40 protein-coding genes and 2 pseudogenes (2 of these 42 cut by a window edge) are annotated in these 57671 nt (G+C 41.1%); 30 read left to right on the forward strand and 12 right to left on the reverse strand.

Annotated elements, in window-relative coordinates:
• Window positions 1–869: the 3' portion of an NCS2 family permease gene (locus J8M01_RS10195; RefSeq protein WP_211057895.1), read on the forward strand. 421 nt of this gene lie to the left of the window's left edge; the window shows 869 of its 1290 coding nt (coding positions 422–1290); its start codon lies beyond the left edge, outside the window; the stop codon is at window positions 867–869.
• Window positions 870–894: 25 nt separating this feature from the next.
• Here the strand turns inward: J8M01_RS10195 and J8M01_RS10200 are convergent, their stop codons facing one another.
• A complete protein-coding gene (locus J8M01_RS10200; protein ID WP_211057896.1) occupies window positions 895–1656 on the reverse strand; it encodes a hypothetical protein in 762 nt (253 codons plus the stop codon).
• Between the two features lie 281 nt (window positions 1657–1937).
• On the opposite strand from J8M01_RS10200, the gene cysB reads away from it, so the two are divergent.
• The 6 genes from cysB (at window position 1938) to J8M01_RS10230 (ending at window position 10011) form a co-directional block, all read left to right on the forward strand.
• Window positions 1938–2915, forward strand: a complete 978-nt coding sequence (cysB, locus tag J8M01_RS10205; protein WP_192506938.1) for an HTH-type transcriptional regulator CysB — start codon at window positions 1938–1940, stop codon at window positions 2913–2915.
• Between the two features lie 207 nt (window positions 2916–3122).
• Window positions 3123–4616, forward strand: a complete 1494-nt coding sequence (locus tag J8M01_RS10210) for an amidohydrolase family protein (RefSeq protein WP_211057897.1) — start codon at window positions 3123–3125, stop codon at window positions 4614–4616.
• Between the two features lie 315 nt (window positions 4617–4931).
• A complete protein-coding gene (locus J8M01_RS10215; RefSeq protein ID WP_211057898.1) occupies window positions 4932–7706 on the forward strand; it encodes a collagenase in 2775 nt (924 codons plus the stop codon).
• 156 nt (window positions 7707–7862) lie between these two features.
• Window positions 7863–8333, forward strand: a complete 471-nt coding sequence (locus J8M01_RS10220) for a hypothetical protein (protein ID WP_192506941.1) — start codon at window positions 7863–7865, stop codon at window positions 8331–8333.
• A 54-nt stretch (window positions 8334–8387) separates the two neighbouring features.
• Complete coding sequence (locus J8M01_RS10225) at window positions 8388–9209, forward strand: DUF692 domain-containing protein (protein WP_211057899.1); 822 nt, start codon at window positions 8388–8390, stop codon at window positions 9207–9209.
• 1 nt (window position 9210) lies between these two features.
• Window positions 9211–10011 carry a DNA-binding domain-containing protein gene (locus J8M01_RS10230; RefSeq protein ID WP_211057900.1) on the forward strand — a complete coding sequence of 267 codons (801 nt, stop codon included), beginning with the start codon at window positions 9211–9213 and terminating at the stop codon, window positions 10009–10011.
• A gap of 240 nt (window positions 10012–10251) precedes the next feature.
• Here J8M01_RS10230 and J8M01_RS10235 read toward each other — a convergent pair whose 3' ends face one another.
• The 4 genes from J8M01_RS10235 to J8M01_RS10250 all read right to left on the reverse strand — a co-directional run bounded on the left by J8M01_RS10235 (window position 10252) and on the right by J8M01_RS10250 (window position 14808).
• A complete protein-coding gene (locus tag J8M01_RS10235) occupies window positions 10252–10692 on the reverse strand; it encodes a VOC family protein (RefSeq protein ID WP_211057901.1) in 441 nt (146 codons plus the stop codon).
• A gap of 74 nt (window positions 10693–10766) precedes the next feature.
• Window positions 10767–12740, reverse strand: a complete 1974-nt coding sequence (locus tag J8M01_RS10240) for a pre-peptidase C-terminal domain-containing protein (RefSeq protein WP_211057902.1) — start codon at window positions 12738–12740, stop codon at window positions 10767–10769.
• Entirely contained in the window at window positions 12737–13420 is a 684-nt protein-coding gene (locus J8M01_RS10245; RefSeq protein ID WP_211057903.1) for a DUF1566 domain-containing protein, read from the reverse strand. Before J8M01_RS10245 ends, J8M01_RS10240 begins: the two co-directional genes overlap by 4 nt.
• Window positions 13417–14808, reverse strand: coding sequence for an ethylbenzene dehydrogenase-related protein (locus J8M01_RS10250; protein WP_348772740.1), 1392 nt, complete (start codon window positions 14806–14808; stop codon window positions 13417–13419). Before J8M01_RS10250 ends, J8M01_RS10245 begins: the two co-directional genes overlap by 4 nt.
• Before the next feature lie 291 nt (window positions 14809–15099).
• Between J8M01_RS10250 and J8M01_RS10255 the strand changes: the two genes are divergently transcribed.
• The 6 genes from J8M01_RS10255 (at window position 15100) to ihfA (ending at window position 22002) form a co-directional block, all read left to right on the forward strand.
• Window positions 15100–16284, forward strand: a complete 1185-nt coding sequence (locus J8M01_RS10255) for a GGDEF domain-containing protein (protein ID WP_192508515.1) — start codon at window positions 15100–15102, stop codon at window positions 16282–16284.
• Window positions 16285–16349: 65 nt separating this feature from the next.
• Window positions 16350–17411 carry a DUF2066 domain-containing protein gene (locus J8M01_RS10260; protein WP_211057904.1) on the forward strand — a complete coding sequence of 354 codons (1062 nt, stop codon included), beginning with the start codon at window positions 16350–16352 and terminating at the stop codon, window positions 17409–17411.
• Window positions 17408–18118, forward strand: coding sequence for a DnaA regulatory inactivator Hda (gene hda / locus J8M01_RS10265; protein ID WP_211057949.1), 711 nt, complete (start codon window positions 17408–17410; stop codon window positions 18116–18118). Before J8M01_RS10260 ends, hda begins: the two co-directional genes overlap by 4 nt.
• A gap of 200 nt (window positions 18119–18318) precedes the next feature.
• Complete coding sequence (gene pheS / locus J8M01_RS10270) at window positions 18319–19299, forward strand: phenylalanine--tRNA ligase subunit alpha (RefSeq protein ID WP_210996167.1); 981 nt, start codon at window positions 18319–18321, stop codon at window positions 19297–19299.
• Window positions 19300–19312: 13 nt separating this feature from the next.
• Complete coding sequence (pheT, locus tag J8M01_RS10275; protein WP_211057905.1) at window positions 19313–21700, forward strand: phenylalanine--tRNA ligase subunit beta; 2388 nt, start codon at window positions 19313–19315, stop codon at window positions 21698–21700.
• 2 nt (window positions 21701–21702) lie between these two features.
• Window positions 21703–22002 carry an integration host factor subunit alpha gene (gene ihfA / locus J8M01_RS10280; RefSeq protein WP_010362644.1) on the forward strand — a complete coding sequence of 100 codons (300 nt, stop codon included), beginning with the start codon at window positions 21703–21705 and terminating at the stop codon, window positions 22000–22002.
• 900 nt (window positions 22003–22902) lie between these two features.
• Here the strand turns inward: ihfA and J8M01_RS10285 are convergent.
• Window positions 22903–24339, reverse strand: a complete 1437-nt coding sequence (locus tag J8M01_RS10285; RefSeq protein ID WP_211057906.1) for a serine hydrolase domain-containing protein — start codon at window positions 24337–24339, stop codon at window positions 22903–22905.
• Between the two features lie 160 nt (window positions 24340–24499).
• On the opposite strand from J8M01_RS10285, the gene J8M01_RS10290 reads away from it, so the two are divergent.
• Entirely contained in the window at window positions 24500–26551 is a 2052-nt protein-coding gene (locus tag J8M01_RS10290) for a winged helix-turn-helix domain-containing protein (RefSeq protein WP_211057907.1), read from the forward strand.
• A gap of 131 nt (window positions 26552–26682) precedes the next feature.
• On the opposite strand, the gene ftnA is transcribed toward J8M01_RS10290, so the two are convergent.
• Window positions 26683–27210: a non-heme ferritin gene (gene ftnA / locus J8M01_RS10295; RefSeq protein WP_192506953.1), complete on the reverse strand. Its 528-nt coding sequence runs from the start codon at window positions 27208–27210 to the stop codon at window positions 26683–26685.
• A 697-nt stretch (window positions 27211–27907) separates the two neighbouring features.
• Between ftnA and J8M01_RS10300 the strand changes: the two genes are divergently transcribed.
• Both J8M01_RS10300 and J8M01_RS10305 read left to right on the forward strand, forming a co-directional pair.
• Window positions 27908–29566 (forward strand): EAL domain-containing protein, encoded by a 1659-nt coding sequence (locus J8M01_RS10300; RefSeq protein WP_247671087.1) that lies wholly within the window; start codon window positions 27908–27910, stop codon window positions 29564–29566.
• Between the two features lie 175 nt (window positions 29567–29741).
• A complete protein-coding gene (locus J8M01_RS10305; RefSeq protein ID WP_210996162.1) occupies window positions 29742–30164 on the forward strand; it encodes a GNAT family N-acetyltransferase in 423 nt (140 codons plus the stop codon).
• Window positions 30165–30240: 76 nt separating this feature from the next.
• Here the strand turns inward: J8M01_RS10305 and J8M01_RS10310 are convergent, their stop codons facing one another.
• Window positions 30241–31860: an alpha-glucosidase gene (locus J8M01_RS10310; protein ID WP_211057908.1), complete on the reverse strand. Its 1620-nt coding sequence runs from the start codon at window positions 31858–31860 to the stop codon at window positions 30241–30243.
• Between the two features lie 658 nt (window positions 31861–32518).
• On the opposite strand from J8M01_RS10310, the gene J8M01_RS10315 reads away from it, so the two are divergent.
• The 6 genes from J8M01_RS10315 (at window position 32519) to J8M01_RS10340 (ending at window position 44745) form a co-directional block, all read left to right on the forward strand.
• Window positions 32519–35311 carry a TonB-dependent receptor gene (locus tag J8M01_RS10315; RefSeq protein ID WP_211057909.1) on the forward strand — a complete coding sequence of 931 codons (2793 nt, stop codon included), beginning with the start codon at window positions 32519–32521 and terminating at the stop codon, window positions 35309–35311.
• Window positions 35312–35434: 123 nt separating this feature from the next.
• Window positions 35435–36937, forward strand: a complete 1503-nt coding sequence (locus tag J8M01_RS10320) for a tryptophan halogenase family protein (protein WP_211057910.1) — start codon at window positions 35435–35437, stop codon at window positions 36935–36937.
• Window positions 36938–36949: 12 nt separating this feature from the next.
• Window positions 36950–38809: a glycoside hydrolase family 13 protein gene (locus J8M01_RS10325; protein WP_211057911.1), complete on the forward strand. Its 1860-nt coding sequence runs from the start codon at window positions 36950–36952 to the stop codon at window positions 38807–38809.
• 243 nt (window positions 38810–39052) lie between these two features.
• Window positions 39053–40798: an alpha-amylase family glycosyl hydrolase gene (locus tag J8M01_RS10330; RefSeq protein ID WP_247671096.1), complete on the forward strand. Its 1746-nt coding sequence runs from the start codon at window positions 39053–39055 to the stop codon at window positions 40796–40798.
• A 2-nt stretch (window positions 40799–40800) separates the two neighbouring features.
• The gene (locus J8M01_RS10335; protein WP_211057913.1) at window positions 40801–42294 is read left to right on the forward strand and encodes an MFS transporter; all 1494 of its coding nucleotides are present in this window, start codon (window positions 40801–40803) and stop codon (window positions 42292–42294) included.
• Window positions 42295–42303: 9 nt separating this feature from the next.
• A complete protein-coding gene (locus J8M01_RS10340) occupies window positions 42304–44745 on the forward strand; it encodes a glycoside hydrolase family 15 protein (RefSeq protein WP_211057914.1) in 2442 nt (813 codons plus the stop codon).
• 51 nt (window positions 44746–44796) lie between these two features.
• Here J8M01_RS10340 and J8M01_RS10345 read toward each other — a convergent pair whose 3' ends face one another.
• Complete coding sequence (locus J8M01_RS10345; RefSeq protein WP_211057915.1) at window positions 44797–47232, reverse strand: hypothetical protein; 2436 nt, start codon at window positions 47230–47232, stop codon at window positions 44797–44799.
• A 269-nt stretch (window positions 47233–47501) separates the two neighbouring features.
• Here J8M01_RS10345 and J8M01_RS23950 point away from each other — a divergent pair.
• Window positions 47502–47753: pseudogene (locus J8M01_RS23950) on the forward strand (IS3 family transposase); the annotation flags it as partial.
• Window positions 47754–47819: 66 nt separating this feature from the next.
• On the opposite strand, the pseudogene J8M01_RS10355 reads toward J8M01_RS23950, so the two are convergent.
• Window positions 47820–48041 (reverse strand): annotated as a pseudogene (locus J8M01_RS10355) (transposase); the annotation flags it as partial.
• 341 nt (window positions 48042–48382) lie between these two features.
• Here J8M01_RS10355 and J8M01_RS10360 point away from each other — a divergent pair.
• Window positions 48383–50032, forward strand: coding sequence for a tannase/feruloyl esterase family alpha/beta hydrolase (locus J8M01_RS10360; protein WP_247671088.1), 1650 nt, complete (start codon window positions 48383–48385; stop codon window positions 50030–50032).
• 65 nt (window positions 50033–50097) lie between these two features.
• On the opposite strand, the gene J8M01_RS10365 is transcribed toward J8M01_RS10360, so the two are convergent.
• Window positions 50098–51132, reverse strand: a complete 1035-nt coding sequence (locus J8M01_RS10365) for a LacI family DNA-binding transcriptional regulator (RefSeq protein ID WP_211057917.1) — start codon at window positions 51130–51132, stop codon at window positions 50098–50100.
• Window positions 51133–51427: 295 nt separating this feature from the next.
• Between J8M01_RS10365 and glk the strand changes: the two genes are divergently transcribed.
• From glk to J8M01_RS10390, 5 genes are all read left to right on the forward strand, one after another.
• The gene (glk, locus tag J8M01_RS10370) at window positions 51428–52429 is read left to right on the forward strand and encodes a glucokinase (protein WP_210997050.1); all 1002 of its coding nucleotides are present in this window, start codon (window positions 51428–51430) and stop codon (window positions 52427–52429) included.
• Window positions 52430–52441: 12 nt separating this feature from the next.
• Entirely contained in the window at window positions 52442–53452 is a 1011-nt protein-coding gene (locus J8M01_RS10375; RefSeq protein ID WP_211057918.1) for a LacI family DNA-binding transcriptional regulator, read from the forward strand.
• Between the two features lie 155 nt (window positions 53453–53607).
• Window positions 53608–53847 carry a YdcH family protein gene (locus J8M01_RS10380; RefSeq protein WP_192506967.1) on the forward strand — a complete coding sequence of 80 codons (240 nt, stop codon included), beginning with the start codon at window positions 53608–53610 and terminating at the stop codon, window positions 53845–53847.
• Window positions 53848–53965: 118 nt separating this feature from the next.
• Entirely contained in the window at window positions 53966–55570 is a 1605-nt protein-coding gene (locus tag J8M01_RS10385) for a bifunctional diguanylate cyclase/phosphodiesterase (protein WP_211057919.1), read from the forward strand.
• A gap of 319 nt (window positions 55571–55889) precedes the next feature.
• Window positions 55890–56099 (forward strand): hypothetical protein, encoded by a 210-nt coding sequence (locus tag J8M01_RS10390; RefSeq protein ID WP_211057920.1) that lies wholly within the window; start codon window positions 55890–55892, stop codon window positions 56097–56099.
• Here J8M01_RS10390 and J8M01_RS10395 read toward each other — a convergent pair.
• Entirely contained in the window at window positions 56091–57062 is a 972-nt protein-coding gene (locus J8M01_RS10395) for a LysR family transcriptional regulator (protein WP_192506970.1), read from the reverse strand. The two genes, J8M01_RS10390 and J8M01_RS10395, sit on opposite strands and share 9 nt — an antisense overlap.
• Before the next feature lie 120 nt (window positions 57063–57182).
• Here J8M01_RS10395 and J8M01_RS10400 point away from each other — a divergent pair, with 120 nt between their 5' ends.
• Window positions 57183–57671: the beginning of an efflux RND transporter periplasmic adaptor subunit gene (locus J8M01_RS10400; protein ID WP_192506971.1), read on the forward strand. The gene runs 699 nt beyond the window's last position; only the first 489 of its 1188 coding nucleotides appear in the window; it begins with the start codon at window positions 57183–57185; its stop codon lies off the right edge, out of view.

Below are 57671 nucleotides of genomic sequence, written 5' to 3' on the forward strand. Positions count from 1 at the left end.
CATTTTTGGCACTTATTGCATTAAAAAATGCCGGTATTATTGTGGCAAGCCCTGCAACCCTAGTACAACTTGGTGATATTACGTCGGCTGGACCTTTATTGGCAATTTTAAGTTTCTTTATTATTGCAGCATTAATGTTTCGAGACATTAAAAGTGGTGTGTTATTAAGTATCTTTCTCGTAACCGCCTGTGCGTGGGGACTTGGTTTAGTTGAATATCACGGTATTGTGTCTGCGCCTCCGAGTGTAATGCCCACAATGCTGCAATTAGATATTACGTCAGCATTAGAATTGTCGATGTTGAGTGTTGTATTTGCATTTTTGTTCGTCGATTTGTTTGATACTTCAGGTACTTTAGTCGCAGTCACACAGAAAGCAGGATTGGCCGATGAGCATGGTAAGATGCCTCGTTTAGGTCGTGCTTTGTCAGCAGATAGTACGGCAACCATCGCGGGGTCGATGTTAGGCACTTCAACAACGACATCATATATAGAATCCGTATCAGGAGTTTCTGTGGGTGGAAAAACAGGCCTGACTGCGGTGGTAGTTGGGGTATGTTTTTTGTTGATGATATTTTTTGCGCCCTTGGCGCAAATGGTGCCTGCATATGCGACAGCTGGGGCTATTTTATATGTTGCGGTATTAATGTTACAAAATTTAAAGTTTGTGAATTGGGATGACATGAGTGACGCGATCCCTGTCAGTGTGGTGTTATTAATGACACCACTTACTTTTTCTATTGCCCATGGCATTGCACTTGGCTTTATTGCTTATACAGTGGTTAAAGTGTTGTGCAAAAAAAGCCATGAAGTGTCGGTAAGTGTATGGATACTCAGTGCATTATTTGTAATGAAATTTGCATTTAGTTAGAAAGTACAAGCCAAGAAAAAGTGGCTTACCACTTTTTCTTGGGCGCGAACAAAATATCTAAATCATCTTGCTCTTGCTCATTCTTTTTCTTAACTGCAGAGGCATTTGAAGCTTTTAACTCAGTACTTATTTCATTTAAGTACGATTCAAGTAAATTTTTCTTTTCTGTTACATAGTCATCGCTGTATGTTACCGCACAGATAGTCGCATAGGCTTTTTCAAAATATTGCCTCGCGGACCCGACCATATTTGCGGTACGCGCTGAAACACCACGCTTTATTTGGCTCTCAACGTTTATTTTTAATTGCAGTTTTTCAAGACGGCGATCTTCTGCAACAAATTGTTGCGTATCAACTTTGCCCTTAGAGTGTTCAGAACGAAGCACGTTTCTGAGTTTTTTAATGCCTTGAACTAAAGCGATAAGCTGCTTGTCATTATCAGGTAAAGATAAAGCATCACTCTTGCCTTCAGACTCAACAGGCGTATTGACTCGCTCTTTGGCTTCGTGCAAACGGTTTTTTAATTCTCTGGAGGTAGGTGAAAGCTCTACCATGGTTGCTAATGCATCATGAATTCTGCGTTGCAAAACTCGCGTTAGCATTTCAGACATAGGGATATTGGAGCTGTTCACTAAAACGTCTTCTGATTCTTCAATAACTTTTTTTTGCTTAGTTAATTCTTTACGACGTTCAGCTTCTTGTTTCTCCTTGTGCTGTTGAATCGCACTCACCCACACGGCAATGACTATCAGTGCAACAATCAACATAATAATTATAGAAACAAACATAACGAATTCTCTTTGACCACGACTCAAGAAGATGATTTTTTATATTACATCAATTAATTGCATTCTGAACAGTATTACATTCATAAGTGTGAAAAAACTTTTCTAATTCATTATTTTTCATTATAGACCATGATTCAGTTTTGGCTGATAAACAAACAAAATGGGCAATTGCTATCTCGTTCAACTTAAATATGCTAGCCTAAACGATACTGATGATATTACTCTGATCAATGTCACGGAATGTCAGTGCCGATTTATAATTAATAAGAACAAATCAAGCTATGAAATTACAACAACTTAAATACATTGTAGAAGTGCTAAATCACAATTTAAATGTCTCTGCAACAGCCGAGAGCCTTTATACATCTCAACCGGGTATTTCTAAGCAGGTAAGAATGCTAGAAGATGAACTTGGCGTGCAGATTTTTGGCCGTAGTGGTAAACATTTGACGCACGTAACCAGTGCTGGTACTGAGGTCATAAATATTGCACGTGAGATTTTATCAAAAGTAGAAGGGATAAAAGCGGTAGCAAATGAACACACTTTGCCTGATCAAGGTAAACTTAATATTGCAACAACACACACCCAAGCCAGGTATGCATTACCCAATGTGATTCAAGGGTTTATGAAAAAGTATCCGGCAGTTTCGTTACATATGCACCAAGGCACGCCCCAGCAAATATCAGATGCTGCAGCGCGAGGAGATGCTGATTTTGCAATTGCAACAGAGGCGCTACACTTATACTCAGATTTGGTTATGCTTCCATGCTATCACTGGAATCGCAGTATTGTTGTTGCGAAAGACCATCCGTTGGCGCAAAAAGCGACTAATTTAACGGTACAGGATGTTGCACAATATCCTTTAATTACCTACGTATTTGGTTTTACTGGCCGTTCTGAGTTAGATAAGGCGTTTAATGCGCATGGTTTAGAACCACATATTGTATTTACCGCGACAGATGCTGATGTAATAAAAACCTATGTTCGTTTAGGGCTGGGCGTTGGGGTTGTTGCATCGATGGCGATTGATGTGGAAGCCGATCAAGATTTAGTCTGTATTGATGCAAGTCATTTATTTGAAGCGAGCACTACAAAAATAGGCTTTAGGAAAGGCAGTTTTCTGCGTGGTTATATGTATGATTTTATAGAGCGTTTTGCACCACATTTGACAAAAGATGTTGTTGAAAGAGCCAGTTTATTACGCAATCAAGATGATGTTGATGCATTGTTTGCAGATGTAAAATTACCAATTAAATAGTTGCTTTACTAATACAAGTGTGGGTATTGAGTCAATTATTGTAACAACTCAATATCCATTATAATTACTTCATGAAAGCCCAACGAAATGGAACCAGCTTACCTCACCTGCCCACCTACTTATTTGTTTCACTGTGCTGTAATACTGTGTAATAGCTTTGCTCCATGGCTTAACTAAACTGAGTATAGTTAGGTTGGAGACCATGCTATGAATGATATAAATTTTAAGCAGCAGACCTTTTCATTAGACCATGTATTCTTTGATGGGTTATTAGATAAACTCGCTGAATATGCACAACAAATACGTCAATTAGTGGGTAATCAAAGGGTAATTGAAGATGATAAGTCATGTGATAGCAGCGCGTGCGTTCATATTATTCATAGTGGCAGAATCTATAGCAGCTTTGATAACCAAGCACATTTTTATGAAGCTATGGCGATTTATAATGGAAAAATATGGGCACTAGGCTCACTGGAAGAAGTGAAGCATAGGGTATATCAATCGGGATTTATTGCGACTTTTTATTGCTTACGCGAAGAAGAAGTTGTGATGCCCGGGTTTATAGAGCCACATTGTCATTTAATTACGTCATCAATTTTACAGCAATGGTTCCACTTTGGACCATTTGGCTTCGGCTGCCAAAAATCACAGTTTATGTCACAGTACGACCTGTCATATATCGTGCGGTCAGTTATGTATTTGGAAAAAGGTATCCCAAAGGATGACTGGTTATTGGGGTATGGGCTTTATAGTCAATTATTACTTAACAACGAAGTAAAAACCTATCGAGATATTTTTAGAATGCTAACAAAAGTGAACACTCATAAGCCGCTCGTCATTTTTGACGCGGCTAAGCCGTTTGCTTTTGTTAATTACGCCGTGTTAGAAAAGGTACACAAGTACCTAGTGCGCCAACACTATACAATAACGAAACTAGATTTCTATCGTATGGTTGAAGGGCAGGGGGGGCTGGTAGATGAACAGCTTTTATGGCTGTTGGAGGTTCTTCCAGAACATCAGTTAAAACAATACTGTACACATTTGTTTAATTTTACAGATCAATTGCTTAGTCATGCTAAAGGCCAAGGTGTTACACATTTAGGTGTAGTAGATAGTCATCCTGTGGCATTAGATTTACTGGATACTTATTTACAAAAACAGACCGAAATTCATGTGGTCAATGCAACATCTAAATGGATGAATGAGCAATCGAATACTTGTTCGGATTTACCAGATATTGATAGTTATAAGGCCGTTATAGGGAACTCAATTGCGTTGAATATAGGCGAAGTGGGTTATTTAGGTTTTGAGTGGGTACAGAGCTATCACGGACAAAGTACTTTACAGCCTTGTCAGACTTTAATTAAGCAAGGGATGAATGTTTGCTTACAATCAGGATTCCCCTTGTTACCGTTGTCGCCTTTACGCAGTGCTCAGCAAGCAATATCACGGGAGATGGAGTACGCACCTCATTGCTATATGACAAAAGAGCGAGTCTTGGGAGCCGAACAATGTTTTACACGGTTACAATCGTTAAAAAGCATTTCTATTTCAGCAGCAGTCCATTTGAAGATTAGTAATCAAGCGGGGTGTCTCGCGGAAGGTCAGCATGCTAACTATGTCGTGTTATCTGCAGATCCATTACACTGTAAAAACAAAGATTTGCGAGAGATAAAGGTTGTAAATAGTGCGATAAATTAGCCGTTACCTGTGAGGTTATTCTTTTTCAAAACGACAAATAAAATGTATTTATTCTGCGTGTTAAATCAAGCGAACCCCTGATATTTTCTGGTTATTTAAATGTGACGCTTATTGTTACTTTTTGTTAATAAGCGAAAATAAGTTAATTCATTGATGCTTAGCCTTATTTTTATATTAATGAACCTATAGTAGGAAATAGGAAGGTTTTTATGCGTTAAAGTTATATAAAATATATTGTATACTTTGTAATTTAAATGTAAAAAATATAAACCTCAATATTGAGGTTTAAACATACAACATTTAAAAAGGTATAGTATGAAATTATCAGCGCTTATGTTGGCTCTACCAACACTTGGTATAAGTATCAGTGCATTAGCACATAATGAAGAGTCACACCGTTCATTCAAACCTCACACTTCTGAGTTTGTTAATACAACGCATCATGGCCACCATGTGCCCCTAGAAAACGAGAGAGCACCGAGTGCAGTATCAGTGCAGCTTTCTGACTTTAACCAGGTCAAAAGGTTAAGCACGACAGTTCAAGTCGCGATAGCGTGTGATCTTAACGCATTGGCATCCGCGAACTCAACACAGCTACTCATCGAAATAAGAAATCAAGGCAGCACATGTATTAATGAGCTTTTTAATGCGAATGCCTCTATACAGCAACAAGTGTTTACGTCAGATAAAATGTTCGCCGCTGCCAATCAAGCAAAATTGATGGCAACCAGTTATAACGGGCAAGGTAGCAGTGAGTTAGAATCATTATTCCTATTTATTCGCGCAGGATTTTATGTAGAGTTTTATAACGATAACGTGCAGTTTGCAGCTTGGTTAAAGCCGGCCGTAAAAGGTGCGATAAATGCATTTGTTAATAATAGCCACTTCTATGATAGTAATGACGCGCATGGTCAAGTATTAAAAGAAGTTATCACTACTATGGATAGCTCTGAACAACAAGATGTGTATTTACCTGTAATCAAGCAGTGGTTAACACGTTTTGATCAAAGTTATGCCAATGTGCGGAATATGCATCGCGCAATCAATGGTATTTTTACGGTTTTATATCGGGGGCAGTGGAACGATAACTTTAAAGCGCTTGTGAAATCAGATACTCAGCTTGTGCAACTATTAAGTGAGTTCACAAAAAAAGCTTGGTTAGTCGGTGCTGACGCTGAATACTTAATGGTTAATGCTGCTGGGGAGCTCGCAAGGCTAAAAGCGTATAAGGATACCCCAATTCAAACTCATGTTGATACGGCCTTAATTCAACTTTTTTCAACGTATAAAAGCTTTGGCTATGGCGATGCTATTTGGTTAAATGCCGCTGATGTGGCAACGTATTATGCGGATTGTAGTAAATACAATATTTGTGGATTTGAAACTCAACTCACTGCACAGGCGCTATCACAAACGTATCAGTGTAGTGATACAGTTAGGATCCGGTCGCAAGATATGACGCCTGCCCAACATGTGTCTGCGTGTAGCACAATGGCAACAGAAGAAGTGCGTTTTCACACACGTTTAGAAACAAATCAAACACCAGTAGCAGATGACAATAATACTTTTTTGCAAGTTAATATTTTTAACAGCAGCGATGATTATAGAAAATATGCCAAAGCTATCTTTAAAATAGATACTAATAATGGCGGCATGTATTTAGAAGGAGATCCCAGTAAAGTTGGCAATCAGGCAAACTTTATTGCATATGAAGCGACGTATGCAAAGCCAGATCACTATGTTTGGAATTTAGAGCATGAATATGTTCATTATTTAGATGGTCGATTTGACTTATATGGTGATTTTAATGCACCAACAGAAGCAATTGTATGGTGGAGTGAAGGCGTGGCAGAGTACATTGCCAACTTAAATGATAACCAAGCGGCAATTGATACGATAAAAGATGGGTCGACTTATTCACTGGAGCAAGTGTTTGCGACCACGTATGCCGGATTTGACCAAGATAGGATATATCGGTGGGGTTATTTAGCAGTACGATTTATGTTTGAACGTCATAATGATGAACTAAACGCTATGTTAGCCCGTACCCGAGTTGGTGATTGGCAAGGGTACAAAACATTGCTTTCAAGCTGGTCAAGCCAATATGCAAGTGAATTTACTGCTTGGACACAAGAATTAGCCAATGGCACAGTTAATGATGCACCTATCGGAGTTATTAATGGCCCATATCAAGGTCTGATCAATGCAGATATACAGTTCTCGAGTCAAGGTAGCAGCGATCCGGATGGTGATATAGTAACGTATTTATGGCAGTTTGGTGATGGCACACAAAGCAATACTGCCAACCCAATTCATCGTTATGCGAATGCAGGAGATTATGTGGTGAGCTTGACCGTTACCGATAATAATGGGGCGAGTAGCGCTGTAACATCAAGTGCGGTTATTACAGGTGGTGACACCTCGGAGCCAGTTTTACGTAAAGGGATACCATTAACCATTTCTGGAGCACAAGATGAGTTGAGCTATTACACTATTGACGTGCCTGTTGGTGCGACTAATTTGCAAGTGTCTACTGGAGAAGGTACGGGAGATGCGGATCTTTATGTTCGCTTTGGCAGTAAGCCAACATTGGCTGAATATGATTGTCGCCCTTATAAAGGCGGCAGTACTGAGCAATGTGATATTGCAACGCCCGAGGCAGGGATCTATCACGTGATGGTTCGTGGTTATAATAGTTACGCAGATGTGCGCTTATTGGCAGATTTCGAGCAAGCAGCAGTGGCATTACCAGATACATGTCAAACACAAGGGGCGGTAACCAGTGGCCGTCTTATTTCAGGAGAGGCTGTGTGTTTAGGCAATCAGGCACCGATGTGGTTTAGTATGGAAGATGTAAGTGGTCACACTCAAATTAAAATAGAAACAGCACATGGTACAGGTGATATTGCGCTGGAATATAGTAATTCCGGATGGCCCAACGATGTAAATGTTGATGCAAGTTCAAATAATGTCGGCAATGTAGAATGTATTAATCTCAACGGTCAGTCGCAGTATTGGGGTTATTTAAAGGTATCAGGAACTAGTGCCGGCACAACAATAAAAGTGACTTATGATGAAGGGGGCTGTTAGGTCAATTATTCAAACTAAGTGCTTGTAAAAAAAGGTGGCAGTGCCACCTTTTTTTAAATTTATAACACGGCAAAAATAAAAACCTCACCTACACTGAAATAGATCTTCGCTTTATTGGGTCAACTATCAGGCTTATAACATTAAGAGGAAATTCACATGAAAGCACTTACAGGCGCAGCAATGGCAATGATGGTTGCCGGGTTGGTTGGTTGTAATAGTACAAATACTGCAAATTCATCAGCAAGCTCAACCGCAGCCAATGCTGCTGCGAGTGCAAGTTCGACCGATCTTGTTCATTGTTATGATGTAAACGTGTGTGGTGGTCATAATGACTGCAAAACAGCAAGTAATGCCTGTGCAGGGCAAGCGTCATGTAAAGGTACAGGGTTTGTTGCAATGCCGAAAAAAGCATGTGGTGATGTAGGCGGTAAAACAAAAGATGCGTGGGTCGGTGAAATAGCCAAAGCAGCATTGGTACATTGTCATGATGTAAATATTTGTGGTGGCCATAATGACTGTAAAACCGCGAGCAATGCTTGTGCTGGGCATGCATCTTGTAAAGGTACGGGTTTTGTATCAATGCCAGCGAAATCTTGTGGTGACATCGGTGGTAAAGTAAAGAGTTAATAACTAGCAATTAGTCCACTTAGGCTATGGATGGCCTTTTTATGTAGGAAGTCTATGTCAGTACCGTATTTAGGCTTTGGGATGGGGTTACGTACATGTTACTTCGAACAAATAATCTCAGAGCGGCCAGCGATCGACTGGTTTGAAATCATTTCAGAAAACTATTTTGTATCAGGTGGCAAACCTTGGTACTACTTATCACAAATAAAAGAGCAATACCCCATTGTTATGCATGGTGTGTCGATGTCGATAGGCAGCACCGATGACATTAATACTGACTATTTGAAACAGTTAAAGCGAACCATCGCACGGGTTAACCCAGCTTGGGTATCGGATCACTTGTGTTTTAGCGCATTAGGTGATTTCAATAGTCACGATTTATTACCGATGCCTTACACGGAAGAAGCATTAAATCATTTAACTCAGCGTATATCACAAGTGCAAGATTATTTAGAAAGGCCGATGATATTTGAAAATGTGTCGAGCTATCTAACTTACAAACAATCCCATATGACAGAGTGGGAATTTTTGGCACAATTACATAAACAAACAGGTTGTCAGTTTTTATTAGATATTAATAACGTATATGTAAGTGCGAGAAATCATAGCTTTTTAGCGATGGATTACCTCAATGCGATACCAAAAGAAAGTATCGCGCAAATACATTTAGCTGGACATCAAGATTTTGATAGCCATATTATTGATACACATGATGAGCCTGTCTGTGACGCTGTATGGTCTTTATTTTCAGAGTTTAGTCAACAAGTTCCAGCCGTGAGTACTATGATAGAGCGTGATGATAACTTCCCACCATTAGCGGAATTGCTAGCTGAATTAGAACATGCAAAAGCGTTAACCCGAACACATTGGGGGTAATATGAGTGATTTAGCGACTCTGCAGCATGCTTTTATTGCGCTGCTTCATAATGGAAATAATAGCTTAGCAAATAATATCGTTGATCAGGCACCGTTAGAGGTTTGCCAGCGCTTGGAGATTTATCAAAGTGCTTATCGGATCAGACTTCGTGGTGTTTTAGAGCAAGACCATGAAACATTAGGGTTTTATTTAGGTGATGAGCTGTTTGAAGCAATGATGGATGGGTACATCAACTATTACCCTTCACAATCACGCTCGCTAAGACAGTTTGGGGAACGGTTACCTGAATTTTTACGCATTACTCCACCATTTTCAGAACATGGGATTTTAGCGGAGATCGCTGAGTTTGAACGTATTTTATTGAGCTCGTTTGATAGTGGTGACGCATCATTGTTACGGTGGCCGCAATTACAGGCCATTGACATTAATCAATGGCCAAATATGGTGCTACAGTTGCACCCTAGTGTCTATTTTTTTAAATGTGCCTACGCAAGTGTAGAAAGTTGGCGAGCATTAAAAGAAAAAAAGACGCCGCCATTGGCTGATATTCATGAGCCGCATCATTGGCTGATAGCACGAGGGACAGATCATCGAACTGGATTTCATCCTCTAGATAAAAAGCAATGGTTATGTCTAAAAAGCATCGCAGATGGTATGCCGTTTAGTATGGTGTGCCAATCTATTGTTGGAGAATTTGATGATGAGCAAACATGCTCGATGTTTGTGATTGGTGTGTTGCAGTTAGGGATTGAACAAGGTTGGTTCAGTGGCGTCAATATGCTACATGGCACCTTAGTTTAACCAGTATAGGTGTTCAAAAGTAACTTTTACCGTTTAATGTACCGGTAAAAATACACTGGAAATTCAAACTAGTTATTATACCAACGTTATTAATGCGGTGACGATCCTAGGAGTCAATGATGATTAACTGCGTTAAAGTTTGCCTATGTAAAATAACGACATATTGAAACTTTCTCTTTGTTAGTCAGTGTTTATATGTCGTCGTATTTGACTGATGATTTATTACTATTTTTTTTGACGTTACCAGCTGCCCGTATTTTGCATCGATTGCCATGGTTCTTGAGCGGGCAAAGCTTCGCCTTTTTGTAGCAACTCAATTGAAATACCATCTGGAGATTGAACAAACGCCATATGTCCGCAGCGAGGAGGGCGATTAATTAAGACTCCCGCGTTCATTAACTTCGTACACGTGTTATAAATATGATCAACAGAAAAAGCCAGATGACCAAAGTTTCTGCCACTTGTATATTGCTCAGGATCCCAGTTATAGGTTAACTCTATAGTGGGAGTGAATGTTGTTTTTGCTTCTTCTAATTGCCCTGGCGCGGCAAGATATATTAATGAAAATCGACCTTTTTCGCTGTCGTAACGTTTAACCTCAATTAGGCCCAGTAAATCGCAATAAAAATGCATTGATGCGTCTAAATTTTGCACGCGAACCATAGTGTGTAAAAATTCCATAAAATTGCCCCTTATCATCTTATCGTAGCTATTGTATGTGTAAATTGCGTGATAACAAGGGGCAGTTGAGGCGTTTAGTAGTTTGCAGCCACATTCACACCACTAAACGTGCTGTAAGCACGAAGTGCTATGTGCCATTCGCCGGCTTGTGGGTTAGATAATACACAGCTTTCAGTATTACCCTCTTTGTAGGGTCTGCAGTCATAACTTGACGTTGTGGGGTTACTGCCAAAACGAACATAGAGATCGGCATCTCCACTGCCCGCTGCGGAATCTACCGTAAGTGTAGTTACACCAGTAGGTAGAGTAAGGGTTTTATATATCCACTGACCTTTATCAGCTCCAAGGTTAGGCCATTGCTGTGAACCACCATTATCTGGCGGAGTAGTACTTGAGTCATAGCTAGCAACCAATGTCACATTTGCATAAGGTGCATAGCCTGACAACATAACATAATACTTACCTGCTTGAATGCTTGAAATTTCGCATGTTTCATTGTTGCCCGATTTGTATGGTCGACAATCATAGCTTGTAGAGGTGGGTTTGTTGGCAAACTTAACATACATATCAGCATCACCTGTCCCGCCTGATGTTTTGAACGAAAGTGTTTTTACCCCAGTTGGAACATCTAATACATAGTATGCTTGTCCGCCTTTGTTACCGTTTAGACCATTTAAAGGGGTATTATTCGTTAGTGGTGTCTCTGCTGTTGGAGGATCTACAGGATCTGTCATATTATCAATGATACTTAAACCGGAAGCGCTTTGCTTGAGCACTAAATCTTCTCCTAACCCGCTTGCATACCACCAATTGATGTTTGCAGGGAGTGCGAGAGGATCGGCATCACGCTGTGCTTTGCTCAACGTACTGGCTGTACTGTCAAACTGTGCCGTTCTCACGGTTAAGTTGCTACTGGTCACACTCATGACTTTGAATTGTTGAATACTAGCAAGGTCAATAGTCCAAGACTTAGGGTCGTTGGCAGAACGTGCAGGGGCTCCCCAGCTACCCTCACCAACATAAATAGTGCCGCCCGTAGTGGTTTTAACAAAGTTATTGCCAGAAGGTTTTAGTGCTTGGGTAATTTTGTTGATATGTGTATCAGACTCGACAACCAAGTTCATTTTTTTATCATAAAAATTTTGCGCCCACCAAGTGTGCAATATGGTGTTGTCAGATTTACCAGAATAATGCGGATACATTGGCTTATGATATTGAGCGACTCGCCATTTCGCGCTACTTCCTCGTGCGGTTAAATCTTGTGTTAGCCAATTATTCATGGCCGTTGCATAGCTTGACCAACCACTGTTTTTGTACTGACTGTTCAGGGTGTATACGCGCAGTAATTGACTAACATTAAATGCGCCATAGGTATCTGAGCTCGTGCAACTACCATCTTGGTTAAAGTCAATGCCAAATACCTGACAAAGTGTTTTATAATTGTCGTCTTCATGGTTTCCGTGTGTTGCGACAAAAGGGTAGATACGTTTGTAACTAATGCCGTCAATTTGGTCGGTTGAAAAAGTCAGCTGCCAATCTTTTAAGTATTCTTTCATCTCAGATGACGAGTTTGCATTGGTGTAATCACCTCCATGCATAATAAACAAAGGCCTTATTTTGGCAATGAGTTCATTTCCTTTGCGTCGGTTCGTCCAACCTGTTCTGGTGTCGCCACCGGCAACAACAGTAAAGCCACTACTGGTAGTTGGGGCCGTTTTAAACCATAAACGTTCACCACACCCTTCACTGTCGCATACACGATAATAAACGTTACTATTTTCAGGTAGCCCCGTGAGGGTGACAAACTGACTTTGTAAACTACTTGCAAATGTATGCGATGCTAAAACTGACTTATTCTGCCAAGTTTGTTCATTGGTTGAGAGCCCATATTTTACATAATGGTTACTCCCACTTGTGGGTGAGAAACCAATGGTTGCTTGCTGGCTGGGGTTGGCATCCCATACGAGACGATGATATTGGCTACCTGCATGCACCGAACTGCTGGCAAGTGTTAGTCCTATCATTAGGGCCAAAATAGATCTGTTCATTTATTTATTTCCTTTGGGGTTGTAATTAACGTTTCGCGACCGCTTACCTGCGAGGTAGGTAAATCTGTAACTGAGCTTACGAGCATGACAAATGCAGCATTACGATACGGTAAAGTCATGCTCGTCCCAGTGTGAAAGTTGACTGATTTAGCGCCTTCTTTAAATTGATTAAAATGTTTAGATAGCTTGTTAGTTTGCTCTGAACTCCAATAATCACCATGCTGGATATGCAAAAAGAAATCGTGTGCAATATGTGTATTACCGGGACGGCTTGGAGGCTCTACTAGGCTTGCTAATTCTTCACTACTGGGTAATCGCCAGGTTTGTACACCACATAATCCGTTTTCATTGGTATGGCGAAGTAAATCAGCAGTATCACAGCGATTTGACTCAAAGTAGCAATCGCCGAAATTCGCCACGCCTTTCTGGTTTTGATACCAGGAATAGGTCCAGTATCCATCGTGAATAGATTCGTTGTCGGTTTTTATCTCCCATAGTAATTGTTTTTCTTTGTCATACACACATGCCCAAGGACCTTGCCATGGCTTTAATGGTTTGCCTTCGGCTGATATTTTTATATAGCGCGGGTGCATATGGCTTTTTTGGGTAGGTAATGCAATTAAACAGTAGCCAACAATCACGCTTAGCAGTAAAAAGGATATTAAGAGTCGGTTTTTCATAATATATACTTCAATGAAATGGCTAAGTTATGACGCGTGTGTGCAATTTGACTATGATCAAACGCTGAGACCCACATACAGGTACCATGTTCGAGGGCAACATCATGCTCTGAGGGGGTCATATTTTTTCGCACGAGTTCCAGTGTCCACTGGCCATTCTTCCATTGACCACGAGCGCGGACATCAGCTCTATCTCCTTCAAAGCGGTTTGAGCGGTAGAGAACGGAGGGGAGGCGAGTACCTATAGGGTAGTGATCATCATCCTTCTTGTATGGCTTAGACCCAAACCATGGTATAATATCGCCTTCGTATAGGGCGTCTTTTGGTAGCCTTTTGGGTATGACCCCATTGGGACTGTACCAAAGCCAGTTCATTACATAAGCACCACTTTCTTTGCCATCAGGCAAATACCCAGCACTGTAGCGTCTTTGTCCAGATAGCACTTTAGTGGGGGGACCAATAAAATTGTCATCAGCCAAAATCATGTCATTTGTGCGTACTGCTTTCCAATGCCATAAGTCACGTACTTTGTTATCGACACTGGCATGATAACCCTTACCGTGCCAATTACTGGGTTTGTCATGAAAGGGGGTTTTTCCTAAATGGGCAGTACCATCTGCGCCGCTATTACAGGTTTTAGACAGCATCACGGCAAATTTGTCTTCATAATGACTTTGTTCATCAAATTTATAGAAGCCATTTTCGACAACTTTCCAACCCGTGCTGACTTTTTCAATTGGTAAATGTGAAAGGCTATGTGTTGGGTCTGCCCACGTAAATAAGAAGAACGTTTCGTGTTTATTGCTGAGGGCTTTAATGGTCACGGTTGTTTGCCCATCGACAAAGTTTGCACCACCAATGGTATGGACATTGATACTTTGTGCTTCTTGCCATATAGGTTCATCGGCAAGCCCATCAATTTCCATCAAAACATTGGCACCAATTGGGACTACATTAAGACTGATGTATGTATTTTGTGCCATGTGATATGTACCAATAGAGGCTAAAATCAGCCCAATAGAAAGAAACCAAGGCAGTTGCTTTAGAGGGATGAAGAACACTCTTTTGATGAGCTTTTTACCAAGTTGTAAGAAGTATATCCAGCTATGAAGTAATAAATAACAACCAATTAAGAATGAGGATATCAGGTGAAGTGTCTGTGTTTGAAATTGGGTTATATTGAAATAGACACTCCAACCCGTGATGACACAGCCAAGTACAGAAAAATAACCAAATCGGTTAACCCAAGTATGGTAGTACGTGTACTTGTTTGGCGTAATGTCGTTGTTTTTATAAAAAACATAAGAAATAGCGGTCAAAGTGATTATACAAGCACTTAACATATGCCAAAAATGAACATGGCCACTAGGTAGAATTGGCGCAAGCACTAACAATTCAGAGTGGCTGATGGTAGCTATCCTTAACCCACTGAATAAACTTGTAAAAATTGCTATTACTATTATGGTGTGTAAAAAAATAAAAAAGGGCCGCGGCAAGGTCTAGTCACTCTGTTTGAAATTTAATTATTAATATTTACATTGTATTTACCTTGTGTGAAATATTTATTGGTTATAATTCTATTGGTTAGAGAAATATCAACTAAATTGGTTATGGATCTGTAATTTATTTTGGCTAATATTAACAATAGTTACACCATATATGTATCAAACAGGGAAATGATGGCAAAACAAATATTAGATAGTGAAAATGTAATTGATAGCATGGCTGATATCGTGGCATGTTTGAATACCAGTGATTCGATTCAGCGGTTCCTGCTTGATATTCATTGTATTTTGCAGAAGATTACCTATGCAGATAATTTCTATGTAGTGCTGTTTAAACAAGATGGCTTGTTAAGCTTCCCATATTTTCATGATGTCAAAGATGACATACGCGCGGAAGATCTTGAGAACTTAGATGTTGCCGAAATTGCAAAATCATTGACTGCTTATGCGTTAACTAAAAAAGAAGTGTGTAATTTTAGCTACAATGATATTGAACAGCTAATTAGCCAAGGCACGCTTGAAGTGCTAGGTTCATTACCAATGCAATGGCTTTGTTTTCCTTTGCAGAACCGAGATGCGTTCTTAGGCGCGTTCATTATTCAATCATATCGACGAGAGAATGAATATTCAGGTGTTATTGTTGAACTACTTTACACAATTAGTCATGTGATCTCTTCAGCGCTTGATGCGTTTAATAATCAACAAGCTTTATTAGAAGCTAATCATACGTTGCAGAATTATCAAGGTGAGTTAGAACATAGAGTTGAGGAACGAACCAAAGAATTACAAAATAGCTTGGAAGAGCTTAAAAAGGAGGTAACGAAGCGCGAAGAGCTACAGCAACAACTGGAATACGATTCGTTACATGATAGTTTGACTGGGTTAGCAAATCGGAAATATTTGTTTAGCGAACTGAATCGATTGGCCGCAAAATCTTCACGTTTATCAGTAGAGGTGTACGTACTTTATTTAGATTTAGATGATTTTAAACCAATTAATGATCAATATGGTCATAAAAGTGGGGATCTTGTGCTGTTAGCGGTGGCAAAGCGTTTACTAGAAGAGCTGCGCGGCTACGATATTGTCTCTCGCCTAGGTGGTGATGAATTTGTCGTGGTAATAACAGAACCACTAGAAAAGCAGGTACTCTTTCAAGTATGTGAACGATTATTAAAGAGTATTCAAGTCCCAGTAACATTGGAAAGTAGCACTAGCGTGATATGTGGTTGCAGTATCGGCATTGCTGGCAATCATGCGCGTGCATTTAACGCTGAAGAGTTGTTACACGCTGCTGATGAAGCATTATATGTGGCTAAAAAGAAAGGCAAGAATCAAATTCATTTCCAAGAGTATGAATAGGTCTTTGTACTTTTTCACCGTTTGCTTTAGGATCGCAGTATGTAGAAGACTTTGTCGTTAGTGCTATGTTAATCAGAGCTTTATTATTTGTATGCTTATTTATTTCGGCCCCTATATTGGCCATTGAGGTCACTGACCTTTATCAAAGTACTTTGGCTGTGTCTGATAAAACCCGTGCGACACGTGTTAAGGCGAGCCAACAGGCCTTAATGAACGTGATTAAAAAATTGACGGGTCGCTATGAAACTGTAGATCACCCGTCAATCACACGTGCAAAACGTTCAATCTCTGATTACATGTTGAAATATGAGTATTTAAATCTAGATGACGATGATGATGAGCTGAAAATTCGCATTAAATTTGAAGCAAATAAGGTTGAAGATCTGGTACGCACAGCACAGTTGCCGTTTTGGGGGAATCGACGCCCTATGATAGCAATTTGGTTAGCAATTGAAGACGATTTACAACGTGATTTTGTGACCCAAGAGCGTTATCCACAGCTTGGACGTTTAATTTATGATACTGCGGCTGAGTGGGGAGTGCCAGTTGTGGTTCCGTTATTAGATTTACAAGATAGAGCCAGTGTTGGCATAGCTGAAGTTTGGGGGAATTTTTCAGAACCCGTTGAGCAAGCTTCTATCCGATATAATGCTGAACGGGTGATCACCGCACGTATGTTCAAGCAGCCTCATAGTAGTCGTTGGCAGTTAGAGTGGCGATATACTGATGCCGAGCTGTTTGAGTCAAATCAACTGGTGGGTGATAAACAACAAGTGCTCATACAAATGATCAATGATTTGTCTTCTGTATTAGTTGCCAATTACGTGATTGACCCAGCGGTGTCTTATGCGACAACTAGCACCATTTTTACAATCGATAAACTCGAGAGCTTCACGCATATTGAAAGAGCAAAGCGTCAATTGAAGAGTATCAGTACAGTGGCGGATGTTGATATTATTTACCGCTCGAAAGATAAAGTTAAGTTTGAAGTTGAACATACTTCAAGCCTCGAAGATTTAATCAAAGCAATAAAATTAGAGCAGGCATTTTCGGTGTATATAGATCCACGAGCGTTTTATCAAGTGGCTGATGCCGAAAATTTAAAATACAGCTGGGTTGGACCATAATGGGAACTGAACCATTGCAAATGGCGTTGCCTGTTACCTTACCAGATGATGAAACCTTTGCCTCATATTTTGGCGGAGAAGCCTCACTTGAAGTGACTCACTTAAAAACAACGCTCGCGACGCTTAAAAACAGTTTTCATTTTACTTATTTGTGCGGCCTTGCTGATTCGGGGAAATCGCACTTGCTTTATGCAACCTGTATTCATGCTCAAGAACTCGGACTGTCAACTATTCTGCTCAGTTTAAGAGAAGTCATTGATTTTGGTCCTGCGGTTTTAGATTCACTAGAAAGTTTAGATGTGGTGTGTATTGATGATGTGCATCTAGTTGCCGGAATTGAAAGTTGGGAAAAAGCACTTTTTAACTTTTATAATCGGTTTAATGAGCCAGGAAAAAGCCTAGTTGTGACTGCGGATTTACCGCCGAGTATGTTGAATATCTCACTCCCTGATTTAGAGTCTCGCTTAGCGTGGGGAACCACCTTTCAAATACGTTCAATGAGTGATGATGATAAAGCTGAAGCACTAGTGAAACGTGCGAATATGCGGGGACTAGAGTTGACTGATGAGTGTGCTCGTTTTTTATTGACACGCTTAAGCAGAGATATGCGCGCATTACTCGACGTGTTAGATAAATTAGATCACGCTTCCATGGCAGCACAACGAAAGTTAACTATTCCGTTTATAAAAACCACTTTACGACTGTGAGTGTTATTTAGCCACTGTGATTATCAATAATTATAAATGCGCTTGAATTTGTTTGAAAAGCCCCACTTTTTGATAAAATTTCAAAATAATCTGACTGAAAGACAAACAGAGCCCTGTTAGGGCTAGAATCTGACCTATGCTTTCAGTTATCATACTTAGTCAACACACAGCAAGTTACCTCAATAAAGATCAGGTATAGAATGAACTTAGAGAATATTTTAGCGCAAGCGCTTGAAGCCGTCGCTGGCGCAAGTGAAATAGCGCACCTTGAGGACGTCCGAGTAAATTATCTTGGAAAGAAAGGTGAGATCACAGGACTATTAAAAACACTAGGTACTTTGGCGCCTGAAGAGCGTAAAGAAGCTGGTGCAGTGATCAACCAAGCGAAGACTCAAGTACAAAACGCGATCAATGAAAAGCGTGAGTTATTAACGCAACAAGCGTTAGAAAAAAAACTCGCGGCTGAAACCATTGATGTTACTTTGCCTGGGCGTGTTATGCCTGTAGGTGGTGTACATCCGGTGACTCGCACGATAGAGCGAATTCAATCATTCTTCGGTGAACTAGGCTTTGAAGTAAAGTCAGGTCCTGAAATCGAAGATGATTTTCATAACTTTGATGCGTTAAATATTCCTGAGCATCATCCTGCTCGTGCTGATCATGATACATTTTATTTTAATCCGAAATTGGTATTACGTACGCAAACCAGTGGTGTGCAAATACGTACAATGGAAGCAGAGCAACCGCCGCTACGTATTATCTCACCAGGTCGAGTATATCGAAACGATTACGACCAAACTCACACACCGATGTTTCATCAAGTAGAAGGCTTGATGGTCGATACAGATGTGAGCTTTACTGAATTGAAAGGGATTCTGCACGACTTTTTACGTAACTTCTTTGAAGAAGATATGGAAATACGTTTTCGACCTTCTTACTTTCCATTTACTGAGCCTTCGGCCGAGGTAGATGTGATGGGTAAAAATGGCAAATGGCTAGAAGTACTAGGTTGCGGCATGGTACATCCAAATGTATTGCGTTCTGTTGGTATTGATCCAGAGAAATATACGGGGTTTGCATTTGGTATGGGTGTTGAGCGCCTAACGATGCTGCGTTATGGCGTAAATGACCTACGTGCATTCTTTGAAAACGATTTAAAATTCCTAAACCAATTCAGATAAGAGCGAAGTAAATATGAAATTTAGTGAAAAGTGGTTACGTGAATGGGTTAATCCAGCCATTGAAACTGAGGCTCTATCTGAACAGCTGTCTATGGCTGGTTTAGAGGTTGATGGTTTAGAAGCGGTTGCTGGTGATTTCTCTGGGGTTGTAATTGGTGAAGTAGTCGAATGTGGTCAACACCCTGACGCAGATAAATTACGTGTAACAAAGATCAATGTTGGCAAAGAGGAACTGCTTGATATCGTGTGTGGTGCAGCAAACTGCCGTACGGGTATTAAAGTCGCTGTTGCACAAGTAGGCGCTGTATTGCCAGGTGATTTTAAAATTAAAAAAGCCAAGCTACGTGGTCAACCTTCACACGGCATGTTGTGTGCGTTTGAAGAGCTCGGCATGGCTGAAAGTTCTGACGGTATTTTAGAGCTGCCCGGTGATGCTCCGATTGGTCAATGTATTCGTGAATACTTCGCGTTAGATGATGTGACCATTGATGTTGACTTGACAGCAAACCGCAGTGATTGTTTAGGCATTAAAGGCCTTGCACGTGAAGTAGGTGTTTTGAACTCTTTAGATGTGACTGAAGTAGAGATCACACCTGTCCAGCCAACTATCGATGACAAAATTGATATTGAACTTGTAAACAGTGCATCATGCCCGCGTTATTTAGGTCGTGTTATTAAAGGTATTAACCTTGATGCGACAACGCCACTTTGGATGGTTGAGAATTTGCGTCGTTCAGGTGTGCGTTCAATTGATCCTGTTGTGGATGTAACTAACTACGTTTTACTAGAGCTTGGTCACCCAATGCATGCGTTTGACTTAAGTGCGATTGACGGCGGTATTAAAGTACGTAATGCCAATGAAAATGAAGAGCTTGTTTTATTAGATGGTAATACTGCTAAGTTACACCCCTCAACGCTACTTATTTCAGATGACAATAAAGCACTTGCCATGGCGGGTATTTTCGGTGGTGAAGCGTCGGGCGTTAAAGAGGGAACTCAAGATATCTTACTTGAAAGTGCTTTCTTCGCACCGCTGGCGATTGCCGGACAAGCGCGTAAATATGGCTTGCACACCGATGCATCTCACCGCTATGAGCGTGGCGTTGATTATACATTACAACATGATGCAATGGAGCGCGCTACGGCACTGCTACTAGAGATTGTTGGAGGGCAAGCAGGCCCTGTGGTTGAAGCTGTATCAGAAGTTGATTTGCCGGCGGTTAAATCAGTGACGTTGCGCCGTGCGCGTCTAGACCGCGTGATTGGTTACCACATTGAAGACGCTAAAGTCACAGACATTCTAACGCGTCTAGGCCTTGACGTAACAGTGAGCGACGATACATGGCAAGCAGTTGTCCCTAGCTACCGTTTTGATATTCGTATCGAAGAAGATTTAATTGAAGAAGTGGCTCGCGTATTTGGTTATAACAATATTCCAAATGTGGCGCCCACTGCTGCATTGAAAATGACGACGCATGTTGAAGCTAATTTGCCAGTTGCGCGTTTTCGCAATGAATTAGTGGCACGTGGCTTCCAAGAAGCAATTACGTACAGTTTTGTGGACCCTAAAGTTCAGCAGTTACTGCATCCAAGCGCAGATGCATTAGTGTTGCCTCATCCAATTTCTGTTGAAATGTCGGCAATGCGTGTAAGCCTTATGCCAGGTTTAATTAATGCTGTTGTTTATAATCAAAATCGTCAGCAATCACGCATTCGCTTGTTTGAGCATGGCTTAAAGTTTATTAAAGATGAGTCTGCTGAAAATGGTGTTGCGCAAGTTGCAGTTTTAGGGGGGGTTGTTTTTGGTAATACACACAACGAGCACTGGTCAGTTGACTCTCGCCCTGCTGATTTCTTTGATGTAAAAGGAGATGTTGAAGCATTACTTGCACTGACAAATGATACAGCGCGTTTTAGCTTTAAAGCTGAGGCAAGTGAGGGGTTACACCCAGGACAGTCAGCTGCAATTTATGTTGATGATGTAAAAGTTGGCTTTATTGGCGCAGTTCATCCACAATTACAAAAGTCGCTAGGCTTAAATAGCACGGCGTATGTATTTGAAGTGGAAGTAGCCGCTTTGGAGACAAGAAAGCTGCCTGAAGCTGTTATTGTGTCTAAATTTCCATCAAATCGCAGAGATATTGCTATTTTAGTTGCAGATGACGTAAAAATAGGCGATATTTTAAAAAGCATCGAGAAAGTTGGCGGAAATCAATTAGTTGACCTAAACTTATTCGATGTGTATAAGGGCAAAGGTATTGAGCCAGATTTTAAGAGTTTGGCGATTGCTCTTACATTACAAGCGGTTGATAGAACGCTCGAAGAGAAAGATATCAATCAAGTTGTAGACAACGTGGTGGCCGAGTTGGCCAAACAATTTAATGCAACGTTGAGGGACTAGATATGGCGCTTACTAAAGCCGACATAGCTGAACACCTATTTGAGAAATTGGGGATAAATAAAAAGGATGCCAAAGACTTAGTTGAAGCGTTTTTTGAAGAAATCCGCTCAGCGCTCGAAAAAGGAGAGCAGGTTAAGCTCTCTGGATTTGGTAACTTTGATCTTCGTGACAAAAAAGAGAGACCTGGCAGAAACCCGAAAACGGGTGAAGACATTCCTATCTCTGCGCGTCGCGTTGTTACTTTCCGCCCTGGACAAAAACTGAAGACGCGAGTCGAAGTCGGAACCAGCAAAGAAAGCTAACAGATCGCACGGAGCGATTGTAGAACTTGAAGACCTTGAGTATGTTTCATATTCAAGGTCTTTTGCATTTTAAATTAGAGTGAACGTAAGAAGAGAGCGATTAAATTGGCAAGGTACAGAACAATTATTTCTTTATTTTAAAGGTTTATAGTCATTTAAACGAATGTGTGTAGACCGGTCAGCCATTAATAGTTATTACTATAAATTCCGGCCAGAATTATCCTCAAGACTCAGTGACAGGTATTCCTGATACGTAAGCGCAAGTCGATAAGACTAGGCTAAGTTTAAAACTTAAATTTACTTATTTAATTTATAAGCCAAGTGTAGCCGTCATGTATTTTTTACTATTGTTGATAACAAAGGGAACTGATAAACAAGACCAGCACTATATTAATATTCTACAGGAACTCAATGCAATTGACTAAATGGAAGTCATTTAGGCTTTTATGGACACCATGATTTATTTTACATTTATATATTTATGTGAATATTTCTTTTTTTGTTGAATTACCGGATGCAATACAGTTCATACGAAGCTTTATTACTACAACGCTCTTAACAGGATATCTTTTTTATTCATTAGGAATTCGTTGCTTTACGCGCTTTTTTTGGCAGGTGCTATTTATTATTGCAAGCATTGATGAGCTCCTAGGGTGGTATGAGAGTAGTGAATTTGACTTGTTCAATTTTGGGGTAATTACCACTTTTTATATTGTAGCTGCCCTCTACGCATTTCAGAATAAAAAAATTTGGGGAGAGCATCATAAGAATGGAACCTAATTTACGACTCAAAAGATGAATAAATTAAGTGTGTACCTTAGTTGTTATTTATAATTTGAGCATATTGGTAATATCAAAAGAGTGAGCCAAATAGCAGCTCACTCTTTCAAAACTAATACGTTAAAGTCGCTCTATCAGTTTATTTGCTTTTGCAACCACAGGTCTCGCAGATGCTTGATAATTTCCCAATACAACCAAAATATATCCCTTGTCTTGGTATATATTGAGCTGGGCTGTCATACCCAGATGTGCACCGTTATGACCGACAATGGTGTTACCTTCGTTATTACTTATTGAAAACCCATAGCCCCAGTTAGGTGCATTTAGAGCTGGCTTTGCGGTTACTGCAGCGAGAGTAAGATCTTTACTTAATAGCTTATTTTGTTGTAATGCCAATGCGAATTTATGCAAATCTCTCACAGTCGAATACCCCCCACCTGCAGGATCACCCTTAACAGATTGGAACATCAAGTTTTCAGTAATTGCGCCAGTCTCAACAGAGAACCAGTAATTGCGTGCCGTGTTTTTAATGGGGACGTCTAGATCAAAACTACCGCTGTTCAGCATATTGGCTTTGTGATAAATATTGTCGTTGATGTAGTCGAAGTAGCGTTGGCCTGAAACCGCTTCGATGACATAACCCAGCAGTACCATACCAGTACTACTATATTGCCACTGGCTAGCAGGCTCGAAAGTCGTATCTATAGATTTTAGTAAAGGCCGAATATGTTGGAGAGTACGTACTTTTGTTTGTATTTCTTCAAAACCAGTCATACCTGAAATGCCTGATGTATGTGTGAGTAAGTGACGAATTTTTATTTTTTTAAAGTCACCTTTTCCCAGCAGATCTTTGTTTACAAATTTTGTGAGTGGGTCATCAAGAGATAAACGGTTTTGCTCTACTAATTGTAAAATAGCAACGCTGGTGAACATTTTGTTCATTGAGCCAATTTGAAACTTGGTATCTAGGTGGTTTTTCACATCATAGCGATGAGAAGCAAGACCATGTGCGGCAGTAAATAGCACATGCTCACCTTTTGCAAGTAGTATGGTACCGGAGAAAATCCCATTGTTTGCCAATTTTTTACTATATGTTGTTAATTTCGAGACGACTTGAGCTTCATTTAAAGGCGTTGAGTTTGGCGCTGTTTGTGGGTTTTCTCGAATGTACCATCCAGTGATTGCACGGGCTTGAGCATGGTTAAAATTGATAACCATTTCATATTGCATATCGGTATTCATGGAGTATAACTGTCCAACATAGCGAATTTGGTTGTCGCTGTTGTTAAGTTTGGATGAAATGACGTCCAAATGGCCATGAAACATCGCTTGGTTTATCGAATACCCTGTGAATCGGTCTTTGCCAGCTCCGTCCCAGCGTGATAATGCATCGGGCGAAAAGTTGTTAACCACAAATGCGTCGAGTTGCTTCATATCTTGACTATTTAAAATAGTTAAAAATTTGCTGGCAAGTTTCATGTGGTCTAATTTTTCCTGCGCTGTCACAGAGAAGTGAAAACATGTGGTAAAAAATAACCATGGTAAAAAATATCGCATTACTTTGTATTCCTTTTCATATTTGTTGATTTAATATGACTAATTAGCCTGTTAGGTATTTGTTACCTCAAATCAAAATACAAAGGCGATGAATGAGTTAATAAGTTTGTATTAAGAAAGCGTTAAGAGATAAATAACTAAAAATAACAAAGAGATGGTGATGGGCTTACAAGCAATAAAACCGTGTGAACGTTTGTATATCAATGAGTGTTTGATAGATCCAAACACAGGCGAAGTGATGGTTAACGGGCATTCATATATATTAGAGCCAAAAGTCATGGCATTGCTACTGATATTGGCTGAAAGGCCACACTATGTCTTTTCGGCTGAATACCTGTTTGAACGAGTTTGGCCTCGTTCGGTTTATAGCCCTAATTCAGTGAGACGCAACATAGCCTTATTAAGGCAAGCGCTGTCTGATAATGATAAAAGTGTAATTAAAACACATCCTAAGCGCGGTTATAGCCTAGCGGCTGATGTTAAGAAAGAACAACCAGTACAAAAACAGGTAAAGAATAAACAAGCAGGTGCCAACGTGGCAATTTTAACTGCTGCTGGGCTTTGTTGTGTGTGTTTATGTGTGTGGTTGTATGACAGTGTAATGTCAAAACCAACAATTCAGTTGTCAAATTTGTCCCCAGTTACAGCAAGCGACGAAAGTGAACGTTACATGCAGGTAGGCGCTGAGGGTCGATTTATGGCTTATATCCAAAATGGCCAAAGCAGCGCACAGCGACGATTGTTAATGAAAGACCTGATTACGAAGCAAAGCTGGCAATTGAGTGAAGAAATGCACGAGTATACTTACCTTGCTTGGGATACTAACAACCACGCCGTGGTTTATTCTTATAATTCACCACAAGGGGTTACATTTGGCCGCGTGTTACTTAATAGTCAGACGAAGCCAGTCAGTAATGAAGTTTTGTTTACTCGCAGAGATATTCGTTGGAATAGCTTGTTTCATATTGATAATAAGCAAAACTTATATTATTTAGCCAATTTTAATGCTTCTGAACATAGCCGTAATGTAAGTTTATATCAGCACAATTTGATATCAGGAAAGATTATTGAATTATTAGCACCGCGTGACGACTTTAAGCCTTACAAACTGGCACTATCTCCTGATCACCAGCGGCTAGCACTGATTGGTTTTGACGAACAATCTATATCAGAAGTACAGTTATACAAGATAAAAACGCATCAGACATCAGAGCTTACTAAAATTGACCACAATTGGCATTTTATGACTTGGTTGGCTGATCAAGACGTGTTGCTGCTGAGTAACGGGAGCCAGGTAAAATTATTGACTCTCACGGGTAAGGTCAGTGATCTTAATTTTAAAAGCTATAATTTTTTGATTTATCCTCAGGGGGTTAAAAATAAACTGTATTTTATTGAAGGCCAGTCAGATCAAGATATTTTAACAAGTCAACTCGACGTATTATTGACACCAAAAAAAATAATTGATTCGAATACTGTCGATAAAGGGGCAGCTTTTTCACCGAGTGAACAATATATGGCGTATGTTTCAATGAAAAGTGGTGTTCCCCAATTATTCGTCCAAGATATTGCGAGCGGCAGAGAACGGTTAGTATTTGAAAATAATGACAAGGCATTGTCGTTAGCTTCACCGGTATGGGACCATGACAGCAAGCGCTTCGCAAGTGCCGTAAACAACATGCCATTTATTGTGCATTTACAAGAAAGCACATTCACAATTGAATTTATTCCAGATGTGATAGGCTTGCCTAAAGCATGGGTGAGACTGTCAAATGCTTTATTATTTATAGATAAGAAAACCCACTCCGATAGAATCGTTAAAGTAGATTTGGACACACAGCAAAATACGGTGGTGATCGGGTCGGTGTTACCAAGTAACGTATTTTTAGATAATCAAGATCGCATCTTGAGTGCAGCGGGAGGTCGCATCACTGTATTCGGGTCTGATCATACCTTGTTGACTGCACCGAGTGCGATTACACAAATATATCCAACACCAGCGGGTTTTTATTATCGCTACGACTACAACATGAAACCTGAAATTGGCTTTTATTCATTTGAGCGCGGAGAAATAGAGCTCAGCGACAAATTTCGGGCTTTCTGTCATGATTATTGTGAGCAAATCACAAGCTTTAGTAACAACTATATATTGCTGAGTAAAAAAGCGTGGGTATCAGATATTTTGTCGCTTGATATTACGACGAACATATAGAAAATCCATATATTGAGTGGGTAAATCGAAGCTACTTCGATATAAACTCAATAATACTGAGGTCCTCTAAAGGGCTGCTAATGCTTTTTTAAGGTAGCGATGACTTGCTACCTTAATTAGCCGATTTGGTATTACTGGGCGCCACTTTCCATGATCGACGTACTACCCGTTTTGGCGAGTTCAGCAAGATCTTTGTCGATCCAGAATAACGATTTGCCATCCTCACCAACCAACTCAAGTTTGTCTAAAATGCCTTTAAACAGTTTCTCTTCTTCATGCTGCTCTGCAACATACCACTGCAAAAAGTTAAATGTTGAATAATCATGAGTTGTAAAAGCGACGTGTGTTAACGCATTGATACGTTTTGTGATCAAACATTCATGTTCATAGGTGTTACGGAAAATGTCCCCTAGAGATTCGAAATGGTGAGGAGGGGCTTCAATGGCACCTAAAATAGGCAATGCACCCGTTTCACTTACATAGGTGAAAAGGCGATTCATGTGCTCCATTTCTTCAACTGCATGTTTTCTTAAAAACTCAGCCGCACCTTCAAAACCACGATCTTCACACCATGCACTCATTTGTAAATAAAGGTTTGAAGAATAAAATTCTAGGTTAATCTGTTCGTTTAACTTTTCTACCATTTCTGGGGCTAGCATATGGGAAACTCCTCAAAAAAATTATGCATGCATTGTTCTTTAATACGTATTCAAATACAAGCAGAACAGCGTGAAATTCGAAGAAAAATAACAATTTAAGTTACGAGAAGGGGGATTTATGCATTAAGCAAAAAACGTAATCACTCTCATTAAAACTCCTTTGCCATATTACGGCTTTAATTGATGGTAGAGGTACAATTTGAAGTGAAAATGCGAATGATTATTTCAGTTTAATGCCTTTGCAAAGGTATTTTTTGTCATTTGCGGTACGAGCACATTTTTTACACACATAATGACTAGGCGAAACAATATCGGTTAATTGAGTGAGCTTGCTTTCGATTTCTTTTCTTTTCCATTCACATAGCGTTTTACTCATACAGCCTACCAAAAACCATTAAATACAAATTAGCATTATTATCATCTCGTTATTAATGGGGTTTTTACCTTAAATATATAAAGAATACTAGTTATTTCTATGCTGGCTAATAGACATTTATGGTAAAGAAAGTCGCGTAAATAGCAGTTCGTTATAGGCGTGTTGAATGCTGAATTTATATTGGGACCTATGATCTGCTTTTTGAAGCTTAGCGGTGTTCAATAATACCTTGCAGCAGTGCAATAAAAGTTGTAAAGCCATCGATTTGATATTTTATCAGTCATAAAAATGACTTGTTTGTAACTTACACTGGTGGCGTTTTTGAGATACTTCAGTGGAGATGTGACAGATATGCCAAAAACGGGGGGCCGCTCATTTAATAAGTTAATGACGAATGTTGTTTATGCTTGGATAATGTGTAGTTGTGTTTTTGGGGTTATTGCATCGTTGCTTTATATTCAAAAACAGCACTCTTCGAAACAACATCTTCAGGATATCGTGCATAAAGTACAGTTTGAGCTGAACTCACAGATTCAAGCGGTAGACGAGTTTTTACTTGAAGCAGAAAAAATTGATACGACTTGCACACCTGACACGCTAAAAATACTACGACAACACGTATTTAAAAACCCAGCTGTCAGTGAAATTGGTATTGTAAATTCAGCAGGCCTATTAGCATGCAACTCATTTGGCGTTGTCGCACCAGCGATTCAAACGACTGAGCCTGTTAAAGCGCTAGGCCTGAGGTATCATGGCCCCATAATTAGTGATTACTTAGAAATGTCAGCGTTTGTGTTGGCAAGAACACGAAAAGATGGATACGAAGTCAATGTACTGATGCCCTCAACCTGGCTGAGAGGATCGCTCAATTTAGCACAGTATTCACAGTTTGATTTTGTCGCTTTAGTTGATGCTAAAACCGGTGTACCCATTATTTTACATGGGTTGTATAGCCTACCTTTAAATAAAAAACTATTTCCGCTAAATCATATGTATACGGGGTCAGAAAAGTTTGATGATGGTGCAGAAAAGTATTTCATGACAACGCCATTGTCTGCACTACCTGAATTAGCACTCATTGTGAGTAGTAATACCGTGCAGTTTGACGATTTAAATCCACAGTTATTGAGCATGTTTATTTTACTCTATGTGGCAATGTGGTTGTGTGTCTGCGTTTTGTTGAATTACTATGATAAACGACAACTGGGATTAAAGCAGCAGCTTAAGCGAGCTTTGCTAAAAAAGGAGTTGTTTAATGTTTACCAGCCTTTAATTGACGCTATGAGCGACCGAATTATTGGTGTTGAAGTATTGATCCGCTGGCAACATCCCGTTGAAGGAGAGCTAAGTCCTGCGTTATTTATTCCTGAAGCAGAGCGAAGTGGTGCGATTGTAGACATTTCCATCGCGCAAATTAAGCAGGCTATCATTGAGTTAAGGCCTATTTTAGCCGCGCAACCTGAGTTTAAAGTATCTTTTAATGTAAATGGACGTTTACTGACGGACTCGAGGTATTTAGAGGTGCTGCGACAAGCCTGTCGCGATATTAGTACTTTAACCATAGAGCTGACTGAAAGAGACGTTCTTTCACAAGAACGAGTAAAGAAAATACTTGAGATGATAAAAGGGTGGGGCGTTGAAATTGCGATTGACGACTTTGGCACCGGCTACAGTGGTTTACACTATCTACAGAGCTTTTCAATTGATTTACTTAAAATAGATCAGAGCTTTGTGGCTTCAATAGGGCTAGATAACTTGCAGTCACCAGTACTAAACGCCATGATTGACATGGCTGGTAATCTAAACAAAAAATTGATTGCCGAAGGGGTGGAAACCAATACACAAGCCCAATATCTCCTTGCTCATGGCGTTACGATTCATCAGGGGTGGCTTTATGCTAAGGCACAGAACATAGCGCGCCTTAGAGAGATAATGTTAAAGCAAACATTAGCATGGCAAACGCAGAGTAAAGCGGGCTAATTATGGGCTCTATTCATTCTTAACGCGAAGATGAAAAGAATAGACTGCTATTTTCATATCAAATTGGTTTTAAATTGATCATCGTCGCTCATGTAATACAACCAGTACTTAACAACTGTTTATCTATACAGTTTCATTGTGTATCCTACTTATTGAAAATAAGAGGGTTTATATAATGGCAATAATATTTGAAGAAAAAGTACCAGAGCCTGAAGAGTTCTGCGCTTTACGTGTGACAGCCGGGTTGTCAGCAAAATCATTAGAGGCTGCGACAATAGGATTACCTAACTCCTTATATGGCATATCAATTAGAGAAGATTCAGTCCTGATAGGGATGGGCCGAGTGGTAGGTGATGGTGCTTGTAACTTTGAGGTGGTGGATATCGCCGTCGACCCGAGATATCAAGGGCAAGGGTTAGGTCGAAAAGTCATGAGTTATATCGACGCATATTTATCATCGGTTGTATTGACCGGCTCTTATGTATCCATGATAGCAGATGAACCCACTTTTTATGAAAAATTAGGATATAGGTTGGTCTCTCCTGCAAGTCAGGGGATGACCAAGAAGTTTAGTTTGAAAGGTGTAGAAGTAGATTAAAGGCTTTATGCTGTAGTGTGATATAAATACAAGGTGCGGTAAGGCACCTTGTATTTAAATATGGTAGGAAAGTTGATTAAATATTTGCGAAAAAGCAGCCAAAACGAGGCTGTAAGAGTTCACCATTTCCATATTGACCTGTATTGTGAGGCAGTTCATCATGGATGTAAGGCGTGTTGAGCGTTAACTTAAGTGAATGGGTCGCATCACTTAAGTTAAATACACATAAAGTGCACTCCCCTTGATAATGACGATAAAACGCCACGATTGGCTCTGGGGTGTGTATAAACTCAATACTACCAAGCAATAGCGTCGGCATTGTTTTTCGCCATGCCATAAAATGACTAAACATGTGTAATGTTGAATTGGGCTGCGCTAATTGTTGCTCAACTGAGTATTTGCGATGTTCTGCTGCGATAGGCAGCCAAGGTGCTTGTGAACTAAATCCGGCAAACTCAGTTGTATCTTGCCAGGGCATCGGTGTGCGACATCCGTCACGGCCTTTGAAGTTAGGCCAAAAAGTAATGCCATAGGGGTCCTGTAAATCGGAAAAAGCCACATCAGCTTCGCCAAGTCCTAACTCCTCTCCTTGATAAACACAGACACTGCCTCGCAGAGATGCCAACAGCGCTGACAGCATAGCTGCTTGTTGAGGGTCAGTGTTATCACTGTGATGCCAGCGACTAGCAACACGTTCTACATCATGATTGCTAAATGCCCAACAGGGCCAACCTTGGGTCATTTCTTGTTCAAGCTTAGACACCGTCTCACGAATATATGCGGCACTATAATCATTTGTAAGCAGCTCAAAGCTATAGCCCATATGCAATTTATTACCATCTGAGGTGTACTCAGCCATGGTTTTGAGTGAATCTTCAGAGGAGATCTCTCCTAAACTAACAGCACCGGGGTAGCGGTCCAGTAGTTGACGGATCTCTTGCATGAATGCCAAGTTTTCAGGTTGTGTATTGTTGAAGTGATGATATTGAAATGCATAAGGGTTGTCTTCACTAAATCCCCGACCTTGGCGCAATTCTTTTGGTTTGGCAGGGTTATCTCTGAGCTGGGCATCATGATAACAAAAGTTAATGGCATCAAGTCGAAACCCATCAACCCCTTTTTTTAGCCAAAACTCAACATTGTCTAACACTGCTTGCCTAACGTCTGAGTTATGGAAGTTTAAGTCGGGTTGTTCGGTTAAAAAGTTGTGCAAGTAATACTGACAACGTCTTGGTTCCCATTGCCATGCCGAGCCGCCAAAAATAGATAACCAATTATTAGGGGCACTGCCATCTGCTTTTGCATCGGCCCATACGTACCAATCTGCTTTGCTGTTGAGATTATTTTCACGACTTTGTATAAACCACTCATGTTCATTTGAGGTATGGCTGAGTACTTGGTCAATAATAATTTTGATGTCGCGTTGATGTGCCTGAGCGATTAAAGTATCAAAATCATCTAGGCTACCGAACATCGGATCAATATCGCGATAGTCGCTAATGTCGTATCCAAAGTCTTTCATAGGAGACTTAAAAAAAGGGGATATCCAGATGGCATCAACGCCTAAGGATTTGACATAATCGAGTTTATTAATGATCCCTTGTAAATCACCAATGCCATCATTATTTGTATCTTGGAAACTACGAGGGTAAATCTGATAAATAACCGCGCCTTTCCACCATTCATTTTGAGCCATGCACTTTCTCCAAATTTGTGCTCGATACGACTTACTCAGGTTTTACTCATTAAAAGCAATGTGAGTGTTGTGCAATATTGGCTCAAAGCATACGTGATGCGCGAAAAGCTGTAAAAAGGTTGCATACGTATGCAGCAAAAATAACGAATTCTCTCAGGACGAAAAAGGCGCATACTGTGACGAGTGCCCACTTGTTAGGAAAGTTTACCAATTAGTTATCTAGATTATCCCCTTGTTTTATAGGTACTGATATGGCAGAGAAATAGAATGATATTTTGGTAATACCAATTAACAGTATCAATTAATATCAGTTGTTCGTGTTTGCTTTTAGGTGAAAAGTATGACGTTTTGTGTGGTTTAACGTTAAGTTTTTTGTAAAAGTGAGGAAAATAGCTGTGATAATATAGTAAGGCGTGCAATATGTATTATACCTATATAATACATTGGCTTAGCTGTGTTTTATGTGATGGAAATGTAAACATGTTACGGGGGCACTCCCTTTGAATACGTATGCATAAAGTTGTTTATGAAATTAAGAGAGCGCTACTATTCATCCTGACAACAAAAGAAGTTAGAGATAAGTCTGTTTGACAATAACCAAACATCTATCACGGCATATACTCTGGCAATAAAAATTGGGTAATTGGGATAAAACACTATGTCTATGTTCAAACCAAGTATGTTAACGCTGGCTCTTATTGGAGCGGGGGTTGTTTCTCATACAGCTTATGCAGCGCAAGAAAAGAAAATCGATTCAGATAAAAAAGTCGAAGTTATCGAAGTTAAAGGCTTTAGAGCGAGTGTAATTGAATCTATCAACACCAAACGCTTCTCTTCAGAAGTTGTTGAATCCATTTCAGCTGAAGACATAGGGAAATTACCAGATTCTTCTATTGCAGAGTCAATAGCACGATTACCAGGGTTAACAGCGCAGCGTCTTGATGGCCGTGCGAGTAAAGTAAGCATTCGCGGTTTTGGTGAGAATGAAAGTGCGACCACGTTTAATGGCCGTGAGCAAGTGTCAATTTCAGATAACCGTGGTGTTGAATTTGATTTGTATCCATCAGAGATCATGAGTGGCGTAACCGTATACAAAACGCCCAGTGCACGCTTAGAGGCTGAAGGAATAGCAGGCGTTATAGATATGCAAACGGTTAAGCCGTTAAGCGTTGATGAACGAGTTATACAGGTTAATGGTCAGTATGAGCAAACCAGTTTTGAAAAGCTAAACCCAGACGGTAACGATGATGGATTTAGAGGGACGGTATCCTACATAGACAAATTTGCAGACGATACGATTGGGGTGGCCGTTGCATTATCTACGATGACTTCGCCAAATCAGGAAAAACGTTGGAATGCATGGGGTTACCCTGAATTTGAAGGTACGGACGGTAAAAATTATTCTATTTTAGGCGGAGCAAAGCCTTTTGTTCGTTCATCGACCCTTGAACGTGATTCTGCCATGTTTGTACTTGAAGCGGCACCGAGCGATAAATTGTCGATGGTATTTGATGCGCTTTATGTTGACTACAAAGATGAAAAAATACTCAGAGGTATTGAGATCCCATTTGCATGGGGACAAGGCTCAATTCCTGCGTCAAGTGCTACTATTGATACCAATTCAGGCTTTGTTAATAGTGCCGTGACACAAGGTCAGCGAGTGGTTGTTCGTAACGATTATGAAGATCGAGACGCGGAACTGACTTCATTTGGCTTTAATGCAAAATACGACGTTAGTGAAACACTGTCATTTGAGTTTGATGCAAGCCACTCGAGTGTTGAACGTAAAGTTTGGAGCTTAGAAAGCTATTCAGGTACTGGACGAGGAGATGATAGAGGCGTTGCAGACAACCTAGGTTATACATTTTCAGGCAGCAATACTGGGGCGCAATTTTCACACCAGTTAGATTATGGTGATTATAACTTAATTCAAATAGGTGGCCCATTGTCATGGGGTTGGAGTTCAGCTCTGAACGAAAAATATGGTGTTGTAGGCACTGAATACGAAAACCAACTGCAAGATGGTTTTATTAATGCGCCAACGGTTGATGATGAATTGAATGCGTTGAAATTTGCCGCTAAGCAAGCGCTGGAAAATGATTATATCAATAGTGTAGAGTTTGGTATTTCACGTCGAGAGCGAGAGAAAACAAAAGTATCTGAAGGCTATTTTATGACTTCAGGAGAATTTTCTTACCCCAATAACCCTGGCATGATGTCTGTACCAGAGGAATATCGATTAGGTACTGCCAACTTAGACTTTATTGGTATGGGTAATATGATTGCGTATGACTCACGTCGTATGGTTGCTGATGGCAAATTTGATTTACTCGCAGAAAGCTTAACCAATCCGAGCCATGCAACGAAGTCTTGGTCTGTGGAGGAAGAAGTAACTGCTGCCTATATTCAAGCCAATATAGATGCCGAAGTTGCAGGGTTGCCTCTAACAGGAAACGCTGGCTTGCGCTATGTCAAGACAAAACAAACGGGGAAAGGTAATGCCTTTAACAGTGTCGATGGTAAGGTGGTGACGTCACCAACCATGGTTGAGCATGATTATTCTCATTTATTACCAAGCTTAAATTTGTCATTGGCACTTGATGAAACACAAACGATTCGCTTTGGTGTGGCAAAAACGATTTCTCGACCGCGTTTGGATGAAATGAACGCGTCGGTCAATGCCAAATATAACCAAAGACCCGATGAGAATGGAAACTATTGGGAAGTCAGTGGTGGTAACCCCACACTTGAGCCGAAAGAATCGGTGGGTTTGGATTTAACTTATGAGAACTACTTTAGTGCTGAAGGTTATTTCTCTGTTGCCGTATTCCAAAAAGATTTAAAGCAGTGGATATTTGACGGAACATACGAAATAGACATGACAGGGGTAGTAGATCCTATCTCAGGAGAGTTACCGCCAAACTCAACGGGCAGTGGTTCAGGTAAGGTCAATGGTGGTGGCGGAGATTTATGGGGCTATGAACTGGCCTTAACGTTACCATTTAACCTTTTCCATGACAGCCTTGAGGGTTTTGGTTTGATGGCAAGTCATACGAGTGTTAAGTCTGATATTGATGACCAAAATGGGAATGAATATGATCTGCCGGGTCTATCGGACCGCATACAAAGCTTCACACTTTACTATGAAAACCACGGTTTCCAAGCAAGAACAAGTATGCGTAAACGCAGTGATTTTAAAGGCGACGTATATGGACTAGGCTTTGATACTGTTCAAGTTGATATTTTAGGTGAAACGATTTGGGATGCGCAGTTAGGCTACGATTTTGCTGAAGGCGGATTCGACGAGTTGGCTGGGTTATCAGTTAGTATACAAGTACAGAATATTACTGAAGAACCATTTACAGCGCTCTCTGGTGACAATGCATTACAAGTACGTGACTACCAAGACTATGGCCGTACTTATTTAGTGGGCTTTAGCTACAAATTTTAATCAAGCATTAAATTGCAAATAGAGTGAAAGCCCTTGTTGTGTATGCAGCAAGGGCTTTTTAGTAAGCGTTTAGTTGGGCTGAGCATAAGGTATGGTAGACAAATCGTTTTGGAGTATAAGTTAATGGAGAGTCAAACACGACAAACACTGACGATTGTGGGCGGTGGTACAGCAGGTTGGCTTACAGCGAGTTTATTTGCAAAAGTGATGGGTAAGCAACTTAATATTATATTGGTAGAATCTGACAATATTGCATCCGTCGGCGTAGGCGAAGCAACCATCCCGCCTATTTTGCCATTTAATGGGGCGCTGGGTATTGATGAAAATACATTTATACAAGCCACGAAAGCGACCATTAAATTAGGGATCCAGTTTGAAGGCTGGAGCAAAACTAAACCCAGTTATATGCATGCGTTTGGCAATATCGGCAAGGATTTTCCATTTTGCGATTTCTATCATCATTGGCTAGCCGCTAAAGCGCTGGGAAACAAACATGATTTTTGGGATTTCTCCCTGAATTACCAAGCAGCGAAACAGCATAAATTTGCCAAATTACAAAACATACCGAATACACGACTAAAGGGCCTGTCGTATGCCTATCATTTCGATGCGCATTTATATGCACAGTTTTTAAGCCAGCATGCGCAAAGTATGGGGGTGACTCGAATTGAAGGTACGGTGGATTCAGTGGGTATCGCAGCAGAAACTGGGTTTGTAGAGCAGTTAACATTAACTGATGGTCAGCAAGTATCAGGAGACGTATTTGTTGATTGTACCGGCATGCAGGCTTTGCTGATTGAGAAAACACTCAACTGTGGATTTGAAGATTGGTCTCACTGGTTGCCATGCGATAGAGCGATGGCGGTACAAAGTACGCATGATAGTGAAAAAATTGAACCCTTTACGCGTTCTACTGTGCACCGTGCTGGTTGGCAGTGGCGAATACCGTTACAGCACCGAGTGGGTAATGGCATTGTTTATTCAAGTAAACATATGAGTGATGAAAGCGCAAAAGCAACGTTGTTAGAAAACGTATCAGGAGAGGTATTAGGGAGCCCTAAAGTGATCCGCTTTCGTACAGGTAAGCGATTGACACCGTGGTATAAAAATGTGGTTGCCATAGGCCTTTCAAGTGGCTTTTTAGAGCCACTTGAATCGACCAGCATTCATCTAATTCAAACCGCAGCCGTGCGTTTATTGAAGCTTTTCCCCCAAGGCAACATAAATCAAAGCAGCGTTGAGCAGTTTAATCGTGAAACAGGACAAGAGCTTGAGCAAATTCGTGATTTTATTATCTTGCATTACAAGCTTAACGACCGAGCCGATAGTGACTTTTGGCGTTTGTGTTCAGGAATGGCGATTCCTGAGCGCTTAAAACACAGAATTGCGCTATTTAAAGAGTCGGGCGTATTACCTCACCAAGCTGATGCGCTATTTGCAGAAATGGCTTGGCAACAAGTGATGATAGGGCAAGGTCTGATACCCGAGCAACAACACCCACTGATAGATAGCTTGAGTGCTCAGCAACGAAATGAGTTACTTGTTAATTTAAAAACGTTAATTGATGCAACGGTTGCATCACTGCCAACACATGATGCGTTTTTAGCATCATTACAAAAAGAATAAATTGAGGATCTCATGAAGCAACATTTGTTAGTTATCGCCAGTGTTTTGTTGGTATTGAGTTTTACAAGCCGTAATGTCCAGGCTTTGGTATTTGAGCCACAAAATTGGTGGACAGGGATGGCACATCAATCGTTACAGATATTAGTACGTGAATCTAATATTAAGCAAGCCAACTGGCAACTGATTCCATACCAGGGTGTGTCGCTGGTAGGGGTTAGTCGCGGGGACAGTAACAACTATGCATTTTTAAATGTTGAAGTCAGTCCGCAAGCACGTTCTGGTGAGCTGCACTTTACTTACCAATTAAAGGGTAAGTCGTATGAAGTTACGTATCCTTTATACCCGCGAGCTGACAACAGTGCACAGCGTAAAGGGTTTAGCAGTAAAGATGTTATTTACTTAATTAACCCAGATCGTTTTGCAAATGGCGACATAAAAAATGACACACTACTGGGAATGCGAGAAGCCGCCGATCCTCAAAGCCGTGGTGGTCGCCATGGTGGAGATTTACAGGGCATTATCGGCCATTTAGATTATTTACAGGCGATGGGGTTTAGCCAGTTGTGGTTAACGCCGGTACGTGAAAATGACATGCCAAGCTACTCTTACCATGGTTATGCAATCACGGATTTTTATCGTATTGATGAACGAATGGGCAGTACCGACGATTATATTGAGCTGAGTGTTCAAGCTCGAGAAAAAGGCCTAGGGTTGATCATGGACATGGTATTAAATCACTCCGGTTCAGAGCATTGGTGGGTGGGTGACCCTCCGACCAATGATTGGTTGAACTTTGGCGGAAAATTTAGCTCAACAAGTCACGCAAGGCAGACGGTTCAAGACCCAAATGCCAGTGAGTATGATAAAAAGCAATTTACGGATGGCTGGTTTGTTCCAACCATGCCAGATTTAAATCAGCGCCAACCACTCTTAGCGAATTACTTGATCCAACATGCAATCTGGTGGATTGAAACAGCTAACTTAAGTGGTATTCGGGTCGATACTTATTCTTATTCAGATAAAGCGTTTTTAGCACAATGGACACGCAGAATAATGAGTGAGTACCCTGAGTTTAACATTGTCGGTGAAGAGTGGTCAGCGGACCCAGCCATTGCATCTTATTGGCAAGCGGGCAAAGTAAATAAAGATGGTTATCGTTCGGCGTTACCGAGCGTGATGGATTTTTCATTACAAGAGGCGTTGATAAAAGCACTGAATGAACCGGAATCTTGGAATACGGGGTGGGTGAGAGTGTATCAATCACTCGCGAATGATTTTTTATATGCAAATCCGAATAATTTACTGATTTTCGCCGACAATCACGATATGAGCCGTGTTTACACTGAACTTGGGCAAGATTTAGCGAAAACTAAGCTGGCAATAACCTTGCTACTCACAACGCGTGGCATCCCACAAATCTATTATGGTACTGAGGTGTTGTTAGATAACACTGGCTCAAATGATCACGGGGATATTCGTATTGATTTTCCAGGCGGATTTGCTGGGCAAACTCAAGATGCGAAAACACAGATAGGGCTTACTGAACGTCAAAAATCGATGCAAAACTATGTTCGTCAGTTACTTCAAATACGTAACAGTAATACTGTATTAGCACAAGGACAATTAATTCACTTTAGTCCATTTGACGGTATTTATAGCTATGCACGAAGAAACGCGACAGACACAATTTTGGTGTTGTTAAACAAACAAGGTCGTGCTGTTACGGTTGACCCTGTGCGTTTTCAAGAAGTGACAAAAGGCAGTCACACTGGGCACGAGTTATTAACACAAAAGCCAATCAGGTTGAATGAAATGAGGAGCATACCGGCGCATTCAGCACAGTTAATACACATTAAGCATACTGATAGATGAATAGATGTGCTGAATACGTATGCAAGTGGTTCAATCTAGCGTACATGGCAATGTAGACTGCAATAGATGCTTAATAATAATGAAATAATTATGATAAGAAATAAATTTTTAAGTTTGCCGACACATTTAACCGTGGTATTCAGCTCGATGTTGGGCTGTTTAACATTGGCTGCTTGCTCGCAGCAACAGGCGCACGTTAAGCCAACACTGTTGCCTCAGCAAGCTATACCCGATGATTCACATATGCCAGAGAAACCTGTTGTCTATCAGGTATTCACACGCTTATTTGGTAATACCAATACTGCAAACATTCCTTGGGGCTCGGCCGCTGAGAATGGCGTAGGTAAATTCAATGACTTTACCCCAAAAGCGTTACAAGCAATTAAAACGCTGGGCGTCACGCATATGTGGTATACCGGAGTATTGCATCACGCAGTTGTATTACCAGAAAGTGTAAATGGCATAACAAGTGACGACCCAGATGTGGTAAAAGGGCGTGCCGGTTCACCTTATGCCATTAAAGATTATTACAATGTGAACCCTGATTTAGCACAAGATCCGCAGCATCGACTACAGGAGTTCTCACAGTTAATTACGCGTACACATCAGGCGGGGATGAAAGTGGTTATCGATATTGTGCCAAACCATGTGGCACGTAATTACCACTCAATCTCTATGCCAGAAGGCGTGACTAACTTTGGTGAAAATGACGATACCAGTGTGACATATGCGCGGGATAATAATTTTTATTACGTCACAAATGAGGCATTCTCAGTGCCTCTCAGTTCAGAGTATCAGCCTCTTGGGGGACAAGCGCATGCATTAGCTGATGGTCAGTTTAATGAGTACCCTGCGAAGTGGACAGGTAACGGCGCACGCGCTGCACAACCAGATATCAATGATTGGTATGAAACCGTTAAAGTTAATTATGGCGTAAAACCTGATGGTAGCTATGATTTTCCGACCCTACCAGATGACTTTGCGCACAAAAGTACTGCTGAGCACTATGCGTTTTGGCAGCAACATCGCTTACCGAGTAGTTGGTATAAGTTTAGGGAGATCGTGTACTTTTGGTTAGAGCAAGGTGTCGATGGTTTCCGTTATGATATGGCTGAAATGGTGCCTGTTGAATTTTGGAGCTTTTTAAACTCCTCCATTAAAACCAAAAACCCGAATGCCTTTTTGTTAGCTGAAGTGTATAACCCAACTTTATACCGACCTTATATTCAACAAGGTAAAATGGATTACCTGTATGACAAAGTGGGTTTTTACGACAGCTTAAAGGCGCTGATGCAACAAACAGGCAGTGCGAAACAAGTGATATCAGCACATCGCAGTGTGCAAGATATAGCGCCCCATATGCTACATTTTTTAGAAAACCATGATGAGCAACGCATAGCAAGTCCTGAATTTGTGGGCGATGCGGACATGGGAAAACCCGCTATGGTGGTATCGCATTTAATAAGCCAGTCGCCCAGTATGCTGTATTTTGGTCAAACTGTTGGTGAAGATGGCTCAGAAAATGCGGGCTTTGGTCAGCCAAGTAGAACCAGTATTTTTGATTATGTTGGCGTACCAGCACATCAAGCTTGGATGAACAATGGCGCGTTTGATGGGGGGATGTTGTCTGATGAGCAACGCGCGTTACGTCAATTCTATGAGATCTTGATGTCGTTAAATAAAGCGCCTGCGGTTGCTCACGGACAGCTTGGGCAAGTGTCACTACAAACAGCCAGTGATACTGCGCGTCAACGCGTTATGGCGTTTACCCGAGAGCACGCACAACAGCAATTGCTGGTGGTCAGTAATTTTGATGCCAAGCGAAATCATACGGTGACAGTTAAGTTGCCAGTAAGTTGGCAAAGCCGAGAAGGTTTACCTGTGACAGATTTATTAAAAGCACATGCAAATAGTCAAGTTGATGCGACAGGGCATATTACAGTGACGTTAGCACCGCGTGAAAGCGTGGTTTACCAAAAAGAGGATTAGCCATGCAACAACAAAAACCCGATTTAAGTTTTTGGCAGATTTGGAATATGTGTTTTGGATTTTTAGGGATCCAATTTGGTTTCGCACTGCAAAACGGTAATGTGAGCCGTATTTTTCAAACATTGGGCGCATCGGTTGATGAAATCCCTATTTTATGGGTTGCAGCGCCACTCACGGGATTGATCGTACAACCCATAATAGGTTATTGGAGTGATAAAACGTGGGGTAAACTGGGTCGGCGTAGACCTTTCTTTTTATATGGGGCAATACTTACTACCTTGTCGTTATTGATAATGCCCAACTCGCCAACACTGTGGATTGCAGCTGGCGTGCTTTGGATCATGGATGCATCAATTAATGTCACTATGGAACCCTTTCGTGCTCTGGTAGGTGATAACTTAAATGAGAAGCAACGTGCTTCGGGTTATTCGATGCAAAGCTTTTTCATTGGTGTGGGCGCGGTGGTAGCTTCTGCGCTGCCGTGGATGATGACGAATTGGTTTGGTGTAAGCAATACGGCACCAGCAGGACAAATACCAGAGTCAGTCAAATACGCATTTTATTTTGGTGGCGTCATTTTATTTATTGCAGTTATGTGGACCATCCTGAAAACCAGAGAATATAGCCCTACTGAGTTAGCAAGGTTTGATACGCCAGCCAAACAGCAATCAACTCAGAATTCGTCGCTAAAAGTCATTAACTTTGCTAAAGGAGCTTTAATTTTTGGGGTTATGGGTGGTGTTTTACTGTCATCGGTGGCGACGTTTGAATTAGAGAAAGAGCTGTACTTATTAGCTGGGCTATTACTGAGTTTTGCATTAGTGCAACTGATTGCGGGTGTATTACAAAACAAAAACCGGATCGCAGGTGGGTTTTATCAGGTTATTTATGATGTGTTTACAATGCCAAACACCATGCGTCAACTGGCAGTAGTGCAGTTTTTTAGTTGGTTTTCGTTATTTGCAATGTGGATTTACACTACGTCTGCGGTAACCAGTTTTCATTACGGCACAACAGATACCACCAGCCAAGCATACAATAATGGCGCTGATTGGGTCGGGGTGTTATTTGCTGCCTACAATGGTTTTGCGGCATTGGCGGCGATATGTATTCCGATGATGGTTAAACGCATTGGCTTAAAAGGTGCGCATGCACTGAACTTGGTGTTGGGCGCGATTGCCTTAATCAGTTTTCTATTCATTACGGACCCGACCTTATTGTGGTTGCCTATGGTTGGGATTGGTTTTGCATGGGCCTCTATTTTGTCATTGCCTTATGCCATGTTAAGTAATTCGCTGCCGAGCCATAAAATGGGCGTATTTATGGGGATATTTAACTTTTTCATTGTCATCCCGCAATTACTTGCTGCCAGTATTTTGGGGCTTATCCTTCGACAACTTTTTGAAAATCAGCCTATTTATGCCTTGCTCATTGGCGGTGTGTCATTCTTACTGGCTGCCGTATCAGTACTGCGTATAAAAACAACAATAGCTTAGAGGAATATCATGAAACAATTTAGCAAGCGTGCGATTGCGATCGTTACCAGTGCCATGTTGGCCGGTGGATTATTGGGTTGCCAACATGCAGACAACCAACTGACGACGCAAAATGTAGCCCCAGGTGCCCCAGGTGATACCCCTTATTGGGCATACGCAGGCAAAACCGGCATTGGTACATCCTATGAAGCGTATTTAGACGGCCAATATAGTGATAGTGCGACGACCACAGAGGTATCAAAAGTGTGGTTTTCTATTGCACAGGGGATGATCACCGAAACCATGTTTGGGTTAATTCATCAAGCGCAGCTTAAAGATATGCAGTTTATTGTCACCGGAATTGACAGCTCAGGTACGGCGTTTACGGTGCAAGAAAGTCATGTTGATGCACTGGATGTGTCGGTAGATTATTTATATAAAGATGCACAAGGGCGGCCGTTGTCATTGGCCTACAAAATTACCAGTACCGATAAGCAAGGCCGCTTTACATTAGAAAAGCATGTATTTACAGACTCTGAAGGACAAAGCTTGTTTGTTAGAGGCATTGTAAGAACGCATTTATCTAAGTTACATGCCTATGTGTCAGCTAACCCATATATCAATAATAATGGCGTGGGAGACAGCGCAAAAGTCACTGAGCACGGGCTGGTGGCGTTTGAAGGCGAACACTATCTAACACTGCAAGCTAAAAATGGGTTTCGTGCAGCATCAGTGGGCTTTACTGGGCAAAGTGATAATTTAAGTGCACTGCAACAGCAGCAAAAAATGGCACAAACGTACACATCGACAGGCGCTCTCAGTGGTAATATCAGTATGCTGGCAGATTTAGGAGCGGTAGAAAACACAGCGACATTTGATTTGGTACTGAGCTTTGCTGATTCACAAACGGCCAGTGCAATACAGGCAAAACAGACGTTATCTAAAGGCTATCAAGCGGTATTAGATACATACAATGGTAAGGGTAACGCCATTGGCTGGGAAGATTATATCGCCTCACTATCACCCATAACGCGTTTGTCGAATTATAGCGCAGATAAAGGCAAGCTCTTGTATACCAGTGCTTTGGTGTTAAAAGCACAAGAAGATAAAACCCATGCAGGTGCACTGATTGCATCGCTCTCGAACCCTTGGGGCGACACCGTGCCAGCCATTAAAGGCCACACTGGTTACAAAGCTGTATGGGTAAGAGACTTTTACCAAGTGGCCATGGCATTTATGGCTATGGGCGATGCAGATACGGCTAAAACGGCATTTGAATACTTAGAGAAAGTGCAAGTGAGTGCTCAAACACCGGGCAATCAAGGCGACATCGGGTGGTTTTTACAAAAAACCCATGTGGATGGCGTGCTAGAGTGGGTAGGGGTACAGTTAGATCAAACAGCAATGCCGATTATGCTGGCGTGGAAACTGCACCAAGCGAATGTACTCAGTGATGAAGAGTTACAATATTGGTATAAGAAAATGCTGAAACCGGCCGCCGAGTTTTTGGTGGAAGGAGGCAAAGCTAAAATCTTATGGAATGATACGCAAATTACGCCGCCTGCAACACAGCAAGAACGTTGGGAAGAGCAAAGTGGCTATTCACCTTCTACCACAGCAGCGATCATATCAGGCTTAGTCACTGCTTCTGATATCGCAAAACGCAGCGGCGATATGGCGGCTGCCCAGCGATATTTAGAGACGGCGCGTAAGTACGATATGCAAGTTGAGTCTTTAATGTTTACCCATGAAGGTGTGCTTGCAGAACAGGGCAATAGCCAAGCATCGGATGGACAGTACTTCTTCCGCATTGGGCAAGATTCAAACCCAAGCAGCAACAGCAAGATAAACACTAATAATGGCCGAGCTGGCATGAATAAAAAAGCCATTATTGATGGCGGATTTTTAGAATTAGTACGCTATGGTGTACGCTCAGCTGATGCCCCCAGTATTGTAGCAACACTGCCTGAATATGATGACGAAACCATGATTGATGAACTCAGAGTAAAATACAGTTTTACCTTTGAAGGCGAGTCGGGCACGTATCCAGGTTATCGTCGCTATGGTAATGATGGTTACGGCGAAGACAAAATTAGCGGTACAAATTACGCGGAAAGTGGCAAAAACACCGCTGGTCAACGCGGTCGAGTTTGGCCATTTTTCACTGGTGAGCGTGGTCACTATGATATTGCGCTAGCAGTGCAAAATAATACGTTTAATACGAAAACAGCCGATAAAATAAAGCACACTTATGTCAAAGGCATGGAGCTATTTGCCAATGAAGGCATGATGCTGCCAGAACAAGTTTGGGACAACGTAGGGGTTAATCCGCACGGTTACAAATTTGGTGAAGGCACTAACTCTGCTACGCCATTAGCGTGGACACATGCTGAATACATCAAACTGGTGCGCTCGTTAGCAGATAAACAAGTGTGGGATCACTATCCGCTGGTCAGTGAGCAGCTGAAGTAGAGATTGTGATGGCGGTATGTGTTTATACCGCCATACATTATTTTTAATCGTTTACGGTATTAAACAATACTCACCCACTATGGTGGCATTTTGGTTTGCACACGCTTTAGTAAATCTAGGTGTATATGTTTTACCACATTGATTATAGTTTACGATTGAAAATCCATCGCCACAGTAGTACTTTTCTGAGTACTCTAGTCCTCGCTGGCAATGTACTTTACCATCATTGGTCGTATTACAAGTATAAGCATATTCTTGCAAATTACGTTCAGTAATTGAATCTTTCGGTAATTCAACGTCACAACGCCATTGACCATTTGTATTGCTCATAACTGCAGGTTTGCGGCAATAATATAGGCCATTATGGGCACTATATGTATTACTGGTGCTAGCTTGCGGACAGGCTAGGCCATAAGTTTGATTCGAACCATCGGCACACTTAAAATAAGCACGTTGTGTTTTAACGCATTTGTTGCCAACCTGTTCTGTGCCAGATTGTGAATGACATCCTTGATCATTGTTACGGTTCATGTCTTGTGTTGCTAATATAAGTTGTTTCCCACTAAGGACAATATCTGTTTGTGGTAACATCGCTTTGTTAGCCGACCAGTCACCAATATATATTTGCGACGCACTGCCATCTGGGTTCGGCCCCGTAGCTAAACCTCGGCTCCATAGTAAGCCGATGCCGCTTGTTCCGTCAGCGTGATGAACTGCTCTGACATTGTTGTCACTGTAACCTGGATCTTGATAGTTATCGGTATAAATAGGTGATTGCCAGTTACCTAATTCACCATTAGGATTATTCAATAAAGCAATGCGTTCTCCGCCGGCAAAGCCATCTTTGTATGAGGCAATTGGCACTGCAATTTTAACACTGTTACCAGCGATTTTAATGGCGCCAGACGAATAGTTATGATCTATCTTGGGCCAACCAGATAACATTGCGCCATTACTCTCGTTAGCAAATCGGTTTGTTACTCTTTCTTCAAGCCATTGTGAGTCAGATAAAGAAAAGCGACTGGTGTATACATCTTGATCAGCAATGAATTTACTCGGGTGAGGGCCATGTGTAGTACTGCTATTGCCTGCAACAAGCAACTCAGCGCGATCCAGCTTCCCTTGATTATCGACTCTAAAATCAAGATCTTTCAGGTAAACTCGGCGGCATACGGTGGAGTAACTATTCGTTTGTTCACTACACCATGACTCGGTTGAATGGTTGTTTTCTATGCTTTGATACTCTTTCACTTCAAAGCGTTTAAGTTCAGCTGTTTCATTAATTGAATCGTTTGCTGAGAGTATCAGTTCGTTATTGTGGTTGTACCACGTGTCACCATCATTGGTGTACATAAAATATAAATTTGTTCTGTTATCTGAAGGAGAGTATCGCTTTGGGTTACTGTCTCGTAGGTGCACATTAAATGCAATAGCGACTGAGCCATTGTGCTCTTTACTAACATTGTAGTGGCCTCTAGCAAAGTAATGGCTTTGTGGCGTAGAATTAGGGTAACTCTTTTTTGTTAAAGCAATTAACTCTCTGGGAGTCGTAAACTTAACGACGTCATTGCCTTGCGGTGTGATCCAAGACGTGTATGTAGCACGGATATAGTTAGGGTCGCCCGGTAACCAATGATTATTGTTTTGCGAATTATATACACCAACATAACGAGTATGAACCATTAAAAACTTTTTCTTAGATTCAATCCACCATACTTGAGGATAGGTGAATCCAAGGTAGTTGTTTTCACGATGTTGACAAGTTTTTGTAAGGCCTGTTTCGCAAAAGTCTTTTTGTTGAAATTTATCGGAATAAACGATTTTAAAGCCACCTTCTAATGGTAGACCAGAAGGGTCGTTAATTGCGCGGTTACTTCTATATATTAAGCCACCTCGTACGCGGCCTCGCCCTGAAACAAATACATATAAGTGACCTTGGTCGTCTATATTAATCACCGCATTATCATGCCCATCACCCGTACCTTTTACGTGGACGGTTACCGGGGCTGAGACTTTACCTGTGTTGTTATCGTATGACGCAACCATGACCGCTAGGCTAGAATAAGCGACCATGCGGCTATGTGGTTGCTGATGTTCTGGATACAGTTCGGAAGAACCATTAATGACAAAGTAAGTTTTACTCCCTTTTTTTACCGCCATAGGGGCTGATTTGACGCCTCCCGTAGTTGAAGGACCTGCAAATTTTAAGTTGGTAAAGTTAGCGTCATCCCAAGCTATCCCATACCATGACCCAGTGAATTTTCTGGTGCTTTGCCAAGTGATATTTTTGTCAAAAGGATCGATTTTTTGTCCATCAGGGTGTGTGCCTTGGTAATAATTGTATCGATCAAAGCGACCATCGATAATATTGATATTGCCATTTACGAAGTCGCGAATTGATTCATTTGCATAAACAAAAGAGTGCGAACAAAGAAATATTAAGGTGGTAAAACTCAGCTTGAAAAAAAAAAGCATGGTGTTTTTCATTCAAATATCCTGTTTTCATTGTTATTTTTCAATTAATGGTACAGTTCGGTTGTATTAAAAGTAAACAGCAGTTTTGTAAGCAAGTATTTTAAAATCAGGGGGAAGCAAGCGCGCTCACTTTAATTAATATGTTGTAAATTTTAAAGGTGGATACGCCTACGCATTTGTACTCATAATAAATTGTTAGAGCAATTGTAGTGGCATTGTTGATTTGGTCACCGATTGAGCAAGAAATGTTATGTGGTTTAGCACATAAATTTGGGTAAAAAGTGACGCAGTTAAAACGCGTAACCTATTCTGCGGCAATTAAATTAGAAACAACTCAGTTGGTGGTAGACCAAAGTTATATACAAGAAGAAGCGGCCAAAGAAATGGACGTTGGTAAATTAACGGTGAGCAAACGGGTTAATCAGCTTAAATAAGAACGTAGAGATCAATTCTCGACAGCAGCAACAATGACACCAGAACAAATACAAATTCGTGAGCTTAAAAAGCAAATGCAACGTATTGAGTTAGAAAGGGCATACTAAAAAAGGCTACAGTCGCTTTTTTAGTATCGATTTTTCTCGCTCTAAGCGATTGATTTAGGCTTCAAGCTCATGAATCTTTTGTTGCTCTGGGGTCACTGCTTTGGATTTAGGTATTTCACTGTTTCGTTCAATCTCAAGCTGTTGTACCCAGCACCCTAAAGCGGTTTCATCAATATGCAAAGCGCGACATGCTTTTTGGAGGAAGTAGTCTTTGCCTAAAACGAAGCAAGCGACTTCAAGTTTGAATTCTTTACTAAATGTTCGACGCTTTGTTGCCATTGGACACCTCTAAATATTTGGATTTATGGAGCCACAATAAACAAATTGAAATTAACAAGTAGTCGCTAATGTAGTCGTTAAGTGATCAGACTTAAAAAATGAGTGATGTTGTAAATTCATAGGTTTGGGAAAAGTAAGCGGTACACCTAAATTGATGTAGAAACAGTATTTAATGCTAACAAAAACAGCTATGCATGGGGGCCAACTATTTAGTCCTCTCAATATGACCAGTTCTTATTTCTTACTAAAAAACATTAAATCAAACTTTTTTATTATCGTCATATCACTATAACTGACTTATCAGTTATGACTTTTCCCATATTTAAAGGAGATAAAGGGATATGATGAATACGTTACATAAAGGTGCGCAAAGCTTTATGTCTTTGGCTGTTTTAGCTGCACTAAGTTACTCCCAAATTTCACAGGCTACAGCTGAAGTTAGCCAAGTGGAAGTGCGCGCATGTGCTGCTTTACAATTTGCTGATTTTTCCAAATTAGAAGGCGGTGAAGCGGCGGCAAATGTGATTAAGTCGCGGTTTGTACAAAGCTATACGATGAGTGATGAAGCCGCGAATTGGGCGTATAAATATAGCCGCTTAATGGGTGCGCCAGTCGACAGAGCTGCAAAAGACCTACCCAACCATTGTTTAGTTGAGGGCTATGTAACGCCCACAATTCGTTTTCAGTTGAGACTTCCTGCAAGGGCGCTGTGGAACCAAAAATATTTGCTCAACGCATGTATGGGGTTTTGTGGCGAGGTAAGCCCTTATCCGAGTATGGCTGGTATCATCAGAAAGTATGCGACGATGAGTCATGATGGTGGTCATACTGCTTATGGGTTTGATGGCAAATGGGCAAGGAACAATGAACAGTTAAAAATTGACTTTGCGTATCGCGCCAATCATGTTGTGGCCGTGGTTGCTAAAGAGATTATGGAAAAGTATTACCATAGCAAGCCGCAATATTCGTTTATTACAGGGTGCTCAAAAGGTGGCCATGCGGGGGTGATGGCGGCTAAACGTTATCCAAACGACTTTGATGGTGTGATTGCCCGAGGGCCAACAATTAACTATACCGACGTAAACTTAGTGAATTGTATGGATAACGCCAAAGCCATTTTAGATCACAATGACCAACCCATTTTAAACCTTGATGATGTGGCGATGATCTCAAAGGCGGTGATGAGTGAATGTGATGGTGATGATGGCATTATAGATGGTGTTATTGGTGATCCGCGTATTTGCTCGTTTAAACCCGCTACATTGCAGTGTGAGGCTGGTAAGGTAAAGAACTGTTTATTGGAAGATAAAGTCGCAGCCGTTAATGCCTTATATGCACCTTCTTTAAATAGTCAGGGTGAAGAAGTTTTTGGAGGGCTACCTTATGGTTCTGAGCCTGAGTGGTTAGGGTGGGCTGCGCCTCAAATACCGCAATTGAAACCATTTTACTACTACGCTGCGACTGAATATTTAAAATACATCGCTTACCCGAAAGCGCTTGATATTGACTATGACTGGCGAGATTTCTCGTATGAAGATGAACGGCAAAACTTAGCTGAGGTGAGTCAATTTATGAACGCGGATGACCCCGATTTGCGAGCGTTTAAACAAACCGGCGGGAAAATGCTGATCTTACATGGTTGGTCTGATGCCGCAGTGCCTGCTTACGCGACCATTGATTGGTACGAAACAGTCGATGAGTTTATGTCACAGAATCAACTGAACGTCAGAGATTTTGCGCGGTTATTCTTATTACCAGGGGTTGTACATTGCGGAATTGAAGGGCCGGGCCCCAGTACTTATGATGCGTTAACGGCATTAGAAAACTGGGTTGTTGGGGGAGTAGCGCCTGACAGTTTACTCACAAAAAAGGAAGATAAAAGTGGTAAGGTTGTCCGTACTCGGCCTGTTTTTCCTTATCCACTGTCCGTAAAATATGATGGGAAAGGGAATACCAATAAAGCCAGCAGCTTTTATGCGAGCGAAGATTAACCTACTCGTTTTTAAACAAAATAAATTCAATTTCAAAGCAGATTCAAAGCGCTAATGGTCAAATGTTAGCGCTTTGTGTGAGACGATGCTCTAACTACCAGTGATGGTGGTAGTAATGTTGATTCGACCGCTTCACCTTTTATCAACGAGAGTAAATTACAGACTAGCATCTGACCAGCGAGTGTGGTGTTTTGTTGTACAGTGGTAAGTGAAGGCGAGACATAACTGGCAGCAGGAATATCATCAAAGCCGACAACATGCACATCTTCGGGCACATTAATACCGGCTTCTAGTAGTGCGCGTATTGCCCCGATAGCAATCAAATCACTGGCTGCGAATAATGAGTCGAAGGAAATATTATTGGCAATCAAAGAATTGGTTGCATGATACCCAGACTCTTCAGTAGAAATGGCGTTAGCGATTTTTCGGTCGTTCAGGGTGACCCCATACGTATCAAATTGATCTTTAAATCCTTTGTAACGAGAGCAAAATTCAGGGCTGTGATTGGACGCATCACCAATAAACGCACAATCGGTCCGATTTAACGCATAGAGATGTTGCGCGGCAAGTTGCCCGCCACCATAGTTGTCACAGCTGACGGTAAGGTCTGGGTGATTATCAACGGTTGCACCCCAACAGACGAATTTAGTATCTTGATCAAGAAGTTGCTGTAGTCTAGATTGATAATCTAAATAATCACCGTATCCCAGTAGAATGATCCCATCAGCGCGATGGCTATCTTCATAGTCGGCGCGCCAGTCAGAGCTATTTGATTGAAAAGAGACGAGGAGGTCATAGCCCTCTTTGGCACATGCTCGGGTGATACTGCCCAGCATACTAAGAAAAAAAGGATTAATTTGAGATTCATCAGTCGTCGGGTCTTCAAAGAGTAGCAGCGCCAATGTACTACTTTGTTGTGTCCGTAAGTTACTGGCATTCTTATCTACTTTATAATTGAGTTGATTGGCAATGTCGTGCACTCGTTGCCGGGTTTCTTCATTCACTAACGGACTATTTCTGAGAGCGCGCGAAACCGTTGATTGTGATACCCCTGCATAATGGGCAATATCGAATGATGTGGCTTTACCTTTATTTTTCATATGGCTCTCAAATCAATGTAACCTGAACATTGTCAGGGTTTACATAAATATTTCAACCAATTTCGTTATTCTACTAAATTTTTATTGATGAAATGTGACACCGGTGTCATAATGAGGGCGTTTTATCATTTTGTTGTCAAAACGTATTCGCTGTCCATTTTATGTGGGCAGCATTTTTTTACGTCAGTTAACGTGCAAAATTAACTGATTGACGAATGGAATAAAGTGCAGGGGAGTGATAGCTCTATGCATAATAACAAAGCGTGATAAGCGCAATGACAAAAGAGAAAACAGCATGAGCCAGACAACACACATTCAGGTGAATAAGTTTGACCCTATCATCGTTGCTGATATTGGGGGAACAAACGCGCGTTTTGCCGTTATCACACAGTACAACTGCGATACTTACCAATTTACGATTTCTCATCAGGCCACTTTTCCAAGTGCACAGTTTCAATCGTTTGAGGCTGCGTTAGATTGCTATTTAGCGCAATTAAGCATTGAAACCCCCAAACGAGCATGTTTAGCTGTTGCAGGCCCTATCAAAGCAAATCAAGTCTATTTGACCAATTTAGGTTGGCATTTTAATAGCCAAGATCTCAAAGATACCATGCGTTTTGACGAACTGTCTGTTATTAATGATTTTGCGGCATTTGCTTATGCAGCCCCCTATTTAGATCCAAATAAAAATATCACCATAAAGTCGGGCCAAGCTGAACAAACTGCGAATATAGCCGTTATGGGTCCGGGGACCGGCTTTGGTGCTGCCTGTTTGGTGAGAGATATTAATGGGTGTGCTGTTATGAGCTGTGAAGCTGGGCATATTTCGCTGGCACCGGTGACGGATTTAGATAGAGCATTGGTCAATGAAATGCGCTCAGAGTTGCAGCATATCTCCATTGAGGATGTCTTTTCTGGCCGCGGCTTAGCGCGTCTATATCGAACAATGGCAAAGGTTAAAGGCATAACACCTTTAAACTTAACCGCAGCGCAAGTCAGTGACAAAGCGTCAGAGTGCGAAGTGTGCGATGCAACCTTGAATCACTTTTGTGATTGGATAGGCAGTGTGGCAGGGGACTTAGCTTTGACGTTTGGTGCATTGGGGGGCGTGTTCATAGGGGGAGGGATTTTACCTAGAATGTCAGATCGCTTATTATCAAGTCGGTTTGTAGAACGATTTACTGAAAAAGGGTTAATGTCGCAGTATGCCGGGCAAATACCGGTGACATTGGTTGTACAAGACAATATACCACTCATAGGTGCAGCAGCATGCATTCATGAGCGTAGCCAAGGTTAGGGTTTGGACTGAATGAAAAAAGTTACCATTAATAGTGTTGCTACGTACGCAGGAGTATCAAAGAAAACGGTTTCTCGTGTGCTAAATAATGAACCAAATGTAAGCCCTGCAACGCGAGAAAAAGTCCTTAAGGTATTTAAGGAGCTGGATTATACACCAAACCCTATCGCAAGGGGACTGGCCCGTAATCGTAGCTTTATTATTGGTTGCTTATACGATAACCCGAGTAAGAGTTATATTACCCGGGTGCAAAGTGGTGCATTGGAAGCGTGCCACAAACATAATTATAATTTGTTGATACACCCTTGTGAGCTACGCGGGGATGCGCTCATCGCAAATATTGAAAATCTACTGACTACATCACGACTTGATGGTTTAGTATTAACCCCGCCTTTTTCAGACTCAATTGAATTGATTGAATTTCTAAAACGTAAGAATGTGAATTATGCACGTGTCGCGTCTGCAATTGAAGACGATGAGTCAATATCGGTACGCAGTAATGATGAACAAGGTGCGTTTGAAATTACAGAACACTTAATAGAATTAGGTCATGCTAATATTGCCTTTATAAAAGGACACCCAGATCATAGCGCGACCGAACAGCGTTTTTCAGGTTATCAACGCGCGCTTTCAACCCATAACATTGCATTCAATAATGCATTGGTGGCAGAAGGTAATTTTAGTTACCACTCGGGTGCTGACAGTGCAAAGGCCATATTAGATATAACACCTCGCCCGAGTGCGGTGTTTGCCTCCAACGATTATATGGCGGCTGCGGTACTTAAGTTGGCTACACAGCGCCATCTTAAAGTGCCAGAGGATATTTCTATCGCAGGTTTTGATAATGCCCCTATTGCACGCCATATTTGGCCGGGTTTAACAACCATTGCTCAACCCGTGGAAGAAATGACGCGTCAGGCGGTTGAGCTCTTAATCAACCAAATAGGTGGCGCAGACGTTGGCGTATTGCAAACAACACTTGAAGCAAAGCTGATCACGAGAGAATCAACGGCAAAGCCGTAACGCTTTTTCAAAATTGCTTTCTTATCGGCTCGAAGGTAATTTCGGGCCTTTCTTATGTCTTAGATCAAAGACTGATCCTGCCCTTTACGTAATATTAATTCAGTAGCCAGTGGATAATAACTGGTATGAACTCAACGTAAGAATAGGAAATCAATATGAATATAGAGCGTCATAGTCTGGCTAAAGAGTTGCCAGAGTTCAAAGATAAAATTCACCATTTGAAAATGAATGATCGTCACTTTTCACGTTTATTTGATGATTATCATGAAATTGACCATGCGGTCATTCGCATTGAAGATGGGGTTGAAAATACCTCAGATGCCTATCTCGAATCGTTAAAAAAACAGCGCTTGCAACTTAAAGATCAGCTATATCATATTTTGCGAAATAGCTAGCAGGGCTGCACAGAACTGAGTCGGGGCGTCTTACATTGAAGCCTCGATAACCTGTGCTCCAGCAGGTTAGGAATAATAAACTATACTCAAAGCATATTTGTTGCATAGGTATGCTTAGGTGAATTTACTTGCATTATTTCTAGTATTATTTGGTGCGTTAGGCCTGTGTTTTTCATTAAAGTCAGCAGTAAAAATTTGTCAGATCTCATCTCGGATAGGATGGCGAGTATTATTAGGTCTGATCTTATTTTTTATTCTTGGTTATATCACTTTTTCTGCTTATTTGTTGCAGCAAAGCCACGCGAATATGCTTGATGTTGGTATTTCATTTATTTTGTTCTTCGGGGCTGTCTTTGTCATTATTATTAATGGTATGTCGCAAGAGAGTTTACAAGAGCTGGCTAGCATTATAGAAAAAGAACGTTTTAACGCCCATCATGACTATTTAACGCGTCTAGAGAATCGACAAAGGTGCATGGCAAAAATAGCCGATCTGCAAAGTGCAGATATGGACTTTGCATTAATGCTCATAGATTTAAATAACTTCAAACAAATGAATGATGCAATTGGCCACGTGTTTGGTGATAAAGTCCTGATAGGGTTGGCTGAACGTTTCACGCGTGCACTATTGCCACATAATTCTATTTATAGAATGGGGGGAGATGAGTTTGTAATTGTGATTCAAGGACGTCAAGAAACAGATATTTATGCGCAAAATAACGCCTTATTGAGCGAACTGCATGCACCATTAATTGTAGACGAGCTCAGTGTGGATATTCACTATAGTGCAGGCACAAGTGCCTATGACAGGCAGCAGCCCAAAGATGCTGTTACCTTACTTAAGCAAGCTGATATCGCCATGTATAGCGCAAAACGCACAAAACAAAGTTTAGTCATTTTTGATGCGCACTTTCACAAAGACTCTGATGATGAGTTTCATTTAATTAGCCGTTTAAAAACAGCGTTAAATGGGGGGGAGTTGACGGTTTACTATCAGCCAATTGTTTCCGCAAAATCAGGTGAAATTCATGGAGTAGAAGCGTTACTAAGGTGGCCGCAACAAGATGGCTCTGTGATAATGCCAGAAAGTTTTATTGCTATTGCTGAAAATAATAACATGATCCGACAAGTCAGTTTATTTGTGATCAGCCATGTTTTTCAAGATTTACCACAATTGCTGCAAGCGGAACCTAATCTAATTGTACATGTCAACTTATCGAGTCAAGATTTCATAGGCAAAGATCTGGTGAATTTACTCGCAGCTCAGGTTAATCATTCTCAAAAAAGTGCACAGCATATTATGTTTGAGCTAACTGAAAGCATGATGATGACTGATTTGGATCAGGCTAATGAGCTAGTCGAAATTCTGATTGAAATGGGTTTTTCAGTGAGTATTGATGATTTTGGTACTGGGTTTTCCTCCTTCTCGCTGTTGAAAGAGTTGTCAATCGCGCAAATAAAAATTGACCGTGCATTTATTGATGATTGCATTAACAATGAAAAAGACAAAGTGATTGTGGAAACGGCAGTATTCTTAGCGAAGCGTTTGGGCTGCAGTGTGGTGGCTGAAGGGGTCGATAGTGATAGCGTGATTGATTATTTAATTACGTTAGAGTGTGATTACTTTCAGGGGTTTAAAATTAGCGAAGCGTTGCCCTTAGCTGCGTGTATCAAATGGATTGAGTCATCAGGTATGGTGAAATCTGCGCTACGTAAGTATTAGGGGCTGTTGATCTTTGCTGTTCTCTTTGCGCATGCTTTTATCACGGCGCTTAATATGTGGCCTAGTAATCTAAGCGAATATTAAGCAACAAAGAGAAAGGGCTGCTCAAAAGAACCGGTAGGCAGCGCTTGATTGGCTTTTCTACTATGTTATCGGCTGACTCACATGGAAGAACCATGCTATGCAGCCTCCGCCTTGTATAAAATCCAATCAAACTGCTGCAAAAATGAATCTGAAAGATCAACAGCCCCTAAAATGAACAGTTTTATGATGTGGCTCGGTCTATTGAGTAAGCGTTATTAAATCTGGGTTTAGTACAATGTGTAGTTGTGTAAAACCAAGTCGTCGAACACAGTCAAAGAGCAATACCGATATTACTGAGATGAATACATCGCAGCGAGCACGCTTTACCACAGTGGCAAACATTGCGACAGAGCGTCGAGCTAAGTTGCATAAATACCATCCAACTAAGAAACAGCCAAACAATCTCTCTTGGTGGCATTGGTTGTTGTCACTTTTATCAAAATAGTGGCCTTGCCTTTGGTGATTCAAAACCATACATTGCAGAGTAATTCGGTATATTGTTTTCCCAAATTGGCGTATCTTTACCAATATATTCTCTGATAGCATCGAAAAAAAGCCGAGTCCTAACAGGCAGATCCCGATGTGGATAGACCGCGTACATCGCACTGTAATCCATGAGTTTAACATCGGTTAAAAAGGGCACGAGCTCACCGCGTTTAACTTCTTGATCAACTAAAAATGCAGGAACCACGCAAAATGCGGTGTCAGAAAGCACTTTTAACAGAATGAGATCTCCATCATTTGAACGAAACACGCTCTTAATTGGCATTTCCTTCGCATTGTCATCTACGTCAAAGTAACTAACACCAGTAAAGCGTAGGCCTTCACTTGCATATGTTGCCGCAGGTAACTCGGTAAGTTCATCGATGTGCTTAGGAGTACCATATGTTGCGAGAAATTGGGGGGTTGCGAGCATGACGAGTCGGTTTCGCGCTATTTTTCTGGCGATGAGCGAAGAATCTTTGGGCTCACCGACTCGAAATGCAAGGTCAAAACCTTCCCCAACAATATCAACGAGTCGGTCTTCTAAGCGCAACTCAACTTCAACTTGTGGGAAGCGTTTTTGAAATTCATTGATCACGGGCTGCACATACCGTCGACCAACGATAGTTGAGCTGGTTATGCGCAGTAAACCTTTAGGCTCTGTATGATAATTTTCGGCAAGTAATTGGGTTTCACTCAGAAGCTTTCTTAATTCTTGTGCTTTTTTTACCATTTCAGCGCCGGCTGCGGTTAACGAAAAAGAACGCGTGGTTCTATTGAGCAAGCGGACGCTCAGCTCATCTTCTAATCGACCAATTTGTTTTGATATCACGGAGCGATCTATATTTCGTATCTGCGCCGCCTTGGCAAATGAACCTCGTTCTACGACGTCTAAAAACATGAGTAATCGTGTGCCGATATCCATTATCTTCTCTTTGTAATGACTATTGGTGTTATTTTGGCACTAAAGAGTTTAAAAATCGATGCTTTTTTGTCTTTTATATGACCGTTACACTGTGCCGTATTATGATTTGGAGGTCTAAAGATGAAAAAACCACTACTTGTACTATCAATTCTTGCCGGTTTGGCATATCTATCAGGTTGTACGGAAACGCATGCAGAAACTAAAGCACCTGCAACACAAATGTTTAAGCAGCCGATTGATATTGCACAAGTACAAAGTTACCCCGTGCAATCTTGGTTTACGTATACCAGCCGACTAGAGGCGGTTGAATCGGTAAGCTTGCGACCTCGGGTTTCTGGGGTTGTTGACTCGGTTAATTTTCGAGAAGGGCAGAAGGTCAGCGCGGGAGACACGCTATTCACTTTAGACCAAAGACCTTTCAAAACAAAAGTTGCAGAACTGACTGCGCAGTTAGCCAGTGCAAATGCGGTATTACAACAGGCAAAAAATGAGTCTAAACGTGCGGAGCGGCTGTCTAAGAGCAACTCAATCGCACAAGAAGAACTTGAAAGTCGTCGTTCTGTTTTAGCGCAACGTCAAGCGGATGTGTTTGCGACACAAGCAAAGTTA

Source organism: Pseudoalteromonas sp. MMG005 (assembly GCF_018101015.1).
Classification (GTDB): Bacteria; Pseudomonadota; Gammaproteobacteria; order Enterobacterales; family Alteromonadaceae; genus Pseudoalteromonas; species Pseudoalteromonas aurantia.

Coding starts and splice junctions, on each gene's coding strand:
- J8M01_RS10210 (WP_211057897.1), top strand. CDS start 3,123: ATGAATGATATAAATTTTAAGCAGCAGACCTTTTCATTAGACCATGTA.
- J8M01_RS10375 (WP_211057918.1), top strand. CDS start 52,442: ATGAAAAAAGTTACCATTAATAGTGTTGCTACGTACGCAGGAGTATCA.
- J8M01_RS10255 (WP_192508515.1), top strand. CDS start 15,100: ATGGCAAAACAAATATTAGATAGTGAAAATGTAATTGATAGCATGGCT.
- J8M01_RS10315 (WP_211057909.1), top strand. CDS start 32,519: ATGTCTATGTTCAAACCAAGTATGTTAACGCTGGCTCTTATTGGAGCG.
- J8M01_RS10335 (WP_211057913.1), top strand. CDS start 40,801: ATGCAACAACAAAAACCCGATTTAAGTTTTTGGCAGATTTGGAATATG.
- pheS (WP_210996167.1), top strand. CDS start 18,319: ATGAACTTAGAGAATATTTTAGCGCAAGCGCTTGAAGCCGTCGCTGGC.
- J8M01_RS10365 (WP_211057917.1), bottom strand. CDS start 51,132: ATGAAAAATAAAGGTAAAGCCACATCATTCGATATTGCCCATTATGCA.
- J8M01_RS10260 (WP_211057904.1), top strand. CDS start 16,350: ATGTTAATCAGAGCTTTATTATTTGTATGCTTATTTATTTCGGCCCCT.
- J8M01_RS10285 (WP_211057906.1), bottom strand. CDS start 24,339: ATGCGATATTTTTTACCATGGTTATTTTTTACCACATGTTTTCACTTC.
- J8M01_RS10245 (WP_211057903.1), bottom strand. CDS start 13,420: ATGAAAAACCGACTCTTAATATCCTTTTTACTGCTAAGCGTGATTGTT.
- J8M01_RS10220 (WP_192506941.1), top strand. CDS start 7,863: ATGAAAGCACTTACAGGCGCAGCAATGGCAATGATGGTTGCCGGGTTG.
- J8M01_RS10380 (WP_192506967.1), top strand. CDS start 53,608: ATGAATATAGAGCGTCATAGTCTGGCTAAAGAGTTGCCAGAGTTCAAA.
- J8M01_RS10305 (WP_210996162.1), top strand. CDS start 29,742: ATGGCAATAATATTTGAAGAAAAAGTACCAGAGCCTGAAGAGTTCTGC.
- J8M01_RS10215 (WP_211057898.1), top strand. CDS start 4,932: ATGAAATTATCAGCGCTTATGTTGGCTCTACCAACACTTGGTATAAGT.
- pheT (WP_211057905.1), top strand. CDS start 19,313: ATGAAATTTAGTGAAAAGTGGTTACGTGAATGGGTTAATCCAGCCATT.
- J8M01_RS10340 (WP_211057914.1), top strand. CDS start 42,304: ATGAAACAATTTAGCAAGCGTGCGATTGCGATCGTTACCAGTGCCATG.
- ftnA (WP_192506953.1), bottom strand. CDS start 27,210: ATGCTAGCCCCAGAAATGGTAGAAAAGTTAAACGAACAGATTAACCTA.
- cysB (WP_192506938.1), top strand. CDS start 1,938: ATGAAATTACAACAACTTAAATACATTGTAGAAGTGCTAAATCACAAT.
- J8M01_RS10320 (WP_211057910.1), top strand. CDS start 35,435: ATGGAGAGTCAAACACGACAAACACTGACGATTGTGGGCGGTGGTACA.
- ihfA (WP_010362644.1), top strand. CDS start 21,703: ATGGCGCTTACTAAAGCCGACATAGCTGAACACCTATTTGAGAAATTG.
- J8M01_RS10395 (WP_192506970.1), bottom strand. CDS start 57,062: ATGGATATCGGCACACGATTACTCATGTTTTTAGACGTCGTAGAACGA.
- glk (WP_210997050.1), top strand. CDS start 51,428: ATGAGCCAGACAACACACATTCAGGTGAATAAGTTTGACCCTATCATC.
- J8M01_RS10390 (WP_211057920.1), top strand. CDS start 55,890: ATGTGTAGTTGTGTAAAACCAAGTCGTCGAACACAGTCAAAGAGCAAT.
- J8M01_RS10230 (WP_211057900.1), top strand. CDS start 9,211: ATGAGTGATTTAGCGACTCTGCAGCATGCTTTTATTGCGCTGCTTCAT.
- J8M01_RS10290 (WP_211057907.1), top strand. CDS start 24,500: ATGGGCTTACAAGCAATAAAACCGTGTGAACGTTTGTATATCAATGAG.
- J8M01_RS10310 (WP_211057908.1), bottom strand. CDS start 31,860: ATGGCTCAAAATGAATGGTGGAAAGGCGCGGTTATTTATCAGATTTAC.
- J8M01_RS10345 (WP_211057915.1), bottom strand. CDS start 47,232: ATGAAAAACACCATGCTTTTTTTTTTCAAGCTGAGTTTTACCACCTTA.
- J8M01_RS10225 (WP_211057899.1), top strand. CDS start 8,388: ATGTCAGTACCGTATTTAGGCTTTGGGATGGGGTTACGTACATGTTAC.
- J8M01_RS10235 (WP_211057901.1), bottom strand. CDS start 10,692: ATGGAATTTTTACACACTATGGTTCGCGTGCAAAATTTAGACGCATCA.
- J8M01_RS10325 (WP_211057911.1), top strand. CDS start 36,950: ATGAAGCAACATTTGTTAGTTATCGCCAGTGTTTTGTTGGTATTGAGT.
- J8M01_RS10330 (WP_247671096.1), top strand. CDS start 39,053: ATGCCAGAGAAACCTGTTGTCTATCAGGTATTCACACGCTTATTTGGT.
- J8M01_RS10360 (WP_247671088.1), top strand. CDS start 48,383: ATGATGAATACGTTACATAAAGGTGCGCAAAGCTTTATGTCTTTGGCT.
- J8M01_RS10240 (WP_211057902.1), bottom strand. CDS start 12,740: ATGAACAGATCTATTTTGGCCCTAATGATAGGACTAACACTTGCCAGC.
- J8M01_RS10200 (WP_211057896.1), bottom strand. CDS start 1,656: ATGTTTGTTTCTATAATTATTATGTTGATTGTTGCACTGATAGTCATT.